A 57,671-nucleotide genomic window follows, 5' to 3' on the forward strand; every position below is an offset into this window, starting at 1 on the left:
AGGGAAATCATTGCCGCCATGGGCACAGGAAAACGATATAAACAGTTGGGGGCAGTATTTTCTAAAATTTATCCTTTCCAATAAAAATGTCACCTGCGTTATTCCAGGGACATCCAAACCGCATCATATGATAGACAATATGAAAGCTGGACTTGGTAAGATGCCCGACCAAAAGCTAAGAAACCAAATGGCCTCTTATCTCAACTCCATTTAAAGTCTAAATAGGAGCCAGTGGAAATTTATTGGCCCCGTAGTAGCCCAACCAAAGGCCGGCCAAAAGAGAAAGATGCAACCCAGATTCAAACCAAAATGGACCGCTCCATTGACCGCAGAGCACTGCAAACGACATTTTGCCCATGATAAATAGTGAAATAGCAAAATGTGGCCAATAATTGTCGCGCACCACTATCAGTGATGCCAGAAACCCTGCAACCACAGCTGAACTAAAAGTGGCCAAGCCGCCAAAAGCCAATTCGATGTTGGAGGAAGTGCAAAAACTAAGACCGCCCAATAAAATTTCTTGGGATAAAGTAGTGTACAGCAAAAGGGATAATCCCCCTATTATGGTTGCTGTCACCGTTAGCAAAATTCGCGTACGGGAGCTCATTGGTTAAAAGACGTTTTTTGATTGTTGTTCGTTTTTTGGTAATGAAAAATTAGAAAGATTCATTCAAAGCAAACATCTTTTTAACACGGATTTACGTTAAACTTTGCTAAATATGGACTGAGGGGCTGCTTTTCACTTCCCGAATGGAAAAAGAACTTTGCGTACTACCAATATTGCTGATCGCGGTGAGCTTGGCGACCATAAATTCACGATACTCTTTCATGTCTCCAACATTTACCTTTAGGATATAATCGTAATCCCCACTTACATGGAAGCATTCGGAAACTTCATTAAGTTTTAAAACCTCCCGTTCAAAACGCAGTACATTTTCCTTGGTATGTTGTACCAAACGAATATGACATAGCACGGTAAAGTTGCGCTGTACCTTCTCTTTATCTATTAATGCGACATAGTTGGTGACAATCCCTGTTCGTTCTAGACGACGAATCCGCTCATACACGGCAGTTTTGGAAAAACCAAGGCTGTCTGCATATTGTTTTGTAGTTTTTTTGCAATCTTCTTGCAATAATTTCACCAATAGTTTATCAATTTCATCCAATTGCATACTGATAGATTTTCAGGTTTAACAGGTCTATAAATTCAAAACTAGAACAAAAATCTAAATTTAGACTAATAATAGTCATTAATTCTAAAAATTGATATTTATATTGATTATTATGCTTTACAATCGGAAATTTGATAAAAATTATTCCAATGGACTATAAAGCATCAGAGCAAATACAGGATCTTCAATATTTTGGGGAATTTGGCGGGGTAAATCCTTCCATTTCCGATTCATCCACTTATACATTCCTTTCCGCAAAGACCATGTTCGATACCTTTGAGGGCAATACCGAAGGCTGCTATCTGTATAGCAGGCATTCTTCTCCCTCCAATCTCTATTTGGGCGAGGCTATGGCGCAATTGGAGGGTACAGAGGCCGCCAATGTATATGCCAGTGGCATGGGAGCGATTAGTTCTGTTATTTTTCAACTATGCAATAGAGATGAACACATTGTATGCAGTAGAACTATTTATGGGGGAACCTATGCGTTTTTGAAAAACTTCATGAAGAAGTTCAACATTTCAACCTCTTTTGTGGACATTACCGACTTAGAGGAAGTTGAGCAATCTATCACTTCCAAAACCAAGATGATCTATTGCGAAGCAATAAGCAATCCCCTACTCGAGGTGGCCCATATTCAATCACTGTCCAAGCTGGCCAAAAAACATGGGATTCCACTTGTAGTTGACAATACCTTTTCACCTTTAAGCATCAATGCAGCAAAACTGGGTGCTGATATTGTGGTACATAGCCTTACCAAATTCATCAATGGAAGCAGCGATTGTGTTGCAGGGGCAGTTTGTGCCTCTTCCGAATTCTGCCTAAGCTTAAAAGATGTAAATGATGGAGCCGGAATGCTGCTAGGGAGTACTTTAGACAGTTTAAGGGCAGCTTCCATTCTCAAAAACATGAGAACGCTACATATTCGCATTAAAAAGCATAGCGAAAATGCACAATCCTTGGCCAATGCTTTTGAAAAAGATGGATTGCGGGTAGTATATCCCGGATTAAAAAGTCACCCTGGGCATGAAGTCATGAAATCCCAAATGAACCCGGAATACGGTTTTGGTGGATTGATGACTTTGGATGTTGGTTCGTTGGACAAGGCAAACGCATTAATGGAATTAATGCAAAAAGAAAGACTGGGATACTTGGCGGTAAGCTTAGGATTTTACAAAACACTGTTCAGTGCACCTGGCACATCCACATCTTCTGAGATTCCGATGGAAGAACAAGAACAGTTAGGACTCTCACAAGGACTTATTCGATTTTCAATTGGTCTGGACAATGATATTTACAAAACATATTTACATATGCGTTCTTGCATGGAACGTTTAGGAATCTTGGAAAATAACACCGCTTTGGTCTAATACGTCTAAATTATTGGTTTGGAGAACAGGTCTCAAAGTTGTAATATTACCTTCAAACAAAACCAGATTTCATGCCAACAAAGGAGGAAAAACCCAAGTACAGACAAGATGAACATATTGTAGAAAATAAAGATTTAAGTATTTGGGAAGCACTGATTCCGGTTTTTGCCCTGGTAGGAATGTTGGCCTACAATGTTTATGTTTTTGGAGATGATGCTTTAAGCGGTTCCAATCAGTTTATTTTGTTGCTTGGTGGTGCAGTTGCAGCAATTGTTGGATTTTTTAACAAGGTTTCCTATAAACAAATGATTTCCGAAGTGGCCGAAAATGTACGTTCCACAACTGGAGCTCTGCTCATTCTGTTAATGGTAGGTGCATTGGCGGGTACGTGGCTGATCAGCGGAATAATTCCTGCTATGATCTACTACGGGCTCCAAATATTGAACCCAACCATATTTTTACCTGCTTGTGTTATCATTTGTGCTATTATATCCATAGCAACAGGAAGTAGTTGGACCACAGCTGCAACGGTCGGAATAGCTCTTATTGGTATTGGCGAGGCACTTGGGGTCTCCTTGGGAATGACGGCTGGCGCTGTGCTTTCCGGAGCCTATTTCGGAGATAAAATGTCCCCTTTGAGTGATACGACCAATCTGGCACCTGCAATGGCGGGTGGAGAATTGTTTTCCCATATTAGATATATGGCATTTACCACCATTCCAACCATTACCGTTACCCTTATTGTTTTCATTATACTTGGATTCACCATTGATACCTCAGGAGTTGCAGATACCGAATCTATCCTCAATAACATCAGCACCGCTTTCAATATCAATGGATGGCTTTTCATAGTTCCATTGGCAGTTATTTTTATGATTGTAAAAAAAGCTCCGCCACTATTGGCTTTGTTGATTGGAACACTTTTAGGTGGGGTTTTCGCTCTTATTTTTCAACCAGAGGTAGTCACTACCTTAGGTGGAGGAAGTTCTTTGGATTTTGAATCTAGTTATAAAGGAATTTTGAATGCGATTACCGTTGATACATCTATCGCAACACCAGACCCCGCCTTAAACGATTTATTTTCTTCCGGAGGTATGGCTGGAATGTTGGGTACCATCTGGCTCATTGTTTGTGCCATGGTTTTTGGTGGAATTATGGATGGTATTGGTGCGCTTGAACGCATTACCGAATCATTACTGAAAATGGCAAAAACCACTTTTGGACTTTTTGCCAGTACCGTGGGAAGCTGTTTGGCATTAAACGTTACCGCTTCCGATCAATATTTGGCGCTGGTGGTTCCAGGTAAAATGTTTTCGAAAGCATATAAAGACCGAGGTCTAGCACCTGAGAATCTTAGCCGGACACTAGAAGATTCTGGAACCGTTACCTCTGTCTTGGTCCCATGGAATACCTGCGGAGCATACCACAGTGGCGTTTTGGGCGTTAGTGTGGCCGAATACTTCGTATATGCCATTTTTAATTGGTTAAGTCCGTTCATGACATTGCTATTTGCTGCTTTGAGGATAAAAATCAAACAATTGGCTTCGCCAACAGCAGCTTAGGATTACACTTAAAATCTGGTTAAATATTTTGCAGAATGTATTTCATTCAGCATTAATATTTTTACCTTCACAGCTAAATTAATCAAGACACTAATGGCATCAATAACTTTGGGCGGAAGCCCTGCAAATACAATTGGCGAACTCCCTGCCAAAGGCACAACGGCTCCTGGATTCACTTTGACAAAATCAGACCTATCCGAAGTTTCAATTTCCGATTACTCAGGAAACAAATTGGTCTTAAACATATTTCCAAGTGTAGATACAGGCACTTGCGCCCAATCTGTAAGACAGTTCAATGAGGAAGCTGCTGAATTGGCAGACACCAAAGTCTTATGTATTTCTAAAGACCTTCCATTTGCGCAAAAGAGGTTTTGTGGGGCAGAAGGAATAGAAAATGTAGATATGCTCTCTGATTATAAAACAGGAGAATTTGGAAATGCCTACGGTGTAACTTTTGCAAATAGCGCTTTTCAGTCATTACTTTCAAGATCGGTAGTGGTCATTGGAAAAGATGGAAAAGTACTTTACACAGAACAAGTGGCTGAAACTGGTGATGAACCTAATTACAAAGCTGCTTTGGAAGCCTTGATGGATGCCTAAGGAATCATTTCTTACAAATAGAATACGAAGTATCGGTTATGCCGTTAAGGGATTGTTCCTTTTGTTACGCACCGAAGCCAGCATTAAGATTCAATTTGTAATCGCTTTGCTAATGACTGGAGCTGGGTTCTATTTTGAAATCTCAAAAACCGAATGGATAGTGCAGCTTTTGGCCATAGGCATGGTCATGGGCATTGAAGGATTAAATACCGCTATTGAAAAAATTGCCGATTATATCCAACCAGAAAAAGACCCTAAAATTGGTTTTATAAAAGATGTTTCGGCCGGTGCCGTAATGATTGTTTCGATCATTGCAAGCATCATTGGCCTAATCATTTATATCCCAAAATTGGTATAAGTAACATCCAGACGTGTCCCAAGTATCGTAAATTTGTAAATTAGCCCCCATATTAGCAGATGAATGGCAAAAAAAAGGACTAAATCCAAAAAACCTACACCCGCCAAAAAAGGATTTTCATTTAGACTCTCCAAACAAAACAAGATCATTCTTGGTAGTTTGCTGATTGTTCTAAGCATTGCTTTGTTTTTCTCTTTCATGTCCTATTATTTCACTTGGCAAGAAGATCAGAGCATTCTTTCAGAATTTAATGACAGAAACGCCCAGGCAAGCAACCTGCTGAATAAATTCGGAGCAAGTGTAAGTCACTTTTTTATGTATAAAGGCTTCGGATTGGCTTCTTTCGCATTTCCATTGTTGTTGGCCGTAACAGGCCTTTATCTGTTTTTGGGATTGCACACCAAAGGACTTATCAGCAAATGGATATGGGGATTAATCGGAATCATTTGGACATCCATTGCCCTAGGGTTTTTCGCAATCGAACAGCCTCTTTTAGGTGGATTGATTGGTTTTGAAATGAATGATTTTCTTCAGGATTACACCGGAAAAATAGGGGTGTTCCTGTTGCTTGTATTTGTTTTGATGGTCATTTTGGTAAGGCTTTTCAATTTCACCCCCGAAGGAATAACCAAGTTTTTCCGTTCCCAGAAAAAGCAATTGACACCCAACCTTAAGAAAAAGGAAACCACCTCAGATGTGCTTTCGGAAGATGGCAGTATCGAATTGAGCACTGAAAATGACACCCCGATTGCAGTAGACACGTACACCCATAAAAAAGATATTCCTCCAATACAGACTGAAGCTGGTTTAGATGTCAATTTGCCACAACAAGAAGAATCAGACATCGATTTGAAGGTTGAGAAAATCACAGAGGAAAAAGAAGAAAAAGATGTAAAAGCAGCTAAGTTGGTCAAGGATTTTGGTGAGTTTGACCCAAAATTGGAATTAGGGAATTATAAATTTCCTTCATTGGATCTTTTGGATCAACATGGAGCGACTGGCGGAATTACCATCAACCAAGAAGAGCTTGAGGAAAATAAAAATCGGATTGTTGGTACCCTCAAAAACTATAAGATTGGCATTGCCCAGATCAAAGCCACCATTGGTCCTACCGTTACATTGTATGAAATTGTGCCCGAAGCAGGTGTGCGTATTTCCAAAATCAAAAACCTGGAAGATGATATTGCCCTTTCATTGGCAGCATTGGGAATCCGAATAATAGCCCCAATTCCAGGAAAAGGTACAATTGGTATAGAAGTACCCAATAAAAATGCAACCATTGTTTCCATGCGTTCCGTGATTGCCTCAAATAAATTTCAAAATGCCGAGATGGAACTTCCCATCGCTTTTGGAAAAACGATAAGCAACGAAACATTTGTGGTTGATTTGGCCAAAATGCCGCACATGCTTATGGCGGGTGCCACAGGTCAAGGAAAATCCGTAGGGTTGAATGCCGTACTTACTTCCCTGCTATATAAAAAGCATCCAGCGGAGGTCAAGTTCATTTTGGTAGACCCTAAAAAGGTGGAACTTACTCTCTACAATAAAATAGAGCGTCATTTTCTGGCCAAACTTCCCGATTCAGAAGACGCCATCATTACGGACAATACCAAGGTAATCCATACATTGAATTCACTCTGTATTGAAATGGACAACCGTTATGAGTTGTTAAAACTAGCCATGGTACGAAATATCAAAGAATACAATGTCAAGTTCAAGGCAAGAAAACTCAATCCCAACGATGGGCATAAATTTTTGCCGTATATCGTTTTGGTTATCGATGAGTTTGCCGATTTGATTATGACCGCCGGCAAAGAAGTCGAAACCCCAATTGCCAGATTGGCACAATTGGCCCGGGCCATTGGAATCCATTTGATTATTGCAACACAGCGACCATCGGTGAATGTGATTACCGGAATCATCAAAGCCAACTTCCCGGCACGAATCGCGTTTAGGGTTACCTCGAAAATAGATTCAAGGACCATTTTAGATGCTCAGGGCGCCGACCAGTTAATTGGTCGTGGTGATATGCTATTTACTCAAGGAAATGACGTTACCCGACTGCAATGCGCCTTTGTAGATACTCCGGAAGTAGGTAAAATAACAGAATATATAGGTTCACAACGTGCCTACCCCAATGCACATCTGCTGCCAGAATATGTTGGCGAAGAATCTGGCACGGGGATTGATTATGACATTGCGGATAGAGATAGCATGTTCCGTGACGCAGCTGAAGTTATTGTAACAGCTCAACAAGGTTCGGCATCTTTAATCCAAAGAAAATTAAAATTAGGATATAACAGGGCTGGCCGAATTATTGATCAATTGGAGGCGGCTGGAATTGTTGGCCCTTTTGAAGGGAGTAAAGCACGTCAAGTTTTGGTGCCCGACATTTTAGCCTTGGAACAACTTTTAGAAAACGAAAGAAACTAAAATCATGATTAAAAAAAATATACTCTTTGTTGGACTTTTTGCCTTAGGCTTATTTTCATACGGACAAAACTCTTCCAAAGCCAAAACATTGTTGGATGAGGTTTATGGGAAAGCTACCAGCTATGATAATATTTACATTGACTTTGAGTCCTCATTGGAGAATACCGAAGCCAACATTAAACAAGACACCAATGGACATGTGACCTTGAGCGGTGATAAATATTTGTTGGACTATCTGGGTGCCCAACAATTGAACGATGGCAAAAAAGTTTATACCATTGTTCCAGAAAATGAGGAAGTGACCATTGAAGATGTTACCGAAGATGATAATACCGTTACACCGTCAAAAATGTTGACCTTTTATAGGTCTGGACATAATTACCAATGGGATATTCTTCAAAATGTAGGGGGAAGAAAAATTCAATTTGTGAAGTTGACCCCTATTGATTCAAATGCAGAGATCAAATCTATTCTTTTGGGCATAGATATGCAGACCAAGCACATTTACAAACTAATTCAAACAGGAGAAAATGGCACAAAAACCACTTTAACTGTTAATTCTTTTAAAACCAACCAACCCCTCTCAAGTACACTTTTTACCTTTAACACGAAAAAGTACGAAGACAAAGGGTACTACATCATAAGAAACTAATGCATTGAAAATACTAGACCGGTATATATTATCCCGATTTCTGTACAACTTCTTTAGCGCCTTTTTTATCCTGATTGTCATATTCATCTTTCAGGGTATTTGGCTCTTTATTGATGATTTGGCAGGGAAAGGTCTGGGCATAGTCATCATCGGAAAGTTCATCTTCTATTTTATTCCCACCTTGGTAGACAAGGTACTACCGCTTACTGTGCTGCTTTCCTCCATCCTTACCTTTGGTACTTTTGCTGAAAATTATGAGTTCGCGGCCATGAAAGCCTCAGGTATATCGCTTCAAAGAGGTATGCGCAGCTTGATTATTTATGTCATCTTTTTAGGCGGTGTCACTTTTTTCTTTGCCAATAATGTGATACCAAAATCGGAACAAAAGATGTTCAACCTTCGAAGAAATATTGCGAAGGTGAAACCCGCAGCTGCTATCACCGAAGGCGTTTTTAGTGATTTTGAAGGTACTGGTGAGGGAATGAACATTAAGGTGGACAAAAAATATGGTGAACAAGATCGTTTTTTGGACAATGTGATCATTCACAAGAAAACAAAACAGAGCATAAACAATACCGTAATAAAGGCAAAAACTGGTGAACTTATCAGTAGCGAAGAATCTGATATTATTCAATTGGTTTTAAAAGATGGTAACTATTACGAGGAATTAAAACCCAAAAGCTCCAAAGAGAAACGGAAACATCCATTTGCCAAATCCAAGTTCGAAACCTATACCATAAACATCGATATTTCAGAACTCAACAACCAAGATCTTGAGGAAGATGGGAACATTACCACGGACAAGATGAAAAATGTGGGGCGTTTGATCAAGGATATTGACTCCTTGGGCAAGAACAACCTTGAGAAAGTTGAGGCCTTTTCCAAAAACATCACTAATCGAATGGGAGCATTTCCCGTTCCTGTCAAAAAAGATAGTCTTAAGGAGGCACCGTCAGATATTCGCAAGTCCAACAAAGCGTTAAAGCAACAACCCAAAAAAAGAGATAGTATCAAAACCGTTGATGACCTACTTGGAAGTCTGCCCAAATGGCAGCGGACACAAGTGGTTAAAAGTGCCAAAAATTCGGTTTCAGGAATCAAAAACAGTGTCGTTTCCAAAAAAGATGAGCTTCAAAAACGATTTAAGTTCTATCGAAGCCATATTTTGTCACTTCATAAAAAATGGGCATTGGCTTTTTCATGCATTGTCCTGTTTTTTGTTGGTGCGCCTCTGGGCGCCATTATCAGAAAAGGTGGGCTTGGTTTACCTATGGTGGTAGCGATAATCTTATTTTTGACCTACTATTTTTTAGGGGTTTTTGCCGGAAACTATGCCAAAGAAGGAAACATCCATCCTATTTTAGGAGCTTGGTTACCCACGTTGATCATGCTTCCAATGGGTATTTCATTAACCCGAAGGGCTACGGCAGATAAAGGACTTATAGGTTTTGGGCATATATTTGATGGCATCAAAAACCTTTTCAAAAAGAAAGAAAACAATTCTGAAGATTAATGACCGCTAACAAAGAAGGAAAAATAAAACTCAACGCCATTGAAGATGCCATTGAAGACATCAGAAAAGGCAAGGTCATCATTGTTGTTGATGATGAAAACCGCGAGAATGAAGGAGATTTTGTGGCTGCTGCAGAGTTGATCACCCCGGAGACCATCAATTTTATGGCTAAACATGGCCGCGGTCTTATCTGTGCACCACTTACCGAAGGTCGCTGCGAGGATTTAGGACTGCATAAAATGGTTACCCACAATTCGGACCCATTGGAAACAGCATTCACGGTATCTGTGGATTTACGAGGAAATGGGGTCACTACCGGAATTTCAGCCTCAGATAGAGCCAAAACTGTTATAGCCCTTACAGAACCCAACACCAAACCCCATGATTTGGGCAGACCTGGACACATATTTCCATTAATTGCCAAAGAAGGTGGAGTTTTGAGACGAACCGGACACACAGAAGCTGCCATAGATTTTGCACGTTTGGCCGATTTAAAACCTGCAGGGGTCATCGTTGAAATCATGAACGAAGATGGTACAATGGCGCGACTCCCCCAACTCGTAGAGGTAGCCAAAAAATTTGATTTAAAGGTTGTTTCCATTGAGGATTTGATTGCTTATCGCATGGAGCATGACAGCTTAATTGAGCGAAAAGAAGCTTTCGATATCAAAACCCGTTTTGGGGATTTCCGATTGCGTGGTTACAAACAAACCACCAACGACCAGGTTCATATTGCTTTGACAAAAGGTACTTGGAAAATTGGGGAACCTGTGCTTACCCGTATCAATTCAACTTTGATCAATAACGATATGCTAGGCACTTTGACCAATACCCCTGATGAAACATTGCGAAGAATGTTCGATGCGCTCAATGCTGAAGAAAAAGGGGCCATGATTTTCATCAACCAAGGTAACCAGCATATGAATCTACTAGGTCGTCTGGCTGAATTGAAAAAGCTACAGGCTCAGGGCATCCTGAAGGCTCCAAAAATTGATATGGACGCCAAAGATTTTGGTATTGGCGCTCAAATTCTTCATGATCTTGATATTTCCAAGATCAGATTACTGACCAATTCCGGAAAAACCCGCCGTGTAGGGATGGTTGGTTATGGTTTGGAAATTGTGGAGTATGTGACGTACTAGAGTGTTTGTTTAATAGCCTCCATCATCTTTTTCGCTCGCTCATGGACTTCTTCTTCCGCCCAGCCCAATTTAATCAAACATGAAATGTTTCGACCCACCCATTTATCCGAAGCAGAAAAATCGGCTTTTGTATAATCCGGAAGTGTGTCAAGCACATCTTTTGGCAGTTTACCCAACGATTTAGATGCAATAAGATGCTCCCATTTACGGTAATAATGCCAACTGTTATTGTACCAGTAAAAACAACCGTCGACACCATTTACTCCAAGAGCTTCGTGTGCTTTTTGTGCAGCTTCTTCCGAAGGAAGAAAGAAATTGAGGAACGAATAGTTCTCCTCGCCCCCATCCGGAACCCTTCTAAAAACTACTTCTGGAATTTGGGAAAGTGCATCCCTTAAAATAGTATAGTTTCTCTTCTGAATGGCTATAAATTCATCCAAGCGTGCAATCTGGGCCAATCCCACCGCTGCATTCAATTCAGATATCCTGAAATTGTATCCTAAAAAAGGATGTTTTTCTGCTCCCCTATCGTTTCCCAAATGGTCATGGCCATGGTCGGAATATTTGTGCGTGTTTTGATAATAGCTTTCGTTATTGGTAATTACGGCTCCACCTTCTCCACAAGTAATCGTTTTTACATAGTCGAAAGAAAAACAGCCTAAATCTCCAATGCTACCCAAGGGTTTTCCTTGGTAACTTCCCCCAATGGCCTGACACGCATCTTCAAGCAACAATAGACCATGCTTCTTGCAAATGGCTTGCAAAGCATCCAAATCAGCCATGGAACCACACATATGAACTGGCATCACCACCTTTGTCCTATCCGTTATTGCGTTTTCAACAGCATTTGGATCCAAAGTGAGTGTATCATCTACATCCACCAAAATGGGAACCGCTCCCAAGGCCAAAATGGATTCAAAACTGGCCACAAAGGTAAATGTGGGCATGATTACCTCATCGCCTGCTCCAATTCCTGCGCTTGCCAAGGCTACCGTCAACGCAGCTGTTCCGCTACTTACCAAATGGGTATGTTTGACATCCATTTTTTTTGTAAGCTCAGCTTCCAATTCTTTGGCTTTCCAGTGTCCGTTGCGCATTCCATCAAAACCATAACGCATCAACACTCCTGTATCTAGCACTTCTTGCACTTGTTCGCGTTCTTTATTTCCAAAAAGTTCAAATCCCGGCATAGGCTAATTATATGAAAAACCACAATTTTATGGCCATCGCAATGACCATGATGATTAAAAATGTTTTTATGAATCCATCTCCTTTGTTCACGGAAACTCGGCTAGAAACCCAACCCCCTGCACCTGTACCAATGGCCAATGTAAGTCCGGCAAGCCAATCTACTTTATCATTTATAATAAATACGGCCAAGGCTGACAGCGTATAGGCCAGAACTACGGAAACTTTTGTCGCGTTGACCCTGACCAAATTCATTCTGTTCACATAGTGCAAAAACAATATGATAACAAAACCAATTCCCGCATTGATGAAGCCACCATAAATTCCTATAAAAAAGAATGCAATAATGCCAATCCAAAGGTGTTTGCCGGTAGTTCGTTCAGCTAACTCTTCTACATTGATTTTTGGTTTAAAGACAATTATCAGCACCACGGCCAACATCACTATGGCCAAAATGCGGTTAAACGTCTCGCCTTTGATGTCGACGGCAATTTGGGCACCTATAATCGCTCCTATCAAAGCAGAAATACCTAAATACACATTAAAAGGAAACGTAGATACGCCCTTACTTTTAAATCCTGCAGTAGCCAAGGAAGTCTGAATAATAATGGCCACTCTATTGGTCCCATTGGCAACGCTTGGTGGCAGCCCTAAAAAAATAAGGGTAGGCAGTGCAAGCAATGAGCCTCCTCCGGCGATGGTATTGATAAACCCAGCAGCGAAGCCCACCACAACCAATAACACATAGTGATACCATTGATCCATGAGGGCAAAAGTAGTAGGTAATATTGGAATCCGAGCCTTAAAAAAAATAAAGTCTAGAGGCTTTTATAGAAATAAAAAAGGTTAGTATATTTGCACCCGCATTGGAGGAATGGCAGAGTGGTCGAATGCGGCAGTCTTGAAAACTGTTGAGGGTCACACCTCCGGGGGTTCGAATCCCTCTTCCTCCGCTGATATCATATATATCACATCATTAAAACCTGTAAATTATTGATTTACAGGTTTTTTGTTTTTTAAGGTCTCAAATGATATCATTTGAAATCATGTTAAAAAGTGCCCCTTTCGGTGCCCTTACAAATCTTATCAAAAAGGGGCACCTGATGACAATTAAAATATTGTTAATCAGATACTTATATTAAAAATTATTTAATATTTTTTTCCTAAGTTCAAGGCAAATAATGTTAAATTCGGTGTCACTTTTATGGTATCTCTATTATTTTATCTCAGAAAATACAAATCCGATCGAGTTGGAAGGTCGATGATTTATGTTAGAATTACAATCGATGGAAAGCGGTCAGAATTCAGCACAGGGCGCAAGGTACACCCCTGTATATGGGACGCGGCGTATGGTAAGGTGTTGGGGTTTTCCCAAGAAGTACGTCAGCTAAATTCCTATTTGAGCAAAATCCGAACCGATCTTTACCTCCATGCAGAGAAATTGAAGGATCGAGATCAAGTACTCACCGCGGTGTCACTTAAGGAGTCCTATTTGGGGTTGGACAAGCCCAGCAAGATGCTTCTAGAGATATTTCAGGAACACAATAATCAAGTAGAGAGTTTGGTTGGAAAGGATTTTGCCGCTGGCACTGCCGAACGTTATCGCACTGCACTGAGTCATCTGAGAGAATATCTCCAAAAGGAACATAGAAGAAATGATATTCCCGTACGACATGTGAATCACGCTTTTATATCGGGGTTTGAATATTATTTAAAGACAAAGAGGGAATGTAGTCACAATACCGCCATCAAATATGTTGTGAATTTTAAAAAAATCATTCGGATTGCCTATGCTAATGGTTGGATCACAAAAGACCCGTTCTCCAATTGGAAAGCTAGGCTGAAAATTGTTGAGCGTGAATTTCTTACGCATGAAGAGCTGCAACAATTGATGCACCATCCTTTTTCAAACAAACGTTTGGAGCATGTCAGGGACTGTTTCGTTTTCTGCTGTTTTACCGGGTTGGCGTATGCAGATGTGAAAAAGCTGACCCATGATGATTTTGTGATAGGCATTGATGGCGAGCTGTGGATCAATACCAAGCGTACTAAAACAAATACGAAAAGTAATATTCCCGTTTTGCCAACGGCTATGATGATACTCGAAAAGTATGAGAATAGTCCCTTATTAATTGATAAAAGGGTCTTACCTGTTTTGACCAACCAAAAAATGAATGCCTATTTAAAGGAAATAGCTGACCTCAGTGGTATCAAAAAGCATTTGACCACACATTTGGCTAGACATACTTTTGCCACCACAGTAACCCTTTCTAATGGCGTCTCCATTGAATCGGTAAGTAAGATGTTAGGGCATAAATCACTTCGGACAACGCAGCACTATGCCAAAATCTTAAATCGAAAGGTTAGCGAGGATATGCAGTTGCTCAAGGAAAAATTGCGGGTAAAGGATAAAATACATAAATCTAATCAACCTTGAATTGTTAGAAATAATTCAAGGTAAGTAACGCTTTTAATCAACTACATTTGAAAGGTATATTCCATATACACCTACTGAACAGTACTAATAATACAGCATGAGCAATAATAGCAACATAGAGATTTACCAAAGTTCCGATGGCCAAACCAAAGTAGAAGTAACTTTTGATGATGAAACCGTTTGGCTAAGCCAAGAGCAATTAGGTCTACTTTTTGAACGAGACAGAACGGTTGTAGGCAGACATATAAAAAATATTTTCAAGGAAGGTGAATTGGAAGAAAAAGTGGTATGTGCAAATTTTGCACATACCACTCAACATGGTGCTATACAAGGGAAGACACAGACTAAAACAACAAAGTACTATAATTTAGATGTTATTATTTCAGTGGGGTACCGAATTAAATCCATTAGAGGTACCCAATTTCGGCAATGGGCAAGCCAAAGATTAAAAGATTACTTAATCAAAGGGTATGCCCTCAATCAAAAGAGATTGCAACAAACGAATCAGGGAATCCAAGTGCTTCGATCAGGAATTCAGATACTTGGTAGAGCTATTGAAGATAAAGCGCAAGAGCAGGGTCACGAATGGCTTGGTCAGTTTACAAAGGGACTTGCGTTACTGGACGACTATGACCATGAAAGACTAGATTCAAAAGGACTCACCGTAGCAAAAACAACATATCCAACTAAAGAGGAATACCAATCCCTAATAGACCAAATGAAAAAGGAATTTGATTCCGATGTTTTTGGACTAGAAAAGGATAAAGGATTTGAAAGTGCAATTTCCCAAATATCAAAAGGATTCGGGGATCAGGACTTTTATCCCAGTATAGAGGAAAAGGGGGCTGCTTTACTGTATTTGATTACCAAGAACCATGCTTTTACAGACGGTAATAAGAGAATCGCAGCTGCATGTTTTCTTATGTTTCTTGAAATGAATGGTATGTTAATGAATAATGGAATGCCAATCATAAGCAATGAGGCCCTAGCCAGTCTTACCCTATTTGTAGCAGCAAGCAAGCCCGATGAAATGGAAACAGTTAAAAATCTGATCGTGAGCATTCTCAATAGAAATAAAGCTAAATAACAGTCTAATCAGAAATGTCCCATTTCTTACCCTTAAACTTTGCGCAGGGATCCTGTTTCGATTTTATAGTGTTTGGAAAAATAAGCTAAAATAAAATCGAAATAGGGCGCACCTACCATATCTCAAATATCCTTTTCCCATCAAAAAAAAAGAACCTTCAAACTACCCCAAACAATGTCAAATTTGATTTGACGAAAACAGTCTACCAAACGGGTACAAACTGAGGTGACAAACATTTTTTACTGTAAAAAATTCCAATGTTTATTGGGTCTACCAAGGTTTTTACAGTAAAAACTTTTTTTGGTCAAATTATATTTTTACATAATTTATTGAAAATCAATCAACTAAAAAACGTAACATCGCGTTAGCGTGTTACCCTCTTGCTTTACATTCTTCGTCCTTCAAGCAGGACAAAAACTGTAAACACTGAGTGCCTTTCCCATCAACCATATTTCTCCAAAACATTGCAAATTTCATTTATTCCTAAAATCAAAAGAAAATGAAATCATTTGAAATAAAGTATAAAGCCGTTGAATATTAATTGAAATCAGAATACTATAAGAAATAGAATATTAGCATCAAACTCTACTGTAAATGGAGAAATAACGGAAATGCAAAAAAAGGGTATAAATGGGCTTTGGTAAACCAAAAAACTGCTCTTTCCTATTGACCCTTAAAAATCCCATTTAAAAAATACTCGGTTAGAATCTAATCAATAATTTCAACAATACTCCCACATTTCAGCATCGCGTCACCGTAATAAGGATTTCGAATTTCGTTTTCAGCACTTAACCAAACGGCTCCTTGGTTATTGTTCGCCATGGGGCATTTTTGAACATATAGCGTATCCTCCAACGAATCCAAGTTGCTGACAATGGCAACCATATTTTCGTTCAGGATCACAAAATGGGTCCGTTGGTTTTCCAAATCCTCTTTGTTGGCGATAACTTCCAGCATTTCAATACTCTTATGTATGTGTGCTTTTTCCATAGCTCCCGTATCAGCCCAATCAAGCTTTTTCAAAATTTCCAAAGTTACATTGGCATGCATAGAAGTTTTGGGTGCATCACTAGCAACCAACGCATCCTTCAACTTCAAATAGGCCGACAGTACAGCTTTAAAATCATTCTTAAAACCATTCGAAAATTCCATTTTCATCATTTCTCCCGAACTGTCTGAACTCATATCTTCCTGCATTCCTATATGCCCTTCGTGACCTGTCATGGTTTTGCCCCCAATTTTGTTCATCATGCTTTTTTTGCCTTGTAATTGTGCCGCTGCATCCACGGTGAAGGTTCCATTGGTCACGATTTCTTCTCCAGAATCAAGTCCATGAGTGACCTCGATATTTTCTCCGTTTCTTGCACCCAATAGTACCTCACGCATTTCAAAGATGGGCTCATCTCCGCTTACCTTTACGTAGACCAAAGAACGTTCCCCAGTCCACATTACCGCACCTGAGGGTACGAATAATGCTGTTTCGGCGTTGGCCAGATTGCTCTCAATTTTACCAGTTACGAACATACCGGGTTTAAACAAATCTTTTTGATTCCTAAGCGTGGCTCGAACGGTTACCGTTCTAGTGACATTATCCAGAACCGGATCAATGAAGGTTATTTGGCCACCAAAAGTTTTGCTAGGGTAAGCATTGGCAGTTATGTTAATTTTCTGTCCTTTTCTAAATTGAGACAATTGGCTTTCATAGGCATCAAACTCAGCCCAAACAGTGTTCAAATTATTGACCTTGGCAATGGGTTGACCCTTTTTTAGATAGTCGCCTTCTGAGCTCATTACTTCCGAGACAGTTCCTGAAACTGTTGCATACACAGGGAAGTTCTCCTTTACCATGCCCGAGCTTTCGATGCTATTGATCTGCTCCTCGGACAATTTCCAAAGTTTTAGCTTGTTGCGAACCGCATTATACAATTGTGGTTGAGATTCCTTTAAAGAGGCTGTGGTCAACAATTCTTGTTGTGCAGCCACCAGTTCAGGCGAATAAATAGTTGCCAATAATTGACCCTTTTGTATCTCCTGACCCTCATAATTTACATTCAATTGCTCAATCCTTCCATCAAAATAACTGGCCTGCACGGCCATTGCTTCCTCGTTAGCTGCAATCTTACCTGATAAAGCAAGGGTATTATCATTATTACCCTTCGCATTTCCCACCATGGTAGTCTGTATGTTTGCCAAAGCCATTGCGTTTTTCGTCATTTTGAACTGTTCAGGAGACAATCCATCCTCTCCTACTTCTGCCGGAATCAAATCCATGCCACAGATTGGACAATCCCCAGCTTCTGGTTGCATAATTTGCGGATGCATGGAACAGGTCCACATTTGGCCCGCTTCCGAACTATGACCATGTTCTGTCATTTCCATAGTCTTCGTTCCAGAATTTCCAAACAGAAAATATCCGACAGCCAAGCCAACAATAGCCGCGATTCCGATATAAATGATACTTCTTTTCATCTTTCTCTTTTAAATCGTTTTTTAAATTTTATTACTGAAGGTGAACTGGTATACCAAAGTAAAAATCCACTCAGCACGGTTATCAGTCCCACTAATGAAAAAGCCCTAAGTACCGTGGTATTGAAATTATCTCTACCCTCATAATCCATTGTATGGGTCATCCATAGAAAATCAAAAATCCGCCAATCCCTATGGCGAACGGTTTGAAATTTGCCATCCATAGCGGATACGTAAGCTTTTATGTTTTCGTTGCTCTTATAGGTAATCACATAGGAAGGCAAAAGCTTTTCTCTGTACTCATGGTGTTTTCCTGTCTTTTCTATTAGCGAAACATTGGAAATTTCCAACCCGTCCATCATATAGTTACCAGCAACATAAAGCGCCTCTTCTTCATTGATGGATGACTTAGGTGTTCCATCAACAGCATTAAACAATTGGTTCTTGTTGACCCAGTAGTATGGCACACCATTGATATCCCTGATTTCAATCGACTTGATTCCTTCTTTGATGTTTAATTGGGAAGGCGTCATTAAATCCGAAAACGCCTTCGGTTGGTATTCCATATTTTTAAAATGGTCACCATGAATGTCATCAATGTTCGTCCAACTAAAGTATAGACCACTGATGGTCCAGAGCAGAAATTGGATTCCAAGAAACAATCCCAAATACCGATGGATCTTTCTGATTTTTAAAGCTATGTGTCTTTTTATCATTTTTTAATTACCTAGTTTTAAAATATTTAGCGCACCTCTAGTTACTATTATAAAAACAATGGCCCCGATAATCAAATCCGGGATTTGGGAATCGGTCCACAATACCAAGGTTCCGGCTACAATAACACCAAAGTTTATTATAATATCATTTGATGTGAAAATCATGCTAGCACGCATATGGGCTTCGCTACTTTTTGATCTTTGCAGAAGAAGCAGACATGCCGTGTTGGCCATCAGGGCCAGAATGGATATGACAATCATTGTTTTAAAGTCCGGTATTTCAGATACCAAAATAAAACGCCTTGCTACTTCAAAAAACCCGATGCCAGCCAACAACAATTGAAAATATCCCGCTATTTTGGCTACCCGTTTTTTTCGAAAAACAGAACTGTCCACGGCAATCAGACTTAGACCATACACAAAAGAATCTGCGAGCATATCCAAACTATCGGCCACAAGTCCCATGGATTTGGAAACTAGCCCTGTGGTCATTTCCAGAGTGAAGAAGAAAGCATTGATAACAAGTACCAACCATAATACTTTTCTTTGACCAGTGGCATCTTCTGCTATCGTTTCCGCTGTTTTCTCGGATGAAATCAAATGTTCATCAAATCTTAGCGCGGCAATGGCTTTGTGAATTCCCTCTATGTTTCCATTATGGTACACCGTCAATTTTCTGTTTTGAACATCGAAATCCAGTTTGGAAATCTGTACAATGTATCCTAACTTCATTCGAATCATAGCTTCTTCAGAAGGGCAATCCATTTTTGATATTTTGAAAATCGACTTATCCATCATGTATGAATTTAGTTCACATTATTCTATTGTATTATTTCTCAACCTTAGTGCGTTAGCAATTACAGAAACCGAACTGAAGCTCATTGCCAGGGCCGCAATCATTGGTGATAATAACAATCCAAAGATGGGATACAGTACACCAGCCGCCACAGGAACCCCCAATGTGTTGTATATCAAAGCAAAAAATAGGTTTTGCTTAATATTCTTCATCACGGCATCACTAAGGTTTCTGGCTTTGACAATACCATGCAGGTCGCCTTTCACCAAGGTGATTGCAGCACTTTCAATAGCCACATCCGTACCCGTACCCATGGCAATGCCCACATCACTTTTAGCTAGGGCAGGCGCATCGTTAATGCCATCACCTGCCATTGCCACCACTTTGCCCTCTGCTTGTAGTCGTTCCACTTCTCTTAGCTTGTCTTCGGGCAACATACTTGCTTTGAAATCTTCTAGGCCAAGCTCTTCCGCAACAGCTTTTGCTGTATCCCGGTTATCACCTGTGAGCATAATAACAGCTACTCCCTTATCCTGCAACTCCTTTATAGCCTTCGCACTGGTCTCTTTAATCTTATCCCCGATGACCACATAGCCAACAACTTTCCCATCAGCGGATAAGTATGAAACTGTCTTTCCTTGTTGCTGATATTCGCTTGCTTCCGTCTTCATACTATCAGAAACAGGGGCATTGGCATATTCCATCATTTTGGGATTTCCTAATGCCAATTGTTTTCCATCCACTGTTCCTTCAACCCCTTTTCCTGTAACGGCACTGAATTGATCGGCTTTTTTTGCTTTCGCCCCTTTTTCTTTTCCGTAAACCACGGTTGCTTCGGCCAATGGGTGTTCACTGTTGCTGTTAAGGGCAACTATCATTTCAAGAATAGCATTCTCACTAAAATCCGGACTGAATGAACCTACCTTTTCCACCGTTGGCTTTCCTTCAGTGATAGTTCCTGTCTTGTCGACAATCAATATGTCGACCTTGTCCATTTTTTCCAAAGCTTCAGCATTTTTGATGAGTACGCCGTTCTGCGCACCTTTTCCTACTCCCACCATAACAGACATGGGCGTAGCCAGGCCCAAAGCACACGGGCAGGCAATAATCAATACGGCTATGGCATTGACCAATGCATACACATAAGCCGGTTCTGGTCCCCAAATAGCCCAAACGGTAAAAGTTACTACAGCAATTAGGACAACAATGGGTACAAAATAAGCCGAAACTGTGTCTGCCAATTTTTGAATGGGTGCTCGACTGCGACTCGCATCGTTCACCATTGTAATGATTTGGGAAAGTAGCGTGTCACTCCCCACTTTTTCAGCTTTCATCAAAAAGGACTGATTCCCATTGACGGTTCCACTGCTAACCCTGTCACCCTTGGTTTTGTTAACAGGTAGTGGTTCTCCAGAGATCATTGATTCGTCTATGGCGCTATACCCTTCAATGATTGTCCCATCCACGGGAATTTTATCCCCTGGTTTTACTTTTAGGATATCGCCAATTTCTATTGCATAGATATTTACCTCAAATTCCTCTCCGTCTACAACTTTTAGCGCTGTGTTCGGGGCCAATTTCAATAGTTCCTTTACGGCAGAGTTGGTTTTGCTGTGCGCCCTTGCCTCCAACAATTGTCCTTGTAGTACTAAAGTCAAAATAACCGTTGCGGCTTCAAAGTAGACATGTACCGTTCCTGATTCCGTTTTGAATTGCTCCGGAAACACATCTGGCAAAAACATGCCCACTACGCTAAAGAGCCATGCCACCCCCGCACCAATCCCGATAAGGGTAAACATGTTCAGGTTCCATGTCTTGATACTTCGATAGGAACGCTCAAAAAACATCCAAGTGGCATAGAATACCACCGGAATTGAAAGTACGAACTGTATCCAGTTCCAATATTTCTGTTCCAAAATAGCATACAACGGATTGTTTGGAACCATCTCACTCATTGCGATGAGAAAAATGGGAGTGGTAAATGCCACCGCAACCCAAAACTTCTTTCGCAGCTTAAAATATGTTTTCTCTTCAGTGGAAAGGTCAGGTTCAATCGGCACCAAATCCATCCCACAAATGGGACAGCTGCCTGGTTCATCCTTTATAACTTCAGGATGCATGAGACAGGTCCATTGACCGTCAACGGCACCTATATTCAATTGCTGCTCTTCCACCAAATCCATCCCACATACCGGACAATCACCGGGTTTGTCATAGGTCTTGTCTCCTTCACAATGCATGGGACAGTAAAATGTACCTGTTCCTTTTCCTTTTGGCTTTGGTTTGTCTTCCTTTTCGGGGGGATGGTGATGCTCCCCAGGTAGATGGATGCTATAATTGCCCCCTCCTGTTTCAAGCGCTTTTTGAAAGCTGTTGATTTCAATATGGTGTCCCATCTCGATGACCGCCTCTTTTTTTTCCAAATCAACTGTTGCTCTCGTAACGCCATCAACAGCATTGAGTGTTTTCTCAACATGACTTCGGCAACCATTACAGGTCATCCCGTGTATGTGATAGGTGTGTTTCATAATTTCAAATTAACCATCAAAACTACCTATTGTTGTTTCCAAAGCTTTGCACAATTATGGGTTTCATTTATACAATTTGGTCAAGCGGTTTTCTGTTCCACTCCCGTGCTTTTTGATACGTCCCCATTGACATTCCAGTTGCCGATTTAAATTGCCTTGCCAAATGACTACTGCTATTATAACCGAATTGATAGGCTATTTCGGAAAATGTCCTGTCCCCCATTTGAATGAGTTCTTTTACTCTCTCAATTTTCAGGCCGATGAAGTACTTCTCAATGGTAATGCCTTCATGGGCACTGAACAATTTGCTTAGCACGGAATAATCCTTGTTCATCTTGTCGACAATATATTTCGAGAGATTTTGGTTTAAACTTTGATCTTGCAAACCAACTATCAAATGTTTTTTTATTTGGGTGATCAATTGTTCTTTTTGGCCAATCACCAATTCAAAACCATTTCTGTCCAAAATCTCTCGAACTTTATTTATCTCAATGTTAGAACTTTCCTCAAATGTAACTTCTCCCAATTCTATATGGGCTATACGCAATCCATTTTTTTCCAACTCGGATTTCAAAACCGATTTACATCGGTCGCATACCATATTTTTTACCTTAAACGAAGTCATTGGGAGTCAAATTCGGTTATTTTTAGTGTGTGTGGCCATCTTTTTGATGTTCTTCATTGGCCATATAGTCCATACCACATTTTGGACAGGTGCCCTCCGCATCACTTCCACTACCCTCACAGTGCATTGGGCATACATAGGCTGATGCATATTCCTTGCCCTGCTTTTCGGCAGTTTCGATTTGCTCGGTATCGGCCTCAGTGTTTTGCTCTGTTTTGCTCTTGCATGATACTGAAAGAAATAGTGTTGCAACAAAAGCGATAGTTATAAATGTTTTGATTCTCTTGTTCATTGTTTAAGGATTTACTTGTTTATTAAATAATTGATAAGCGCAGATTGTATGTAGTACAGCTGCACCGATTGAATTTGATTGAGTTGAAATTTTAATTGCAATTCCTGAATATCCAGCACATCGTTGAAATCGATTGTTCCCGTCTCATAATTTTTGGTCAGGATTTGTTCCGCATCCTTGGCTTGATCCAAGTTTCTTGCTTGGGTGTTAAACGCAATGCGAGCTTCGTTACGGATGGATACCGCTTTCGCCAACGCTGATTCCAGGACATTCAACCTTTCCTGTTTTTGGAATGCAATTTCCTGTTTACGGAGTTCGTTCTGTTTGGTTCTGGAATCGTATCGCTTATTGAAAATCGGAATGGAAAACGACACCATCGGCATCACGATGTCCTTGCCGTTATCGCTAAAAATCATGTCGGGTCGCTCCTGTACAGGCACATAGTCCAGCCCAAATCCTAGCATGGGTGAGCCTTCTTTTTGATTGAGCAATTCTGCCTGGGTCACAGACTCATACATCTTATCATAACGGAGGAGTTCAGGGTTTAACCGTATGCTATCAATAATCACAGGGTCATTCTCAGGAATATTTACTGTTTCACCGACTTCAACTGCTAAACCAGTATTTCGGTTCAACAATGCATTGAAATTGGCTTGTTCCCCCATAAACCGCTCCTGCAAGATTTCCTTTTGCTGTTGTAATTCGTTCTGGCGAATTTGTAATTTCAGAACGTCCACAGCAGAGGCCTTACCCACTTCCACCGAAGTCAATGCCAAGGTTTCAAAGGTTTTGAGCAATTGTATGTTCTTGTCCAGCACATCCTGCTTGGTATTTAAACCGTACAACTTGTAGTATGACTGAGCAACGGACAATGCCAATTTTCGTTTGGCAACAACGTAATCCACATAATCGGTTTCAGCCATTGCAGTGGCATACTTTTCACGCGTGGAAACCGTACCAAACCAGGGTAGCATTTGTTTAGCAGAAAATCGAGCCACTTGTGCCCCTGTTCTTGTCTCTGGTTCACTCACAAAATACCCAGCTCCAAATTCGGTATTGGGTAGCCAATTGGCTTCGTTGACCTTTTCTTGGGCAATATTATAGCGAACTTCATAGGCCTGAATATTTGGGTTATTTGCCTGAGCCTCGTTGATATAGGACTGCAACTGTTGCGCATTTCCCAAAGCGGAAACAAACAAAAGTCCAATAATGGTTTTTACTTTTTTCATTTGCTTGCTTTTTTGAGTTGAACTTCTTTTCGCCAACCGAACAAGACCGGAACAACAAAAAGGGTAATGAGTGCAATGAGCATTCCACCAAAACTTGGAATGGCCATTGGTATCATAATATCGCTTCCACGTCCTGTGGAAGTTAGTATGGGCAGCAAAGCCAATATCGTCGTTGCGGTGGTCATTAAACAAGGCCGGATACGTTTTTCTCCCGCCTCAACCACTGAATCATGAATACTTTTCAAGTCCATAGGTTTATTCCTGTCAAAGGTTTGGGTCAGGTATGTAGCCATTACAACACCATCATCGGTAGCAATTCCAAAAAGCGCTATAAAACCTACCCAAACAGCAACACTTAAATTGATGGTGTGCATCTGAAAGAGTTCTCGCCAGTTTTCACCAAAAAGATTGAAATTGAAAAACCAGTCCTGTCCATAGAGCCATATCATGATGAACCCGCCTGCAAAGGCAACTGCAATCCCTGAAAATACCATTAAGGATGTGGCAACACTTCTAAACTGGAAATACAAGATTAAAAAGATGATGATAAGGGCTAATGGCACAACAACGGACAAAGTTTTTTCAGCCCGCAATTGATTTTCATAGGTTCCTGTAAAAGCATAGTTAATCCCTTTGGGCACCGCAAGTTCTCCATTCTCAATCTTGGCTTGAATAGCTGCTTGGGCGTTCTCCACAACGTTCACCTCGGCGAAACCGTCCAACTTGTCAAACAATACATAGCCCACCAAAAAGGTGTCCTCACTTTTAATGACCTGAGGACCTTGTTCATACCTAATGTTTACCAGCTCATCAAGAGGCACTGGACTTCCTTTGGACACCGGAACATAGATACTTTTCAAATCATCGGGGTTGTTCCGTAGTTCCCTGGGATAGCGCACCCTTACTGCATAGCGCTCCCGACCTTCAACCGTTTGGGTCAAAGGCATTCCACCAACAGCGATGGAAATAACTTTTTGGACGTCTTCAACCGTAACACCATAGCGTGCCAATTTTTCTCGGTCTATATCAATGAGCAGATAGGGCTTTCCTACGATACGGTCTGCAAAAACAGCCTGTTCCTTAACACCTTCGGCTGTTTTTAAAATGTCTTCCAATTGAAGGCCAAACGCCTCTATTTCCTTCAAGTCCTGACCTTTTACCTTGATGCCCATGGGTGCGCGCATTCCGGTTTGGAGCATGACCAAACGTGTCTCGATAGGTTGTAATTTGGGTGCAGATGTCACCCCAGGGAGCTTTGTCACCCTTACAATTTCGTTCCAAATATCATCCGGGGACTTAATTTCTGGTCGCCAGTTTCGGTAGTACTCCCCATCATTATCTTCAATGAGTAAATTTCTGTCGATACTGGAGAAAGTCCTCTCGACTTCGCTCGATGTGACATTTCCGCTCAAATTGGGATTTGCAGCTTTTTTCCCATTTTTCAACACGAAATAACCCTCTTCATCAATTCTAAAACGTTGGGGTTCGCCATCAGTATTCAATTCATACTCCGACCGATATTGTATCATGTTCTCGTACATGGAAAGTGGCGCAGGGTCCAAAGCGGATTCTGTCCTGCCCGATTTCCCAACTACCGTTTCGATTTCAGGAATGCTTGCAACCGCCATGTCCAATTGCTGCAATACCCTTTTGTTCTCTTCTACCCCAGAATGCGGTAATGAGGTAGGCATTAACAGAAACGAGCCTTCGTTAAGAGCAGGCATAAACTCCTTGCCCGTATTTCTCATTATCAAAATACCTAGAACCAATATCACTGTAGGTATTGATAGGAACAGCATTTTATTCTGTAACGCCCATTGAAGGATTCTTGTATAATACCTTCGGAATGCCCAAAAGGTACCTAACAATCCAAAACATATTATACTTACAAAAAGTAGGTTCATTACAATGCTTCGGTCAAAGCCCAAGGGTCTCCAATAGGAAGCTAAAAGGAATACTATGGCCGAAACTGAAATAATGATGTTCAGACGGGTCGCCTGTTTGTCCGAAAGTGTATATCCGTTGAACAAGCGAGAAGCCAATTCCGGATTCTTCAAAGGTCTTATGGTCCCGAAAGCCATCAATACCAACCCAATCCAATATCCATAGACAACTGCCACTAGACCGGTTATGATAAGTGCAGCGCTAAAAACATAGCCTATGATACTTTTGCTTCTTTTCCTTCTGAAGAAAAAGGCAGCAAATGGGGGTATCAAAAAGAGTGCAACAATAATTGAAGCTGTTAGGGCCATGGTCTTGGTAAATGCCAATGGACGAAACAGCTTTCCTTCGGCACCTATCATAGTAAATACAGGAATAAAACTGATGATGGTGGTCAGTACTGCGGTCAGAATCGCTCCTGAAACTTCGGTGGTTGCATTATATACCACATTATTGATGGTAAGTTGTTCATTGTCATTTCGCTCTTCGTTTTCATCAAGATGTCTTATGATATTTTCTGATAATATCACCCCAACATCCACCATTGTACCAATTGCAATGGCAATACCTGAGAGGGCAACAATGTTCGCATCCACTCCAAAAAGTTTCATTGAGATGAATACCATCAACACTGCGACAGGCAACAGACCTGAAATCAAGATGGAAGCACGTAGGTTGAACACCATCACAATAATGACAAGTACGGTAATTAGAATTTCAAGGGTCAAAGCTTCATTGAGTGTTCCCAAGGTCTCTTGGATCAATTCAGTTCGGTCATAAAAGGGAACAATAGTTACTTGAGAGGTACGACCATCAACCAGCTCTTTTGTAGGTAGTCCCGAAGAAAGCTCAGCCATCTTTTCTTTGACATTATTGATAACTTCCAGTGGATTTGCACCGTATCGAGCAACTACAACACCGCCTACAACTTCGGCGCCCTCTTTATCCAATATCCCTCGTCGGGTAGCTGGTCCCAAATTTACCCGGGCCACATCCTTAATGCGAATAGAGGTGTAGTTTTCCGCATCTACGACGGCATTCTCAATGTCTGCTATGGAGTTTACGTAACCCAATCCACGTACCAGATACTCCGCCTGATTGATTTCCAAAGTCTGGGCCCCAATATCTTGATTGGATTGCTTAACGGCCTTTACCACATCGCCCAACTGGATATTGTACTGACGCATCAGCTCCGGGTCAACGTCGATTTGATATTCCTGGACATAACCACCAATAGAGGCTACCTCCGAAACACCGCTTGCTGAAGACAGTGCATATTTTACGTAATAGTCTTGAATACTACGCAGTTCGTGCAAATCCCACCCTCCGGTAACATTGCCATCTTCGTCACGACCCTCTAAAGTGTACCAGAAAATCTGTCCCAAACCTGTGGCATCCGGTCCAAGAGATGGATTCACTCCGTTTGGCAATAACCCGGCAGGTAGGGAGTTCAGTTTTTCAAGAATCCGGCTTCTTGACCAATAGAATTCCACATCCTCTTCAAAAATGATGTAGATGCTGGAAAATCCGAACATCGAAGAGCTTCGGATGGTCTTTACCCCAGGAATTCCCAGCAAGGAGGCGGTCAAAGGATAGGTAATCTGATCTTCAATATCCTGCGGGGAACGACCGTCCCATTTTGTGAAGACAATCTGTTGGTTCTCCCCTATATCCGGAATGGCATCCACTGCAACTGGATCACTGGGTAGAAAACCGATGTCCCATTTAAAGGGTGCGTGTACAATTCCCCACCCCACAAATAGGGCCAGTAACAGAACCGCTACCAGTTTATTTTCGATTAAGAATTTTATCGCTTTATTCAGCATTGTTTTAATGTATTAGATATTTACGGTAAGTGCGCTGATTAAAATAAACAGCACCTAATGCCCAAAACAGAAATCTGCAGGGCGCACTTTGAATATCTAGTACATCAAATCAAAAAAGTCTCGTAAAGAACTTGATAGTCCTTATTGAGCAAGGGAGGTGGATGCCCAAGAAAAGAAGTTGTAACAGTGTCTACATCTTGGAACAAATTGATGTAGGAATAGGTATAACCGACCAAGAATACCTGTTGCTTCAGGTCCAGGTCAAAAAACGAGGTCTTTAAATCTTCCTGTCCTTGCATGGTAAAGGATACTTCATCACAGCAGGACTTTTCAAATTCCGTATCCATGCTGTTGGAGTCAGCCTCCATACCGCATGTTTTTGCATTAGCAAAAAATGCCACATCCACCACTTTACCCATGCATAGGTGCTTATCCACGGTCCATGAAACCGTTGACAACAAGACCAATAGGGCTAGCATTGATGATAGAATTTGACGTAAAATGTCCTTCATTTCACTACAAAACTACAAAATGTTAACAATTATTGCTTTGTTTAACAGAAGTTTAAAACCAGATCATGAGATAATTTTGGGACAGATTAGATAACCCATTAGAAATTGTACTCATAAATTATCAACTCCATTTTATAGTTATTCGTATGCATCTAAATTAATTTTCAGATAGATTTATCTCGAATGGTGTTTTTAGAATCTATCAGTAAGAGAAATTATACATTTGTATGACATTACGCCTTACCTGTATGTTGGCTGATTATATTCATAGCTCCATTTAAACAGTATTTTTAGAACTCTTCAAATAAGGCTTAGCCAGCATTGTTTTGATTTGCTATCAAAGAATAAGTAAAACAAGTACAATTGTTAAAGTTTAGTTAAAACAGAGCCCCTTTCGGTGGCACTAGAAATTTAACCCTTTGAAAAGTCCTAAAAACAGTGGGTTTCCCCATTTCAAAAAAGACCCTCTTCCTCCGCAAAACAAAAAAGCTTCACATTAGTGAAGCTTTTTTTATTCCGTTAATCTATTTCATCTTAATACAAAGTGCACTTAAAATAGTTTTGGATTCACTTTCTTATCGCTAGATTAAATCCTTAATTTTAAATCTAAGTTTTATGACCCGGGAGATTATTGACATTAACGACTTCACCGTTCTTGTTGAAGAAGCCTCAACTGCCGAATTGACTGTTGATTCATGCTTCTTTGACGAGCCCATAATCGCTGTGGCTTTTTATGGGTCTGGCAATGTTGACCTTAAGGTGAAATATGGCGCCCAAACCAAAGATTTTAAGCACACTAAAGGTTTGGCCCTTTCTTTTTACGCCGACGATGAAGTAGAATTTGAGCATACCGTTTCAGCATCCAAGCCATTGGAGTGCATTGTTATTGCCACCGCTGCCGCCAATCTTGACAAACTGCCAAATGGAGAAGGGGAATTGTTTAGCGAAATGCTTCAACAGTTGGTGAGTCCAACAGATCATTATGTTGAAGGCCCGAGTTTTTTCATGACCCCGGAAATGCAATCTATTGTGGATCAAATTTTTCATATCAATTATGAAGGCAAGGCACGAATGATGTTTTTTAGAAGTCAGATAACAGCTTTGCTTTCCCATTTTTTTGGTCAACTGGCATTTCATCATTCCAAACAAATTAAATCTACAGACAGAGACCGTCTTCAACAAGCAAAGGAAATATTATCAAACAATCTTGACAATCCTCCTTCCCTTACCGAACTTGCTCAAGAAATTGGCCTCAATACTACCAAGCTCAAAAAAGAATTCAAGGAAATTTTTGGCCTGCCGGTTTTCAAATACCTGCAAAATGAACGATTAACCACTGCCCACGCCTTGATCAGTCAAAAACAGGCCACGGTACAAGAGGCCGCTTGGCATGTAGGTTATGATAGTTTGAGTTCTTTCTCCAATGCCTTCGCTAAGAAGTTCGGATACCGGCCCAGTCAAATAAAATAGCCGTCTTTTCGAACAAATCATTCTTCTTTTCAGATAACTCATTGATTTAGAGTACTTCTAGTTTTGCTCGTGTAATCTAAAAAAGAAGATGTGAAAATCGGTCAGGCAATTTTAATTGGAATTCTCATTTGGGTACTAGGCGTATTTTTTTACCTGATTTCTTTCGGAATACCATTCATGGAAGATCTTGAAAAACAAGCAAACATTGTTCTATTTATTGCGGTTATGCCGTTAGTATGGTTGGGGTGCCACTACTATTATAAAAAGGACAAAACCACTCATGGGTTCAAGGTTGGCCAAATCATGCTTTTAACCAGTGCGGCTCTGGATGCGATTATAACCGTTCCGGCATTTGTACTACCAAATGGAGGTAGTCACTTCAGTTTTTTTACCTCAGCAGGATTTTGGGTTATCGCTTTTGAATTTATTGTAGTTGCGGTGCTTTATTGGTACATCAAGGTATTCTCTAAACATACTAAAAAACAATAATGGACTGGAATTTGGAAACAATCGTAATGCTGATCACCACCATTTTAACCGGACTTACCGCTGGTCTATGTTTTACATGGACAAATGCCATAACACCAGGTATTGGTCTTCTTGATGACCAAGGTTTTTTGCGGTCGTTCCAACAAATGAACAGAGCGATTATCAACCCAACATTTTTGCTGGTCTTTTTGGGACCATTTTTTACACATCTACTTAATGTATTTCTCCATAGAGGTCATTCTAGCACAACATTGGTCATCTTAATTATAGCTGCAACATTATACACACTTGGAGTTGTAGTTGTGACGGTATTTGGCAATGTTCCCTTGAATGAAATGTTGGATAAAATTGACTTATCGACAGCAGATACAATTGACCTACAAACTTTTCGCGAGCAATTTGAAGGAAAATGGAATCGACTTCACATGATACGAACAATTTGTTCTTTATCGTCATTCATTTTGCTTGTGCTATTGATAGGCATCATATCAAAACCATAAAAACTTATATAAATCATATTTAATATTAACAGTAAGAATCAACAAATGAAAAAAGAGAACTTTTTAATTATAGGTGGTACAGGTAAAACAGGAAGTAAAGTAGTCAAGAGGCTTCAAGATCGTAGCCAAAACGTTCGTATAGGATCTAGGAATGCTACCATTCCTTTTGACTGGGACCGTCAAGAAACTTGGAAGGCAGCTTTACACGGAATGGATAAAGTGTATATTACATTTCAACCCGACCTGGCAGTGCCCGGGGCATTACAGGCAATAGAGGGGCTTACAAAAATTGCCAAAAGAAGTGGTGTCAAAAAACTGGTGTTGCTATCAGGGAAAGGTGAAAGAGAAGCTGAATTGTGTGAACAGGTGGTCATTCACTCAGGAATGGATTATACCATAATCAGGGCGAATTGGTTCAATCAAAATTTTAGTGAAAGTTTCTTGCTGGAGCCTATTGTCAATGGTTTTGTGGCACTACCACAGGCCGAAGTCAAAGTACCCTTTGTGGACACTGATGATATCTCAGATGTTGCTGTGGAAACATTGCTTAATGAGGAGCACAATGGAAAAATTTATCAATTAACAGGTCCGCGAGCACTTACCTTCAAAGAGGTGGTCAATGAAATAGCCGAGGTTACCGGCAGGAACATTGCATTTACCCCCATCGCTCTACCGGCATACACTGAAATTCTTAAAAGAGAGGGGGTTCCAGCTGACTATGTTTGGTTGATAGATTATTTATTCTCTGAAGTATTGGGCAACCCAAGCACTTCTGAAATAAGCAATGATATCGAAAAGGTGCTAAACAGAAAGCCTATAGATTTTTCAGATTATGTAAAAGAAACTGCGGCTACAGGTGTTTGGAAGTCCGTTGTAAAGCAATAACAATTTAAATTAGATATAAAATGCCGCATTTTATCATTGACTGTTCGGAAAACATCATGGCCCTAAAATCTCCAAAAGAGATTATGCAAATAGTTTATGAGGCCGCGGAATCCACAAATCTTTTTGACGATGGAGACATAAAAGTAAGACTCAACCCTTATAAATATTACAATAATGGAAATACAATTAATGATTTCATTCATGTATTTGCCAATATCATGGAAGGGAGAAATAGCGGTCAAAAATACAAGCTATCAAAGCAAATTGTTACAGAACTAAAACTAATGTTCCCAGAAACACCCATTATTTCCATCAATATTAGAGATTTTGAGAAAGCGACATATTGTAACAGGTCCATGGTCTAGATCAAACAACACAGTTCAAATTATGTTATTTTAGATTACTCACCCATGGGTTAAGCCCTCACTTATTGATGTCATTATTAATATATCTGATTATGTCAATGTATTATATTAAATGGGTTTAGGTCAAATGGAGAAATTGTAAAGTGAAACCAAAACAACTAAAGCAATGAAAAAAAGCATTATAACATTCAGCATTATTCTCTACGCAGTGGCGGTTCCCATTTTGGAAATCAACCCAACCCATGTTTTTAATCCAGATTGGACTCCACATGTCAAAATTCATGAAGTCTGGCAATTAATTACCAACTCAGGTATTGGAATATTGTGTTTATGGCTTGTCTGGATCAAAAAGGAAACCAAAATCAGTGCAATTTTAAGCTTGTTGATAACAGGCGGCTTTTTACTTGCTTATATGTTGCAGGACCTATATGGTGGTTCTATGAAATACTTGGATGGAAGTGAAAAAACACTTTTAGGAATCAATATTGGTGTTTTGGGATTTGGCATCGCCTTTATATTATTGTTATTTACCTTATTGGTTGATAGGTTGAGCCTTCTCAGAAAACATAAAAATTCTTAAATGAAATTTAGAAAGGCTACAAAAGGTGATGTTACGGCAATTGTTCAAATGATTGCCGATGACGAACTGGGAAGGTTTAGGGAAAATTTTCAAAATCCCCTTCCAAAAGAATATTATGAGGCGTTTGAAAATATAAATGGTGACAACAATCAGGAACTAATGGTGGTTGAAGATGAAAACGGCCTTGTTCTGGGAACATTTCAACTCACCTTTATACAATATCTTACCTATCAGGGAGGCATTCGGGCCCAAATTGAAGCGGTAAGAATCCACAAAGATCAAAGAGGAACAGGTTTGGGCATTACAATGTTTCAATGGGCCATTGAAAGAGCGAAAGAAAGAAATGCACACGTTTTACAACTAACAACCGATAAAAAAAGACCCCAAGCATTAAACTTTTATAAAAAACTAGGTTTTATTGCTTCACATGAAGGTATGAAAATACACTTTAGATAAGTGTTTTATTTTTGCCGTCAGTCAATAAAACATTTGAAATTATTTAAAGAACAATGAAAACTACTTTAGAACAACAACGTGAAGAATTTACTGGTCGAAAATTTCTTGCCACTCCATTAGCAGGATTGATAGCTTGGATTTTGGTTGGATTTTCTGGACTGTTTTTTCCTGACAAAATAACCGTTTGGGTACTATTCATAGCAACCGGTTGTATTGTATACCTGGCGCTGCTACTTTCAAAATTTACGGGAGAGGACTTCCTGGACAAATCCAAACCAAAAAACGAATTCGACGCGCTGTTTATGTTCACGGTAGGTCAAGCCGTTTTGGTCTACGCCATTGCAATTCCATTTTTTTTAGTGGACTATACTTCGTTACCTCTGACAGTAGGTATTCTAACAGGGACCATGTGGTTGCCATTTTCCTGGATTATAAAACATTGGATAGGAATTGTACATGCGTTGCTTCGCACCATTCTTGTTGTGGTTTTATGGTATATGTTTCCTGAGCACCGGTTTGTTGTTATTCCATTTTCAATAGTAATGGTCTATATTATCACCTTGCTGGTTCTAAAAAATAGGAGAAAGTCAAATCGGGGTATGTTATAAAAAATCCAATATTCTGGAAAAAGGCAGTTTCCAAACCTGGCAACCAACGAAAAAAAGATATGGTTAATTAGATGCCTGGCGTTTGGGTATTTACTTATTGATTCATAATCAAAACTAAATCCCTAAATAATCTCAAGTATGATTTGAATAAATAGTTCTCTTCCATCCCTCTCTGCAGCAAAAGTAACCCTGGCTATTAAGTCAGGTTTTTTTATTTTGTATTGTCTGGTTTTACCAATGGAATTGTTGCTAACCAGGTAATTCCGACACATCATATATTTTAATGGATTTATTAAACCCTTTGATTTTGGTTCGAATACTTCCGATAGGGTCAATGTAGTTCGATATTTTTTCATAAAGTGCCTCTGAGATTAATATTTGATTAGGAATTGTCAGGGCTTCTATTCTTGAGGCGATATTAATATTTTCGCCCACTACACCATACTTCATCCTTCGTTTAGAGCCTATATTCCCAACGATAAGATTACCACTGTTAATCCCAATGCCCATTTGTAGGGCAGGAAGTCCACGAATTCTTAATTTGGCATTTACGCTTTTCATCCCTTTTTGCATATCCCTGGCACATTGAATTGCATTGAGTGCTGAATTGTCAATACTATTCGGTGCGCCAAAAATCACAAGAATTCCGTCACCAAGAATTTCGTTGATGTATCCTTCATATTGATGTATTATATCTATCATTTCTTCAAAATAAATATTCAGTACTTCAATCACTATTTTTGCGCTATACTTTGCTGAAATTGGCGAAAATCCCCTAATATCACTCACTAGAACGGTTACATCCCTTTCTTCGCCTCCCAACTGGGTTTCCTTTTTATTTTGCATCACTTTTTCCAACAGTGATTCGCTCATATATTGTCCAAAAAGGTGTTTGTAAAATTGATTGGACTCCATTAATTCACTGTTCAATTCTTCCAAATGAATTTTGGATTCTTGTATTTGTTTCTGAAGATCAACTAGTTTGTTCATCCGAATTCTTTCATTCAGTAACTTCCCCATCATTTTAAAAACTGATAGCTCTGAATCCTTTAGTTTTCTGGGCACCCTATCTGCTATACAAAGAGAACCAATATTATTGCCCGTAATACTAGATAATGGATGGCCTGCGTAAAAACGGATGTTGGGTTCATTGACAACCATAGGGTTGTCATAAAATCGTTCGTCTTTAAGTGCATCTTCGATAATCAATATCTCATCCTGTAAAATGGTATGTCCACAAAAAGAAGTTGCTCTGTCGGAAGTATGGAAGTTTAATCCACAAGAAGAGTGAATATTTTGTTTTTCGCTTTCAATGGATGATATGTATGCTATGGGAACGTCTATACATTTGGATAGTATCATTATCACGCCATCAAACTGCTCTTTTCTGGCCGATGCTGACAGATTAAGCGAAATTAAATCCGCAAGTCTTTCTTCCTCATTTTCGGGAATAACGGGTGCTATCATTTCTTTTCAATATGTTGTTTCTCTATGGCTAGAATCAATCCCTTCTCCAAAGATTACAAATACACCAAGCAAAAAGGAATTCTGCGACAGATTACCAAATAGGTGATCATATTCCGCAAATAATACCATGTTTCCTACTTGACGATGAATTCCAAAACCTAGATTGACACCAAATTTTGAAGTGTCCTCTGATTGCTTTATTAAATCAATTTCAATTTCCTCTTTTTCAAAACTTAGATTGGCTCCTGTCAGGGGATAAAGCCCCCAGTGTTCTGAAATCTCGATTATGTAATGGATATTGAAATTGATTTCGTTTAAACTTTTGTTAGTTTCTTCACCGTTTTCAGTTTCTGATTTTTCAAAAAAATTTGAGTATTCAGGACCAAAACAGACTTTATTATTTGGTAAATTGTAATAGCCCCTAAAATGTATGCCAATGTTCTCTATATCATCACCATACACTGCCCCACCACCAAGGCTCCAAGATTGAGCAGAAGTATCCAAAAAGGAGAGGTAGAGCAATAAAATCAGTAACTGTTTTATGTTTATGTAGGGTAGATTCGTTTTAATACAGTTGCGACTCATTGTCTATCCTTAATTCAGGTCTAAACTATTTATAACCCTCAGGGAAAGCAACAATTATTATTTGTATTTGTACTTCATACGACACTTGGGAGGATGTTTTAATCTTGAACAGCTTTTAAAAGCAGATTCCGTGACCAAAACTGGAATTTCTTAATCAATATGTCAGATTAAGTAAGTTCAGAAGAAATTTGTCCAATGCAAATGTTAAAGTATTGTCTATATTAGATTTTACAACCATTTGTGCAAGATTTTGAAAACACTGACTAAATATTGGTTTCTTGAAGGTTTTAGCCTCTTTAGAAAACTTGGAATGCCCACAATGATGAAGATGTGTGAGCTTTTGGAAATGGAACATATTGACAAGGGTAAAATAATAGAAATCGGAAATCGAGATAAGAAGAGTATATTCTTTTTAAAGAAGGGTTCCGTTAAAATTCTTAATTCCTCTCGGAACACTGCAAAGTACATAGTAAAAAAGGGGAACATTTTCGGTGAGCTTTCACTATATGATGAGCAAGCGGCAATTGAGGAACAAGCAATAACCCTTGAAGATTCTATCATTTGTTACATCGAATCTGATATGATGGAAGCACTGATGGAGAAACACAAGTCTTTAAAAAATGGTGTCTTTAAAGTATATGGATTACGAATTAAGAAATTAGAGCGTAGGCTAGAAGATCTTATATATAAGGATAGTAAAACTAGGATTTCGGATTTTATTTATTCCTATGTAAAAGAATTTGGCGAGGATAAAACAGATCGGATAGAAGCCAAAAACCTTCTCTCACATAAAGATATTGCCAATCTTACCAATACATCCAGACAAACGGTAAATAATGTATTGAGCGGCCTTCGGAAAGACAATCGCATTGATTATAACACTAGAGAAATATCCATTCTCAAATAAATCGATAAGCATAATGGAGTATCTAAAAAAGGGTTGAGAAAATCCAAATTGCATATACCGATGGAAAATTGATGAAATCATTCAGGAATCTATTTAATAAAAGGCCAGATGCATTTGATGAAGTACCTAGGGGTGTATGCCCCAATTGTTGGGGAGATCAAGAGTATGGAAATGAAATAAGGAAAAAATATAAAGACCTTCAAATAGGAGTGAATAACAAAACTGACAAACATGCATTTATTCAGGATTTTGTAGTAACACATTTAAAGGGCATACAATTGAAAAGCGCGGTGCATGGGGTGGAATGTGCCACCTGTAAAGTAAAATACAACAATGAAAACAGCTAAGAGAATTGAAAATAACTTCAAAATTTGGTGCGCAACTTGCATACTATTGCTCTTTTCTTCCGTCAAGGCACAGCAAATAGAACATTCCATTTTTATAACGGGAAACACGTGGGATGTAACCGGTAAACAAGTGCTCTCTCAAATATCAAAAGACGCCAAGACAACTCAAAACCCAATACTACTTATCTTGGGGAATGCAGCTTCAAAAGAAAATTCTAAAAATTCGTTGGATCCACAACTTGAAATTATAAAGGATTTTGGCCAGGATGCTATTTTTTTACCAGGAGAACATGAATGGCATAACAACGGCTATCAAAGTGTTCGAAAAATAGAAAAACACATTCAAAAAAGTAGCAAGGCCAAGTTTCATCCAGATGATGGAGAACCCATTAAAAAGTATGATTTAAGCGAAAACGTTGTTTTAATCACAATTGATTCCCAATGGTTTTTAGAAGATTGGGACAATCAGACATATATTAATGAAGAGTCTGAAATTCAGAACAGAACCTCGTTTTTTCTAGAATTTGAAAATCAGGTAAAAAAAGCACAAGGGAAAATAAAACTAATCGCCATTCACCACCCTGTTGATACGTACACCAAACAAGGGTTGATAGGCAATACCGCCGGCCCTTCAATTCAAGATTTTCAAAATAAACAGTACAGAGCATTACGCAGAAGATTAAAAACCGTAGCAAGACAAACAGAAAACATCATTTTTGTATCCGGGCATGATAAAAATCTTCAATACATAAACAATAGGGTCCCACAAATTATAAGTGGAGCAGCTGGGGCATCAAAAAATGTTAAGCGAGCAGGAAAGGGTGACTTTTCTTCTTCAAAAAACGGATATGCACGATTGGATATTGATACTGAAGGAAAAGTTTCAGTTCATTTTTTTTCCACAGAAAACGGAGCTGCTCGCCCGGAATTTAATACAATCATACTTAAGGGAGGTGATCAGGATTCCTTTTCAATACCAATCACTTCCAATGGTTTCTCATCCACCAAGACAGCTTCTATCTATTCAAAAGATGAGACCAATAAAAGTGGATTTTACAAAAGTTTATGGGGAAATCATTATAGGGAGTTTTACAGTAGAGGTGTAAATGCCAAAGTAGCCGTGTTGGATACCTTAATGGGAGGCCTAACTCCCTTAAAGCGTGGTGGAGGGCAACAATCCAAATCACTCCGGTTAGAAGATAAGACCGGAAAGCAATTTGTTATGCGTGCATTGAGAAAGAGTACCATTAAGTTTTTACAGGCAAATGCATTTCAGGATACCTACATCGGTAGTGCTCTTGATGGTAGTGTGGTAGATAAATTTTTAGCAGATTTCTATACCACTTCCCATCCCTATACACCATTTGCCATCGGTGGATTGGCAGAAGCCATAGATGTTCTGCATACAAATCCTGAATTGTTTTACATCCCTAAACAAAAAAGATTGGGGATATATAATGACGAGTTTGGTGATGAATTATATATGATTGAAGAACATGTGGGTAGTTCTCAACTTACATTGGAAAGTTTTGGAAAACCCAAAGAAATTTTGAGCACCGCTGATGTATTACAAGAAATCCACAAATCGGGTAAAGCTATAATTGATGAACCTTCTTATATAAGAGCACGACTTTTTGATATGCTCTTAGGAGATTGGGACAGGCATGAAGATCAATGGCGCTGGGCCTTGTTTAAAAAAGAAGATGGTACCGAAATCTGCAGGCCAATTCCCAGAGATCGTGACCAGGCCTTCTCCAAATATGACGGCACCCTAATTGCTTTTCTTACTAGAGCTATACCTGGCCTCAGAAAAATGCAAACATATGACCACGAATTAAGAAGCGTAAAATGGTTTGCCACCTCTCCATATCATTTGGATCTTACTCTCATTAATAGCTCAGAGTGGTCAGAATGGGAAAAGCAGGCCAAACACATTCAAATGGAACTCACAGATCAGATTATTGAAGAAGCATTTAAGTCGGTTCCTCTAGAGATTCAGGGAAGTACTATTACTGATATAAAAACCAAACTTAAGGGTAGACGCGGAAACCTGCTGAAAATCGCAAAGGCCTATTATCAATATTTAAATAAGTTTGAAGTAATTACCGGAACACAAAAAGCTGATGATTTCAAAATAACCCGGCTTCCCGATGGTAAAACTACTATTAAAATCAATAGGAAAGATTTGGGCATATTAGACCGGACATTTTCAAATGACACCACCAAAGAAATATGGATTTACGGACTAGATGGCAAAGATTCTTTTACAGTTGATGGAGATGGAGATCATCTAATCAAACTAAAAATAATTGGCGGAAAGAAAAACGATATTTATGATTTTAGGAATACCCGTAGGGTGAAACTTTATGATTACAAAAGCAAAGAAAATACCATTACCAACAAAAGTTCTAAAAAGTGGTTGGTTGACGATTACGACATCAATAACTATGATCACAAAAAATCCAATTTTAACTTTAACCAGCTACTTCCAATTATTGGTGCCAATCCAGATGATGGTCTCAAAGTAGGCTTGTTTTACAATCATACATTTCATGGATTGCAGCGAAATCCTTTTACACGAAAGCATGTTTTTAGCGCTTCCTATTATACAGCCACATCGGGATATGATGTATCCTACAAAGGAGAGTTTTCCAATATTTTCCATAAATGGAACTTTGGTGTAGAAGGCATCTACACCAGTCCCAACTTTGCCACTAATTTCTTTGGTTTTGGTAATGAAACCCTCTACGATAACGATGCCGTTGACCTAGATTTTAATAGGGTACGGGTACGAAAATGGCAAACTGCAATTTCATTGATTTATAGAGGCAAAAATGGAGGTTCTTTTCATTTCAAACCACTTATAGAATCATTTGAAGTAGAAAACACAGCAGATAGGTTCATAAATGACTCAAATAACATCCCCACCAATAGTACAGTTTTTGAAAAGCAAACCTATGGTGGATCAGAGATTGCCTATGAATTTGAAAATAAGGACAATCCAGCATTTCCAACATTAGGATTGCACGTTAGGTTGGCTGCCGGTTATAAAACCAACATTGATAACACCAGCGCGGAGAATAGCTTTGGGTATGTACAACCAGAAATTGCCATTGATCATAAACTAACAAGAAGTGGGTCCTTGGTGTTTGCCACAAAACTAGGTGCCGAACTTATTTTGGGAGATGATTTTGAGTTTTATCATGCCGCTGAGATTGGTGGTATCAATGGGTTAAGAGGATTTAGAAATCAACGGTTTACGGGCAAACAATCGTTCTATCAAAATATTGACTTACGCATGCCCTTAGGTGGATTACGCACCAGCATTATACCCATTAGGTTTGGCCTTACAGGAAGCTTTGATTATGGAAGGGTGTGGATAGCTGATGATATGTCCAAAAAATGGCATAATAGTTATGGAGGTTCGCTGTGGGTAAGTGGTGTTGAGGCAATTACGACAAACATTGGTTACTTTAATAGTAGCGATGGAGGCAGAATAGTTTTCGCATTGGGTTTCTCATTTTAGTATTAATTGAATAACTTTTCAAAATCCAACGCCAACCGTACACTCACCTATGGTAAAAAAACTTCCCATTTGGTTTCTTATATTTTTCACTTCATTAGCATTTGGTCAAATTTCGGATTTAATCAAAACGGAATACACCTACATTCCAAAAGCAAATTCAAATGTTGGTTATGATAGAATTAGGGCCTTATTTAATTATCCAATAAAACTTTCTGAAGATAGTTTTTGTATTGTTGGACTGGATTATAGCAATATTGACATTTCTTTTGATTCATCTATAGATGCTTTTGACACAGAGGCTATTGAAGATTTTCAATTGTTGGACATCAACCTCGGATATTCTTTTAAAATGAACAAAGATTGGCGTTTTGGTGTGAGAGTTACTCCTGGTTTTAGCTCCAATCTTGTCAAAAGTATGTCATTTGATGATGTGGTCTTTTCGGGCGATATCATTTTTATTAATGACAAAAAAAAAGACCCAAACGTTACAAAGCCGTATCGTCTTATTATGGGAATTTCATATTCAGAAAACAGAGGTATCCCCTTCCCTATTCCATTTATAAGTTACTATCGAAAATTTCGACCAAATTGGTCGTACAATCTAGGTATTCCTAAATCTAACCTACAATATCACCTATCGGAAAAATCTAGATTCAAACTGCTCGCCCAATTAGATGGCTTTACGGCGAACATTCAAGATGGGATTTTAATAAACGGTGATGAAGTAGCAGAAAAAATCAATATGTCAATTATAGTAGGTGGACTTAGTTATGAATACCATTTTGGTAGGCATTGGGAACTTTTTTCCACTTTTGGAAACATCTTCTTCACCAATGCAGAACTTAGAGACAGTAAAAACAATGGTATTATATCGGTAAATAAAGACAATACTTTGTATTTAAAAACAGGATTGCGTTTTAAAATTTAAAATCATGACAGCGAAAAAAATGGAAAAAGAGGAAGATAACTACCTCGCTCAGGAACTTAGTATTGACAAGGATAAACTCAAAGTGCTTAAAAAGAAACTCTCAAAAGTTGAACCCCGCTCTGAACGGGGAGCAGAAACTTTGTTCCGGTTGGTTTCAAAAAATCAATACACTTTAAATGCAATGATTGATAGAAAGTCCAATATTCTCATATCCATCAATGCGCTTATCTTGTCTATTATTCTTGGTACCGTAATGAATCAATTAGACCAAGACCCGCATTTGATTTACCCAGCCATTATTATGTTGCTAACCAACCTGGTTTCAATTGCCTACGCTGTTTTTGCAACTCGACCCGAACTTGAACACGGTGGAAGGGAAACAGGGAATTTAATGTTTTATGGTAATTTCAATGCTATGGAAGAAGATCAGTACACAGAGAAACTTACCAATCTCATGTACCAAGGAGATGAACTCTATAAAGTTATAGCAAAGGACACTTTTCATTTGGGAAAAACCATTGATCGTAAATTCAAATTATTACGTAAATCATTCCACATATTTTTAGCTGGTATAATTTTAGCGGTACTTGGATTTATTTTATGTCATCTTTTGTTTAGTTGAATAAATCAAAATTGATCCTTTTTAATCAATAAAGGTTTATACTGTTTCCTGTTAGATTTCAAAATTCAATACCTTAACACCTAGAAAAGAATACGTGAATGAGGGAATTGTTAGAACTATTGTTCACCGACGGGAAAAGTGGAGATTTTGGACCCTGTCAATCTGTTTGGCGGAGGGCATTATTTATGGGAAGTATTGGGCTGGTATCACTAACCATAATTAACTGTAAAGCACCACAACTTCAACAAAAAACCAATATACTTCTGATTTGTGTGGATGACTTACGTCCAGAAATAAAAAGCTTTGGTGCCAATCATATGATCACTCCGAATATGGATAAACTGGCTGCTCAGGGAACTTCTTTTTTAAAGCATTACGTGAATGCTCCTAGCTGCGGACCATCACGTTATACCTTATTGACAGGACTATATGGTCCTGCACAAAACAATGCACTTTTTCGAAGAGCCGCAAAAATTGCAAGCGACACCATACAAATTAGTCCAAGCATGCCAGAATGGTTTCGGACCAATGGGTATACCACTGTATCTGTTGGTAAAGTCTCCCATCATCCTGGCGGAAGAGGTGGCCCTGACTGGAACGATAGTTCTATTGTGGAAATGCCAAAAGCTTGGGATCGACATGTAATGCCCATCGCCGAATGGAAACATCCTCGAGGAGCCATGCATGGATTGGCGAAAGGTGAAATGCGAAAAGTTGTGGGTGAAATGAACGTATTTCAAAGCGAAGCTGGAGAAGATGGCATTTATCCCGATGGGGCAGTCACTAATGAAACGTTGCAACAGCTAAAATTGCTTGCGACGGAAAATGAAAAACCCTTTTTTCTAGCTGTTGGCTTGATCAAACCCCACCTCCCCTTCGGGGCTCCAAAAAGGTATTTAGACCTTTATGATACGGTTGACTTCCCTCCCATTACCAATCCACAAAAACCAGAAGGAAAAACCACATGGCATAGTTCCAACGAGTTCATGAAATATAACCGATGGGACAAAGATCCCAACCAAGATGCACTATTTGCCGACGAAGTACGTCGTCATTATGCCGCTTGTGTTAGCTATGCAGATGCGCAAATTGGAAAAATATTGGATGAACTTAAACGAACTGGGATGGACGAAAACACCATCGTTGTACTTTGGGGAGATCATGGGTGGCACCTAGGTGAACATGTTATTTGGGGAAAGCATAGTTTATTTGAAGAATCGTTGTTAGCGCCCTTGATAATCCATGATCCCAGAACCAATATGAAAGCAGTCCGTACCAAAAGTGTTGTGGAAACGCTGGACATCTTTCCAACCTTATGTGATTTAACGGGAATTGATACACCAAATTTTGTTCAAGGAGTTTCTTTAAAGGGCATTTTGGAAAATCAACATACAATAGGACATCCTGCGGTGGCCTACACCCCTTCAGCTAAAACCATTCGAACCGATACACATCGATTGGTGCTACACGATGACGGGTATACAGAGCTTTACGATCATACTTCTTCAGAAAAAGAAACCAAAAACTTAGCTGATGACAATCCTGAGCTTGTTAAGGAGTTAAAGCAGGTTTTGATGGCAAAGTTGCAATAAGATTGCCGTATCTTGTATTGGAATGAGTTATAGCATGAAATTTATCTTTTCCTTTTTATGCCTGATTATTTTAGTTTTTTCTTGTCGTCAACAAGGCAAAACGAACCTTGCTGAAACACCACGGAAAGCATCCGAAACCAAGAAGGTTTGGCGTATCACTTCAACTACGGATGTAGCAAAAAATCAAGGCCTCTTAAATGTTGAAAGTATTGTTTATGACCAGTTAAACCAGACTTTGTATGCTAGCAACGGTAAGGATTATAAACCTGGTATTGATGGATTTATATCCAAAGTTAGCTTAGATGGAACAGTTGAAGAACTAAAGTGGGTTTCCAACCTTAACCGGCCTACAGGAATGGCAGTTAAGGATTCCATACTTTATGTTGCCGATGTAAACGTGTTGCTGGCCATAAATACGAAGACAGGCAAAATCATATCCAAATACCCCGAGCCAATCAACAATTCTGGATTAAACGATGTTGCTACCAACAAGCATGGGGAAGTTTATGTTTCCGCATCATTTGTTCATGCCGTATTCAGATTAAAAGATAATGCTTTAGAGCCATGGAAAACGGATTCAGAAATATTCAAATGGGCAAACGGGTTGTCTGCAAGCAATGAAAGGGTGATTGTTGGGGGGCTGAATTTGAGCTCTACCCCAATAGACTCAAGAGAGGTTGAAATTTTAAATACAAACCCGGCTATAAAGGATTTTGACGGCATTGAACCCGATGGTTACGGAGGATATTTTTTAACTACCGTGGAAAATAGCGGATTGTTTCACCTTCATTCAGACGAAACCACCACACAGATAATGGATGGACAAGCCTATTTTGGGGATTTAGAGTTCATTGCAAACCAGAATGCCATTTATGTTCCGAGAGGTATCCATAAAACGAATAATTATTTTATTACTATTTTGATCGTTGAGTAAAATAACAACCATTTTCTAAATAGTTTCCAATATGGCTTCCAAAACCAAATTGCTTGAAATTTCGCCTGTAATGCCCAGTCAAGATATTGATAGGGATGTAGCATGGTATGAAACATATTTAGGGTTTCAGCTTTTGCATAAAGACCAAATGTATGCGGTTATGCGCAGGGAGAATCTTTGCCTGCATCTACAATGGCATGCAGATACGGAAGATGACCCATTACTTGGTGGGTCGGTAATAAAGATTTTTGTGGAAGATATAGCGTCGATTTTGAATGAATTTGTAAAAAGAGGCACTGTTAAACCGGAAAAAATGCGATGGAACACCTCTTGGGGCACCAACGAATTTGGGTTCTACGACTTAAACAAAAATGCCATTTTTATTGTTGAAGATGTTTAGTTCAACACTATTGACTTCCTTTAAAATCCCAAAGTTTTCATAAAACACTGCTTAAAAAGCATCCTTTTACAAAAAAAACCATCTAATATAAAGAACACCCGCCAACCTCTTATAGGTTGTGATGCAATGTTCATGTGGTTTAGTTGGTTATTAATTATGTTGGCGGGTGTTCTTTTAAAGTAGTTTAAATGCTACCATAGTTCTCCAAAAGTATCCTCTCGGTTTCCTCCTTATCCTTAAATACATCGAAGGTTCTACCTTGCGTTCTTAACGCTCCCAAGGCATTGGCATATTTGGCGGCCCTTATGTAGTCGTTCGGATATCCCAATAACCCAAATCCAAGACCGCCAGCAAAGGAATCACCACAACCTGTAGTATCAATTACATGGTCGACCTTAACTGATTTCACCATTTCTTGCTGCACTTTGCCTCCTTTATCATAAAAAACTGTGCTTCCGCTCGAATCCAATGTCACAATGAGTGATTTTAGTCCTTCATGTATGCAATGTTCCCCAAAAGGCTTTAGGTGTGAAGTATCTTCTTCATCAAAATGACCCAAATCTTGTGGGTCATATTCTTTTTGAAACCAACTGCATTTGGATTCCTCAAGATTCATTTTTAAAATATCGATATAAGGCAACCATTGGTCGCGATCAATCCAAAACCGGATCTTTCTTTCTCCGGAGATGGTAATGGTATTTGTTGGTCCGTGGGCGTCAAAAATTATTAGACCTTTGCTATTCTCTTTAATAAACTTCAATGTTTCCAAAGGAACTTCATAATCCGTGATGGGTACACAAACAAATACATCGCAATGTAAAAGTTCTTTCAAATCCTCCGGAATGATGGGATTCATGAATCCCGTTTGTTTTTCCAAACGATTGTTCTGATCTATGAATTTTAAGCTTATCACATCCCCCTGATCCGCCTCAGAGGTTATTGTGGATATATTGATATTGGAATATTCAGAAAGTAATTCTTTAATGGGGCTCTCATCTTTTTTTCTAACATGTGAGACCAAATGTACCGTTCCCTGATTACCGAGCAAGCGAGCTAATCCAATAGCAGTATGGGTCGCACAGCCATACTTTTCAATCTCTTCGCCATGATGTGTGGTAATATGATCCCTAGGTATTGGTCCGAGTACGGCTACATTGTATTTTGACATGTCAGGTTTTTTAGTGCCAACAAAAGTTATGACATTCTTGTTGAATCTTAAAATCAATGGAGAGATTTAAAAAATAAACCCCTATTGCGTGAAAGTAAAACAAACTATCCCAACAAATTTGTTAAATTTAGAGATATCAGGAAACCACAAATACTATGACCTCCAAACAAAGACAATCCAAGTTGAGAAGTAAATTATTTCAACATTTGGATGGCATTGTGGTGGGACCCGCAGCATTTGTGTTGAAGGAAAACAAGGCAACTGATTATCTCCTAACCCATAAGTCTGTTGATATTGATACCATGGCCTCGGACCTCAATGCCAATAACGGATATTTGAATGTAGCCCTAAGAACCCTCTGTTCCCAAGGGTGGCTGGTACAGCACGTTGACAATGATAAGAATCGAATCAAATATGAGATAAATGACTTGTCCAAGGCTGCATTCAATCATTTTGACATGTACCGAGAAGCAATTGAACTGTTACGAATGTCCGAAAAATTCCATCCCAGGAAATTTGAAATGGAGCCTTTCCTTAAATTGGAAAAGACATTTGAAAGTTATAAAGAGAATTTTGGGGTCATACTTTCAGACGATATTGTTCTAAAAAAACTTCAAAATCAAATTCTTGCGCATATTGAAGGTATAATGGTCGGTCCTACCCTTGTGCGACTTGGCATGACCGGAATGTTTCATAAATACTTTATGGAGACCCGATTCAAGGCGGAAGAATTTCATAGAGATCCAAACGGGTTTGAGCGATTGCTCAATATACTTGCACAGCTCAACTGGTTTGAAAAAGAAGGTGATTTCTACAAGTTTACCGAAGATGGGTTGTTCTTTGCAAAAAGGGCAAGTGCTTATGGGGTAACGGTTTCATACATTCCAACCCTGCGGAATCTGGACAAGATAATTTTTGGCAACCCTTTGCTGTTAAAAAATACCGGTCCCGGTGAGGAGGAGAAACATGTGGACCGCGAAATGAATGTATGGGGAAGCGGAGGTGCCCATGCATCCTACTTTAAGGTCATAGATGACATTCTCATTGAAATTTTTAATAAACCCATAAACGAGCAACCCAAGGGAATTTTGGATATGGGCTGCGGCAATGGGGCATTTCTGAAACATGTGTACACAGTAATAGCGGACCGAACCTATCGCGGGACCATTTTAGATGAACACCCTTTAATGCTCATTGGGGCCGATTATAATGAAGCAGCTCTGAAAGCTTCCAAAGAAAATCTGATTCAAGCAGAGATTTGGGCAAAGATTATTTGGGGTGATATCGGAAATCCCCAACTATTGGCTTCTGACCTTAAGGACAAATACGGTATTGCTTTGGAGGATTTGCTCAATGTAAGAACCTTTTTAGATCACAACCGTATTTGGGAAACCCCCGAACAAGCAAATAAAAATCGAATAAGTTCTTCTACCGGAGCCTATGTGTTTGAAGGGATACGCCTTAACAACAATCTAGTTTGCGAATCGTTAAAGCAGCATTTTAAAAAGTGGCTGCCCTATGTTAAAAAGTTTGGTTTGTTACTCATTGAACTGCATACCGTACCACCAGAACTTATTGCCCAAAATATGGGAAAGACGGCCGCTACGGCCTACGATGCCACCCATGGGTATTCCGACCAATATATCATTGAAATAGATGAATTTTTGGCCATCATGAAGGAGGTAGGCCTAAAGTCCGATAAAGACAAATCCCTGAAATATCCCAACTCCGATCTAGCTACGGTCTCAATCAATTTGTTTAAGGCTTAACAAGCTTTGGTCTAGGGTTAACATGGAATACATCAACTCGCTGTTTCAGGTGTATTTGCTCAAAACCCCATTCCATAAACCCATATGTCCGCCCTGTCAATTGACATTCCGTAAACGGAGGCTATCCAATTAACTTTGAATCCAAAACAAAGCTGAAGATTTTTCCTTAGGTCATCCCCAAAATTTCTTATTGATATTTCAGTTAAAACCTATTATTATGAAAAACATCCTCTTGTCATTCACAATTGTATTCGCAATACATACAAATGCGCAAAGAATGAACGGTGAAAAATTAGAATTCAATTATATCCAATACCCAACACTAAAACTGGATCTATCATGGACCTACACCCCAAAGGTTGTTCAAAAGAACTTAGCTTCCATTTTAGAGCAAGAAAAAGCATTTGTAGAGAAGTTGGAAAGAATCCATAGCGAATATCAAGCAGAGATAGAGCGCTATGAAAATTATTCCGCTGCCGAAAAATTGATTTCCGGCAAACCCATAAAACCAACGCTACCTGAACCAATATACACTGGTGAAGTGCTTGATGAAGCGGTAATGGCCAATGAGTACATTCACATTGATGGGTTTGAAAAAAAAATGGATAACCCAGATTTCACCGCAGCAATTTTCCTAAACGGATTCGAATACGAAGGAAAGTTTGAAAAAAATAAGGAAAATGCAGTGTTCTTTTATGATATCATGTATAAAAATCCAGTATCGGTAAATGTTTATGATAAAGATGGAAAAATACACTTAAACGAAGTAGTTGATAACACTACACATAATATGGAGACCCCAAAAAAGGATTCGAGTGCAGAATTAAAGAGTTATTGGAAGAGTAATGAGCAAGTCGTTTTGCAAGATTTGGAAAAAAACTCTTATAAATCAGCCTTGGCATATGGTGCCGATTTTATAAACGATGCTTTAGGGTACCAAGAAAAATCGGAACAATTACGATTCAACTCAGCAAAAGGCAAGAAAGTTGCCTACCCAAAGTTAGATCAAGCAATAGAAATAATGCGTCGTGCCCTAGTCAACTTTGGTGATGGAAGCAATCAAAACAATCTGGATAGAATCAGTGAAGCGGTAAAAATTTGGGAAGATGCCCTTCTCAAAAAGAATTTAAAGGACAAGAAAGCCCTGATAAACAAAAAAGTGGCTTCGGGCATTTATTGGAACTGTGTTTTGGCTTATTCCATACTCAACGATTTTGAAAATGCCGAAAATCATCTTATAGAGTTAAAATTGTATGGACGTGGTGCTTCGGGCACCAATGCCGAAAAGTTTATGAAAAAATTCCAATCCAGACAAAGACTTTAATCCAAAAACTACTTTAAGCTCAACCCCTATTCTTTCTAAACTGAAAAGGGTTCCTTACATTTTAGTTCATCCTTTCATAGAATTGGAAAATTAAGCATCAAAAAATTATACTTTTGCTACCTATTGCTTTAAAACCAAAAATGCAGTAGTCATATTTCCAATATGAAGGAAACCAGAATCAACAAATACCTTAGTGAAGTAGGTTATTGTTCTCGAAGGGCAGCGGACAAACTAATAGATCAAGGAAGGATTACCATTAATGGTAAAGTCCCGGAAATGGGAACCAAGGTCACTTCAAATGATGAAGTTAGGGTTGACGGTGAGTTGATTTCTGAACCCAAGGACAAACCTGTGTACCTAGCTTTCAACAAACCCGTGGGCATTGTTTGTACTACAGATACTAAGGTTGAAAAAGACAATATCATTGATTTCATCAACTATCCCAAACGGATTTTTCCTATCGGGCGCTTGGACAAGCCAAGTGAAGGGCTGATTTTTATGACCAACGACGGGGATATTGTAAATAAGATTCTAAGGGCAAGAAATCATCATGAAAAGGAATATATAGTTACGGTGAATAAGCCAATTACCGCAGATTTTCTAAAGAAAATGCGAAATGGAGTGCCTATTCTAGATACCGTAACAAGAAAATGCGAGGTGGAACAACTGGGTGCGAATCAATTCAAGATTATTTTGACCCAAGGCTTAAACCGTCAAATCAGAAGAATGTGCGAACATTTAGACTACAGGGTTAGAAAATTGAAGCGCGTACGAATCATGAACGTAAACTTGGATATTCCTATAGGTAAATGGCGTCATTTGACCAGTTCAGAGCTTGAAGAAATTAATCGACTAGTGTCCAATTCTTCAAAGACACATAATTGAATCCCTTAAAAAGCAGGTTAAAATGCACAGAAACGTCGTTAATTGACATAAAGGGCAATCATAAATGTTAATTAAATAAAAATTATTCGATGAAATACACATTTTAATCGATATAATTTAAAAACTATGAGAAATTAATAGGTAATTCTCAAAAAACTTTCTTCAAATTTGTGATGTATTAACCCCCAAATCTATACATCATGACACGTTTGCTAACTCACATTTTGACTTTAGTTATTGGCTTGGTTTGCATGACCCAAGTTACTGCCCAAAACCCAATGAAATTTGAAAACGGTAGAGAAGTTGTTCAGGGCTCCAACACACAAGGGCATTTGTCCACACTTGACGGTTACGTACCTTCAATGTCGATAACCCAGGATGGTAAAACCGCATATTTTAGTAAATCCAGTGAGCAAAAACCGCTATATGGTGTGTTTTCAAAAAAAGAACTGGTTCATGAAGTTTATCGTGCCGAAAAAATCAACGGTGAATGGGGTAATGTTACCAAACTAAAAGTGTGTCCAAAATATGCTTCTGCCAAACATCCTACAGTTTCAGAAGACGGTACCCGCCTTTTCTTTGCATCCAATATGAGAGGAAGTTTTGGAAAATATGATATCTATGTTGCCGATATCAACGCAGACGGAAGTTTAGGTGTATCCAAAAACCTTGGCCCTAAGGTTAATACCAAAGAAGACGAATTATATCCAACTATATACAACAGGACACTTTTGTTCTTTGCTTCTGAAGGACGTGATGGTTTTGGAGGCTTGGACCTTTACGCCACTCAAGTGACACACAACAGACTTACTCCTTCTGTAAACTTAGGAAGCCACATCAACAGTAGTAGAGATGACTATGTCATACAACTTGATACTGAAAAAAGAGAAAGCTATGTAGTATCCAACAGAGGTCTAAACCACACCATTGAACAAGTAACTATATCCTATGGAAGACAACCTATGGATGGTACCGTTGTGGCTTACAGTGATGAAAATCTTAATACAGCATTAAATGCTGAAATTTCACACAAGTACACCAGTACCTCTTTCGAAGATTAAAAAAGCAATAAATTGGTCCACTACCTGAGGATTATCTGATTTTGTCAAATACTGAACATTATTGAACTATGATAAATTAAACAGGGGGAACTGAACTTTATCATAGAAACGGGTTGTGTTATTTCATCCGGACTAATTTATCAAGAATAGGATGCTCCAAAAGGGCATCCTGTTTTGTTATATGGGTATGGCTAGTTAATTTATAGTATTTACCACAAGTATTTCCATAAAATAGCAAAGTGCATTTGAACGAAAAAAACTACAAAAATCACCTCCGAAGAAAAAAAATACTTAATTTAATTTTTGAAATAACAGATTAACCCAAATCTTATACTCATGAAAAAAGCTACAATTCTCAGTGCGAGCTCTAGTCCCCCTAACCACACAAGGGCTCCTTTCTAGCACTTCAAAAACCTTTTCTAAACCACTATTGATTTAATCCTTTAAAGGATTGTTATCAGCATGTCCGAATTGGATATCTGTGAAGCTTACCATTGTTTCAAAACACCATTTTGAGACTCCAAAGCATTTCACATGTATGTCGCAATTAGGATATGGACGACAGGATACCTTTTGCCTTGAATTGAGCTAAAATTTTGGCAAAAATGACAAAATCAGATAATCCAAATCTAGTACCCATGAAAACTGACCCATTAAAAATCGTCATCATTGACAATGATGAAAAACTACACCCCTTGTATCAATTTTATTTTAGCGATGAGTTATTATATGAATTGGTAGAAATACATACTTCGGTAAGTAAGTTTATATCCAACTCAAGAAGAACCAATCCAGATATCATTGTATCCGAAATTAATTTGACCGGAATCTCAGGGATTGATGGAATTCAATATTACAACAACCAAAATACGCGTCCAAAAGTCTTGATGATAAGTCAGAAATGTAATTTCGAAATTATAAAAGAGGCTTTTAAAAAGGGAGCTGATGGCTTTTTGACCAAACCCTTGAACAAAAACCGATTCTTTAATGCAATACAGGAACTGCATCAGCATGGCGTAGTTTTGGAACACGATGTGGCCAGGAAAATCGTCCACTCTTTCCAAATTAAAACGTTCGAAAGGTTTTCAAAAAAGGAAAATCAAATTATAGAACTTCTAACCCAAGGATATACCTATAAAATGATTGCGGATAGACTCTGCGTAACACCCAGCGCGATAAACTTTCACATTCAGAATATTTATGTAAAACTCAACGTGAATTCCAAAGCCGAGGCTTTAAAGAAACTTCAAGAGATGGAAATACGCCAATTGAATGCCGCATAAATCAAACAGGTTTAAATAAAAAAGCCCGCAAATTGCGGGCTTTTTTTACTGTGAATTCTTATGATTATTTCACTTCTTCGAAATCGACGTCTTCTACATTGTCTCCTTCAGCAGCATCATTTGCTCCTGCCGCTGCATCATCAGCTCCGGCAGTAGCATCTGTGCCATTAGCCTGTGCGGCATCTGCTTGGGCCTTGTACATTTCTTCAGAGGCTACTTTCCACGCTTCATTGATTTTTTCCAAAGCGGGTTCAATAACAACCACATCCTTGGTTTCATAGGCTTTCTTCAATTCTTCCAAAGCTTCCTCAATTGGCTTTTTCTTGTCATCAGATAATTTGTCGCCAAATTCTTTAAGTTGCTTTTCCGTTTGGAAAATCATTCCATCTGCCTCATTCAGCTTGTCTGCAGTCTCTTTGACTTTTTTATCTGATTCTGCATTAGCCTCAGCCTCAGCTTTCATTTTCTCGATTTCTTCTTCTGTCAAACCTGACGAAGCCTCAATACGAATATCCTGAGTTTTATTTGTAGCCTTGTCCGTAGCAGATACTTTGATTATACCATTTGCATCAATATCAAAGGTTACCTCAATCTGAGGTGTTCCTCTTTGTGCAGGTGGAATACCATCTAAATGGAATCTACCAATGGTTTTATTATCTGCCGCCATAGGGCGTTCTCCTTGCAAAACATGAATCTCAACCGAAGGTTGATTATCCGCTGCTGTAGAGAATACCTGAGATTTTTTTGTTGGAATTGTAGTGTTCGCCTCAATTAATTTAGTGAACACACTACCCATCGTTTCAATTCCTAAAGAAAGTGGGGTAACATCCAATAACAATACATCTTTTACATCTCCCGTCAACACACCACCTTGAATTGCAGCTCCAACAGCTACAACCTCATCCGGATTAACTCCTTTGGAAGGTTTCTTTCCGAAGAATTTCTCCACGGCCTCCTGTACAGCAGGAATACGGGTAGAACCACCTACCAAAATTATCTCATCGATATCACTTTTGGATAACCCTGCGCTTTTCAAAGCAGTTTCACATGGCTCTATTGTTCTTTTTACCAAATCATCGATCAACTGTTCAAATTTGGCACGACTCAACGTTCTCACCAAGTGCTTAGGGCCAGAAGCCGTTGCCGTAACATAAGGTAAGTTGATTTCGGTCTGCGCAGAAGAAGACAATTCAATCTTTGCCTTTTCGGCAGCTTCACGAAGTCTTTGCAACGCCATCGCATCTTCTCTTAGATCAAGCTGTTCATCATTTTTGAATTCTTCAGCCAACCAATCTATAATTTTTTGATCTACATCATCACCACCCAAGTGGGTATCCCCATCTGTGGCCAATACTTCAAAAACACCATCACCCAATTCCAAGATGGAAACATCATGTGTACCTCCACCAAAATCAAAAACTACAATTTTCTGATCTGTATTTTTTTTGTCCATTCCGTAGGCCAAAGATGCTGCGGTCGGTTCGTTGATGATTCTCTCAACGGTCAAACCTGCTATCTCTCCTGCTTCTTTTGTAGCCTGACGCTGTGAGTCATTAAAGTACGCTGGAACTGTAATTACCGCTCTGGTAACATCCTGGCCTAAATAATCCTCTGCGGTTTTCTTCATTTTTTGAAGAATCATGGCAGAAAGTTCTTGTGGTGTGTATAAACGTCCGTCTATATCAACTCTCGGTGTGTCATTATCACCTTTCTGCACCTTATAAGGAACACGGTCTGCCTCTTTTTTAGATTCTGAGAATTTATTTCCCATAAATCTCTTGATGGAGTATATTGTTTTATGTGGATTGGTAACCGCCTGTCTTTTTGCAGGATCTCCTACCTTGATTTCTCCTCCTTCCACAAATGCAATTACCGAAGGTGTAGTTCGCTTGCCCTCTGCATTCGGAATTACTACGGGCTCGTTACCCTCCATAACGGAGACGCAGGAGTTGGTCGTACCCAAGTCTATGCCTATAATTTTGCTCATCGTATCTAAAGTTATATCTGTTGAAAAATTCTATTATTAGTGTCGCTCTAGCAATGTCAATGATTATGCCATGACAAAAAATATGACAAGGTGTCAGCCATGATCAGTAAAAAGATTAATTCAGTTTCGACATATTTTCATGAACTACATTGTCAATTTTATCTATTTTGGCTTCCAAATTGAAATGCCAAATCTGATCAATGGAATGTATTAGTGTTTTTGATATGCTCAAAATTGGAGTAGGTCCCTCAAGCTCACATACCTTAGGGCCTTGGAGAGCTGCCGAACGTTGGATCGGAGAATTGAAAGAGCAAAGCCTTTTTGATTCCGTATGCAATGTCAATGTTGACTTGTACGGTTCGCTGTCCCTGACTGGAAAAGGACATGCCACTGATATTGCGGTGGTAATGGGCCTACTGGGCACTGACCCCGAAACCGTTCCTACGGAAAACATTGATTCCATTATTGAAGATATTAAGTCAGCACAATCGCTGGATTTCGGTGGCGCCCATAAAATTCCCTTTCATTTGGATGAAAATATCCGCTTTAAAAGAAAATTTCTTCCTTTCCATTCCAATGGCATGCAATTCACGGCTAGTTTCGCTGACGGCAGTTCACAAATGGAAACCTATTATTCCATTGGCGGTGGTTTTGTAGTAAAGGAAGAATTGGTACATTCCAAAGAGAACAAAGCAACATTCAAGACCTTTCCATATCCGATTAAAACGGGGAATGAACTTCTTTTTTACTGCAATCAACAAAACAAATCCATATCAGAGATTGTTTTAGAGAATGAAAGGTCATTACGGTCAGATGGTCAAATTGATAGTGAACTCAAGCGCATTTGGAATACGATGCTCGAATGCATGCATGTCGGATGCCATACCCAAGGAATCCTTCCTGGTGGTTTGAATGTAAAACGCCGTGCTTTTGACATGCACGAAAAATTGAAAGATTCCCATCCCTACTCCACTCCACAAGAATGGCTGGAAAGTATTAGGGAGACTGAGGTAAAATTCCGCCAAATTATAAAATGGGTAAGCTGTTTTGCATTATCAGTCAATGAAGTCAATGCGGCTTTGGGAAGAGTTGTCACTGCACCCACAAACGGAAGTGCGGGAGTTATACCGGCAGTCCTCATGTATTACCTTGTTATTGAAAATCACGATGGTGATTTTGAGGACATCAAACAATTCTTGCTAGTGGCTGGTGAAATTGGAAGTATTTTTAAAAAGGGAGCGACCATATCGGCTGCCATGGGAGGCTGCCAAGCCGAAATTGGTGTATCTTCAGCTATGGCGGCCGGGGCACTCACAGAGTTAATGGGCGGTACCCCCGAACAAGTGTTAATGGCCGCTGAAATTGCCATGGAACATCATTTGGGATTGACCTGCGATCCCATTGGAGGTTTGGTACAGATACCCTGCATTGAACGCAACGCCATGGGGGCCATAAAAGCTATTAACGCTGCTGAGCTTGCCATGGATGCTGACCCTAAGGAAGCAAAAGTACCATTGGACAAAGTGGTAAATACCATGTGGGAAACCGCCAAGGATATGAACAGCAAGTACAAGGAAACTTCCGAAGGAGGTCTGGCCGTTGGTGTCTTCCTAAGTGATTGCTAACCAAAAACAAATGCGCCTTTTAATGGATAAACAGAAAAATCCAAAACAATCACAACCCAACAATCCATTGCATGGGGTAAAGTTGATTGACATACTGGAGCTGCTGGTAGAACATTACGGTTGGGAAGAAATGGCACGACGAATCAATATCAATTGTTTTAAAAAAGATCCTTCAATCAAGTCAAGCCTAAAGTTTTTAAGAAGAACCCAATGGGCCAGAGATAAGGTAGAAACACTCTATCTTAACTTAATGACTGGGAAAAGATAAAAATAACACTACCCAAAACACAATAAAACAAGCACTGTACACAATATTCCAATCCAAATCGCATAAATTTTACTACTTTGGGGGCTGATTAGCAGTAAATTATCATATAATTACCCATTCAAAATTTTAGTGCTAAAACATCTTCCCCCGGCACATCAACTTTCGAATTGGATAGCTCTACCAACTATTCGCTAATCAAAATTGTAAAGAAGACAACCTTTTAACTAGAACATTATGAAAACTAAACTAAGTCTGGCAATAGTAGTGCTAGGCGTATTAACAGCAGTTCACTTTTTGACCAAAACCAACTCAGGAACTTCACAAAATTATCAGAAAGCATCATTTAGCTTTATCAAATGTACACCTACCACCTATTTACTCGAAGTAGTTGACTCCACACAGCAAATTGCACCCCTTTTTGAAAACTTGGGAGATTTGACCTACACGATAACTACAAACAATGAAAGAGCGCAAACATTTTTTAATCAAGGTTTGCGGCTCACATATGCCTTTAATCATGCTGAAGCCCATAGATCATTTATGGAAGCCTCGCGTTTAGACCCCACTTCGGCAATGACATTTTGGGGTCAGGCTTATGCCTTGGGTCCTAATATCAATGATCCATTACCTCCAGAGGAACGAAAAATAAAAACAAACGAAGCCCTGGCAAAGGCAATAAGTCTTTCTTCCAGTGCAACTCCAAAGGAAAAAGCCTTGATCAATGCGTTGAAAGCAAGATATAGTGAAGATCTATCCAAAGATGTTGCGGAACTCAATATGGCCTACATGAATGCAATGGCCAAAGTATTGCAACAATATCCAAATGATGCAGATATACAGGTGTTGTACGCGGCGTCGGTTATGAATACCGTGCCGTGGAATTATTGGGATGAAAATGGAGACCCCTCCCCTAACATTCCTCAGGCCAAAGCCGCACTTGAAAAAGCAATGGCTCTTAATCCGAACAATCCAGGAGCCCATCACTATTATATCCATATGGTGGAACTTCCAAAACCGGATTTGGGAGTGGCCAGTGCTGATAAATTGGGTGAGCTGATGCCCGCCGCGGGACATTTAGTTCATATGCCTTCCCATATTTATATTCGTGTAGGGCGTTATTTGGATGCGGTAGAGGCCAATCAAAGTGCAATTTTAGCGGATGAAGATTATATTTCCCAATGCTATTCGCAAGGAT

Annotated in this window: 52 protein-coding genes and 1 tRNA gene (2 of these 53 cut by a window edge); 36 read left to right on the forward strand and 17 right to left on the reverse strand. The window is 39.3% G+C overall.

The genetic code is table 11. From position 1 onward, the window contains the following. Nucleotides 1-214 carry the 3' portion of an aldo/keto reductase gene (locus tag IAG46_RS03315; protein WP_190808895.1) on the forward strand. Its footprint begins 716 nt before the window's first position, so the window shows 214 of its 930 coding nt (coding positions 717-930); the start codon falls outside the window, past its left edge; its stop codon occupies nt 212-214. 3 nt (nt 215-217) lie between these two features. On the opposite strand, the gene IAG46_RS03320 is transcribed toward IAG46_RS03315, so the two are convergent. Both IAG46_RS03320 and IAG46_RS03325 read right to left on the reverse strand, forming a co-directional pair. Further along, nucleotides 218-607, reverse strand: coding sequence for a hypothetical protein (locus tag IAG46_RS03320; protein ID WP_190808896.1), 390 nt, complete (start codon nt 605-607; stop codon nt 218-220). Between the two features lie 106 nt (nt 608-713). Continuing rightward, complete coding sequence (locus IAG46_RS03325) at nt 714-1,172, reverse strand: Lrp/AsnC family transcriptional regulator (RefSeq protein WP_190808897.1); 459 nt, start codon at nt 1,170-1,172, stop codon at nt 714-716. A 149-nt stretch (nt 1,173-1,321) separates the two neighbouring features. Here IAG46_RS03325 and IAG46_RS03330 point away from each other — a divergent pair, with 149 nt between their 5' ends. From IAG46_RS03330 to ribB, 8 genes are all read left to right on the forward strand, one after another. Next, complete coding sequence (locus IAG46_RS03330) at nt 1,322-2,542, forward strand: aminotransferase class I/II-fold pyridoxal phosphate-dependent enzyme (protein WP_190808898.1); 1,221 nt, start codon at nt 1,322-1,324, stop codon at nt 2,540-2,542. Nucleotides 2,543-2,613: 71 nt separating this feature from the next. Then, the gene (gene nhaC / locus IAG46_RS03335; RefSeq protein ID WP_190808899.1) at nt 2,614-4,104 is read left to right on the forward strand and encodes a Na+/H+ antiporter NhaC; all 1,491 of its coding nucleotides are present in this window, start codon (nt 2,614-2,616) and stop codon (nt 4,102-4,104) included. 93 nt (nt 4,105-4,197) lie between these two features. After that, entirely contained in the window at nt 4,198-4,704 is a 507-nt protein-coding gene (gene tpx, locus IAG46_RS03340; protein WP_190808900.1) for a thiol peroxidase, read from the forward strand. Next, a complete protein-coding gene (locus IAG46_RS03345) occupies nt 4,697-5,062 on the forward strand; it encodes a diacylglycerol kinase family protein (protein ID WP_190808901.1) in 366 nt (121 codons plus the stop codon). Before tpx ends, IAG46_RS03345 begins: the two co-directional genes overlap by 8 nt. 63 nt (nt 5,063-5,125) lie before the next feature. Further along, nucleotides 5,126-7,495 (forward strand): DNA translocase FtsK, encoded by a 2,370-nt coding sequence (locus IAG46_RS03350; protein ID WP_190808902.1) that lies wholly within the window; start codon nt 5,126-5,128, stop codon nt 7,493-7,495. Between the two features lie 4 nt (nt 7,496-7,499). Next, the gene (locus IAG46_RS03355) at nt 7,500-8,147 is read left to right on the forward strand and encodes an outer membrane lipoprotein carrier protein LolA (protein ID WP_190808903.1); all 648 of its coding nucleotides are present in this window, start codon (nt 7,500-7,502) and stop codon (nt 8,145-8,147) included. A gap of 4 nt (nt 8,148-8,151) precedes the next feature. Further along, complete coding sequence (locus tag IAG46_RS03360; protein WP_190808904.1) at nt 8,152-9,660, forward strand: LptF/LptG family permease; 1,509 nt, start codon at nt 8,152-8,154, stop codon at nt 9,658-9,660. Beyond that, nucleotides 9,660-10,802 (forward strand): 3,4-dihydroxy-2-butanone-4-phosphate synthase, encoded by a 1,143-nt coding sequence (gene ribB / locus IAG46_RS03365; protein WP_190808905.1) that lies wholly within the window; start codon nt 9,660-9,662, stop codon nt 10,800-10,802. Before IAG46_RS03360 ends, ribB begins: the two co-directional genes overlap by 1 nt. Here ribB and IAG46_RS03370 read toward each other — a convergent pair. Next, nucleotides 10,799-11,992, reverse strand: coding sequence for a DegT/DnrJ/EryC1/StrS aminotransferase family protein (locus IAG46_RS03370; RefSeq protein ID WP_190808906.1), 1,194 nt, complete (start codon nt 11,990-11,992; stop codon nt 10,799-10,801). The two genes, ribB and IAG46_RS03370, sit on opposite strands and share 4 nt — an antisense overlap. Nucleotides 11,993-11,999: 7 nt before the next feature. Beyond that, nucleotides 12,000-12,755 carry a sulfite exporter TauE/SafE family protein gene (locus tag IAG46_RS03375; protein ID WP_190808907.1) on the reverse strand — a complete coding sequence of 252 codons (756 nt, stop codon included), beginning with the start codon at nt 12,753-12,755 and terminating at the stop codon, nt 12,000-12,002. Nucleotides 12,756-12,858: 103 nt separating this feature from the next. Here IAG46_RS03375 and IAG46_RS03380 point away from each other — a divergent pair. The 3 genes from IAG46_RS03380 to rhuM all read left to right on the forward strand — a co-directional run bounded on the left by IAG46_RS03380 (nt 12,859) and on the right by rhuM (nt 15,514). Next, nucleotides 12,859-12,943 (forward strand) — tRNA-Ser (locus IAG46_RS03380). A gap of 251 nt (nt 12,944-13,194) precedes the next feature. Continuing rightward, nucleotides 13,195-14,427: a site-specific integrase gene (locus tag IAG46_RS03385; RefSeq protein ID WP_190808908.1), complete on the forward strand. Its 1,233-nt coding sequence runs from the start codon at nt 13,195-13,197 to the stop codon at nt 14,425-14,427. Nucleotides 14,428-14,524: 97 nt separating this feature from the next. Next, nucleotides 14,525-15,514, forward strand: a complete 990-nt coding sequence (gene rhuM, locus IAG46_RS03390) for a RhuM family protein (RefSeq protein ID WP_190808909.1) — start codon at nt 14,525-14,527, stop codon at nt 15,512-15,514. Nucleotides 15,515-16,222: 708 nt separating this feature from the next. Here rhuM and IAG46_RS03395 read toward each other — a convergent pair. From IAG46_RS03395 to IAG46_RS03435, 9 genes are all read right to left on the reverse strand, one after another. After that, a complete protein-coding gene (locus IAG46_RS03395) occupies nt 16,223-17,983 on the reverse strand; it encodes an efflux RND transporter periplasmic adaptor subunit (protein WP_190808910.1) in 1,761 nt (586 codons plus the stop codon). Next, a complete protein-coding gene (locus IAG46_RS03400) occupies nt 17,980-18,696 on the reverse strand; it encodes a PepSY domain-containing protein (protein ID WP_190808911.1) in 717 nt (238 codons plus the stop codon). Before IAG46_RS03400 ends, IAG46_RS03395 begins: the two co-directional genes overlap by 4 nt. Before the next feature lie 3 nt (nt 18,697-18,699). Further along, nucleotides 18,700-19,491: a cation transporter gene (locus tag IAG46_RS03405; RefSeq protein ID WP_190808912.1), complete on the reverse strand. Its 792-nt coding sequence runs from the start codon at nt 19,489-19,491 to the stop codon at nt 18,700-18,702. A gap of 21 nt (nt 19,492-19,512) precedes the next feature. Continuing rightward, nucleotides 19,513-22,020 (reverse strand): heavy metal translocating P-type ATPase, encoded by a 2,508-nt coding sequence (locus tag IAG46_RS03410; RefSeq protein WP_190808913.1) that lies wholly within the window; start codon nt 22,018-22,020, stop codon nt 19,513-19,515. A gap of 67 nt (nt 22,021-22,087) precedes the next feature. Further along, complete coding sequence (locus tag IAG46_RS03415) at nt 22,088-22,645, reverse strand: AraC family transcriptional regulator (protein WP_190808914.1); 558 nt, start codon at nt 22,643-22,645, stop codon at nt 22,088-22,090. A gap of 22 nt (nt 22,646-22,667) precedes the next feature. Then, entirely contained in the window at nt 22,668-22,937 is a 270-nt protein-coding gene (locus tag IAG46_RS03420; RefSeq protein WP_190808915.1) for a heavy metal-binding domain-containing protein, read from the reverse strand. Between the two features lie 11 nt (nt 22,938-22,948). Then, nucleotides 22,949-24,166: a TolC family protein gene (locus IAG46_RS03425; RefSeq protein WP_190808916.1), complete on the reverse strand. Its 1,218-nt coding sequence runs from the start codon at nt 24,164-24,166 to the stop codon at nt 22,949-22,951. Beyond that, the gene (locus IAG46_RS03430) at nt 24,163-27,933 is read right to left on the reverse strand and encodes an efflux RND transporter permease subunit (RefSeq protein WP_190808917.1); all 3,771 of its coding nucleotides are present in this window, start codon (nt 27,931-27,933) and stop codon (nt 24,163-24,165) included. The genes IAG46_RS03425 and IAG46_RS03430 overlap by 4 nt, the downstream gene beginning before the upstream one ends. Nucleotides 27,934-28,037: 104 nt before the next feature. After that, on the reverse strand, nt 28,038-28,412 hold the full coding sequence (locus IAG46_RS03435) for a hypothetical protein (RefSeq protein ID WP_190808918.1): 375 nt from the start codon (nt 28,410-28,412) through the stop codon (nt 28,038-28,040). Between the two features lie 648 nt (nt 28,413-29,060). On the opposite strand from IAG46_RS03435, the gene IAG46_RS03440 reads away from it, so the two are divergent. The 8 genes from IAG46_RS03440 (at nt 29,061) to IAG46_RS03475 (ending at nt 33,798) form a co-directional block, all read left to right on the forward strand. After that, the gene (locus IAG46_RS03440; RefSeq protein WP_190808919.1) at nt 29,061-29,915 is read left to right on the forward strand and encodes an AraC family transcriptional regulator; all 855 of its coding nucleotides are present in this window, start codon (nt 29,061-29,063) and stop codon (nt 29,913-29,915) included. Between the two features lie 90 nt (nt 29,916-30,005). Continuing rightward, the gene (locus tag IAG46_RS03445) at nt 30,006-30,404 is read left to right on the forward strand and encodes a DUF5367 family protein (protein ID WP_190808920.1); all 399 of its coding nucleotides are present in this window, start codon (nt 30,006-30,008) and stop codon (nt 30,402-30,404) included. Continuing rightward, nucleotides 30,404-30,904: a DUF1772 domain-containing protein gene (locus IAG46_RS03450; protein WP_190808921.1), complete on the forward strand. Its 501-nt coding sequence runs from the start codon at nt 30,404-30,406 to the stop codon at nt 30,902-30,904. The genes IAG46_RS03445 and IAG46_RS03450 overlap by 1 nt, the downstream gene beginning before the upstream one ends. 45 nt (nt 30,905-30,949) lie before the next feature. Beyond that, the gene (locus IAG46_RS03455; protein WP_190808922.1) at nt 30,950-31,789 is read left to right on the forward strand and encodes an NAD(P)H-binding protein; all 840 of its coding nucleotides are present in this window, start codon (nt 30,950-30,952) and stop codon (nt 31,787-31,789) included. 20 nt (nt 31,790-31,809) lie between these two features. Beyond that, nucleotides 31,810-32,154: a 5-carboxymethyl-2-hydroxymuconate Delta-isomerase gene (locus IAG46_RS03460; RefSeq protein ID WP_190808923.1), complete on the forward strand. Its 345-nt coding sequence runs from the start codon at nt 31,810-31,812 to the stop codon at nt 32,152-32,154. Between the two features lie 166 nt (nt 32,155-32,320). After that, complete coding sequence (locus IAG46_RS03465; protein WP_190808924.1) at nt 32,321-32,734, forward strand: hypothetical protein; 414 nt, start codon at nt 32,321-32,323, stop codon at nt 32,732-32,734. Next, nucleotides 32,735-33,190, forward strand: coding sequence for a GNAT family N-acetyltransferase (locus IAG46_RS03470; protein WP_190808925.1), 456 nt, complete (start codon nt 32,735-32,737; stop codon nt 33,188-33,190). A 53-nt stretch (nt 33,191-33,243) separates the two neighbouring features. Beyond that, nucleotides 33,244-33,798 carry a hypothetical protein gene (locus tag IAG46_RS03475; protein WP_190808926.1) on the forward strand — a complete coding sequence of 185 codons (555 nt, stop codon included), beginning with the start codon at nt 33,244-33,246 and terminating at the stop codon, nt 33,796-33,798. Nucleotides 33,799-34,047: 249 nt separating this feature from the next. On the opposite strand, the gene IAG46_RS03480 is transcribed toward IAG46_RS03475, so the two are convergent. Further along, complete coding sequence (locus IAG46_RS03480; protein ID WP_190808927.1) at nt 34,048-35,265, reverse strand: adenylate/guanylate cyclase domain-containing protein; 1,218 nt, start codon at nt 35,263-35,265, stop codon at nt 34,048-34,050. 6 nt (nt 35,266-35,271) lie between these two features. Then, complete coding sequence (locus IAG46_RS03485) at nt 35,272-35,850, reverse strand: outer membrane beta-barrel protein (protein ID WP_190808928.1); 579 nt, start codon at nt 35,848-35,850, stop codon at nt 35,272-35,274. A 250-nt stretch (nt 35,851-36,100) separates the two neighbouring features. Between IAG46_RS03485 and IAG46_RS03490 the strand changes: the two genes are divergently transcribed. The 8 genes from IAG46_RS03490 (at nt 36,101) to IAG46_RS03525 (ending at nt 45,106) form a co-directional block, all read left to right on the forward strand. Further along, nucleotides 36,101-36,757 (forward strand): Crp/Fnr family transcriptional regulator, encoded by a 657-nt coding sequence (locus tag IAG46_RS03490; RefSeq protein ID WP_190808929.1) that lies wholly within the window; start codon nt 36,101-36,103, stop codon nt 36,755-36,757. Nucleotides 36,758-36,828: 71 nt separating this feature from the next. Then, nucleotides 36,829-37,104: a hypothetical protein gene (locus IAG46_RS03495; RefSeq protein ID WP_190808930.1), complete on the forward strand. Its 276-nt coding sequence runs from the start codon at nt 36,829-36,831 to the stop codon at nt 37,102-37,104. Next, nucleotides 37,091-40,630: a metallophosphatase gene (locus tag IAG46_RS03500; protein ID WP_190808931.1), complete on the forward strand. Its 3,540-nt coding sequence runs from the start codon at nt 37,091-37,093 to the stop codon at nt 40,628-40,630. Before IAG46_RS03495 ends, IAG46_RS03500 begins: the two co-directional genes overlap by 14 nt. 49 nt (nt 40,631-40,679) lie before the next feature. Continuing rightward, the gene (locus IAG46_RS03505; RefSeq protein ID WP_190808932.1) at nt 40,680-41,558 is read left to right on the forward strand and encodes a DUF6268 family outer membrane beta-barrel protein; all 879 of its coding nucleotides are present in this window, start codon (nt 40,680-40,682) and stop codon (nt 41,556-41,558) included. Between the two features lie 4 nt (nt 41,559-41,562). Then, nucleotides 41,563-42,180: a Pycsar system effector family protein gene (locus tag IAG46_RS03510; protein ID WP_190808933.1), complete on the forward strand. Its 618-nt coding sequence runs from the start codon at nt 41,563-41,565 to the stop codon at nt 42,178-42,180. A gap of 98 nt (nt 42,181-42,278) precedes the next feature. Beyond that, complete coding sequence (locus tag IAG46_RS03515) at nt 42,279-43,772, forward strand: sulfatase (RefSeq protein ID WP_223826567.1); 1,494 nt, start codon at nt 42,279-42,281, stop codon at nt 43,770-43,772. 34 nt (nt 43,773-43,806) lie between these two features. Continuing rightward, nucleotides 43,807-44,706 (forward strand): hypothetical protein, encoded by a 900-nt coding sequence (locus IAG46_RS03520; protein ID WP_190808934.1) that lies wholly within the window; start codon nt 43,807-43,809, stop codon nt 44,704-44,706. A 31-nt stretch (nt 44,707-44,737) separates the two neighbouring features. Then, complete coding sequence (locus tag IAG46_RS03525) at nt 44,738-45,106, forward strand: VOC family protein (RefSeq protein ID WP_190808935.1); 369 nt, start codon at nt 44,738-44,740, stop codon at nt 45,104-45,106. A 184-nt stretch (nt 45,107-45,290) separates the two neighbouring features. Here the strand turns inward: IAG46_RS03525 and IAG46_RS03530 are convergent, their stop codons facing one another. Next, the gene (locus tag IAG46_RS03530) at nt 45,291-46,274 is read right to left on the reverse strand and encodes a carbohydrate kinase family protein (RefSeq protein WP_190808936.1); all 984 of its coding nucleotides are present in this window, start codon (nt 46,272-46,274) and stop codon (nt 45,291-45,293) included. Nucleotides 46,275-46,429: 155 nt separating this feature from the next. Here IAG46_RS03530 and IAG46_RS03535 point away from each other — a divergent pair, with 155 nt between their 5' ends. The 5 genes from IAG46_RS03535 (at nt 46,430) to IAG46_RS03555 (ending at nt 52,596) form a co-directional block, all read left to right on the forward strand. Beyond that, the gene (locus tag IAG46_RS03535; protein WP_190808937.1) at nt 46,430-48,043 is read left to right on the forward strand and encodes a class I SAM-dependent methyltransferase; all 1,614 of its coding nucleotides are present in this window, start codon (nt 46,430-46,432) and stop codon (nt 48,041-48,043) included. Between the two features lie 217 nt (nt 48,044-48,260). After that, complete coding sequence (locus tag IAG46_RS03540) at nt 48,261-49,367, forward strand: hypothetical protein (RefSeq protein WP_190808938.1); 1,107 nt, start codon at nt 48,261-48,263, stop codon at nt 49,365-49,367. Between the two features lie 162 nt (nt 49,368-49,529). After that, the gene (gene rluF, locus IAG46_RS03545; RefSeq protein WP_190808939.1) at nt 49,530-50,252 is read left to right on the forward strand and encodes a 23S rRNA pseudouridine(2604) synthase RluF; all 723 of its coding nucleotides are present in this window, start codon (nt 49,530-49,532) and stop codon (nt 50,250-50,252) included. Between the two features lie 200 nt (nt 50,253-50,452). Beyond that, nucleotides 50,453-51,313: a PD40 domain-containing protein gene (locus IAG46_RS03550; RefSeq protein WP_190808940.1), complete on the forward strand. Its 861-nt coding sequence runs from the start codon at nt 50,453-50,455 to the stop codon at nt 51,311-51,313. A 605-nt stretch (nt 51,314-51,918) separates the two neighbouring features. Next, nucleotides 51,919-52,596 (forward strand): response regulator, encoded by a 678-nt coding sequence (locus IAG46_RS03555; RefSeq protein WP_223826568.1) that lies wholly within the window; start codon nt 51,919-51,921, stop codon nt 52,594-52,596. 64 nt (nt 52,597-52,660) lie between these two features. Here the strand turns inward: IAG46_RS03555 and dnaK are convergent, their stop codons facing one another. Further along, entirely contained in the window at nt 52,661-54,583 is a 1,923-nt protein-coding gene (dnaK, locus tag IAG46_RS03560; protein WP_190808941.1) for a molecular chaperone DnaK, read from the reverse strand. A 200-nt stretch (nt 54,584-54,783) separates the two neighbouring features. On the opposite strand from dnaK, the gene IAG46_RS03565 reads away from it, so the two are divergent. The 3 genes from IAG46_RS03565 to IAG46_RS03575 all read left to right on the forward strand — a co-directional run. Beyond that, entirely contained in the window at nt 54,784-56,208 is a 1,425-nt protein-coding gene (locus IAG46_RS03565; protein ID WP_190808942.1) for an L-serine ammonia-lyase, read from the forward strand. A 22-nt stretch (nt 56,209-56,230) separates the two neighbouring features. Continuing rightward, complete coding sequence (locus tag IAG46_RS03570) at nt 56,231-56,476, forward strand: VF530 family DNA-binding protein (RefSeq protein WP_190808943.1); 246 nt, start codon at nt 56,231-56,233, stop codon at nt 56,474-56,476. A gap of 234 nt (nt 56,477-56,710) precedes the next feature. Then, on the forward strand, nt 56,711-57,671 hold the 5' portion of the coding sequence (locus IAG46_RS03575) for a hypothetical protein (RefSeq protein WP_190808944.1). Its footprint extends 767 nt past the window's final position; 961 of the gene's 1,728 nt are visible here — the first part of the coding sequence; the start codon lies at nt 56,711-56,713; its stop codon lies beyond the right edge, outside the window.

It is taken from the genome of Flagellimonas sp. S3867, assembly GCF_014698935.1.
Taxonomy (GTDB): Bacteria; Bacteroidota; Bacteroidia; order Flavobacteriales; family Flavobacteriaceae; genus Flagellimonas.

Bases quoted from the DNA above. Each gene is read 5' to 3' on its own strand.
- IAG46_RS03470 (WP_190808925.1), top strand. From the start codon at position 32,735: ATGAAATTTAGAAAGGCTACAAAAGGTGATGTTACGGCAATTGTTCAA.
- IAG46_RS03330 (WP_190808898.1), top strand. From the start codon at position 1,322: ATGGACTATAAAGCATCAGAGCAAATACAGGATCTTCAATATTTTGGG.
- IAG46_RS03565 (WP_190808942.1), top strand. From the start codon at position 54,784: ATGGAATGTATTAGTGTTTTTGATATGCTCAAAATTGGAGTAGGTCCC.
- IAG46_RS03520 (WP_190808934.1), top strand. From the start codon at position 43,807: ATGAAATTTATCTTTTCCTTTTTATGCCTGATTATTTTAGTTTTTTCT.
- IAG46_RS03555 (WP_223826568.1), top strand. From the start codon at position 51,919: ATGACAAAATCAGATAATCCAAATCTAGTACCCATGAAAACTGACCCA.
- IAG46_RS03395 (WP_190808910.1), bottom strand. From the start codon at position 17,983: ATGAAAAGAAGTATCATTTATATCGGAATCGCGGCTATTGTTGGCTTG.
- IAG46_RS03425 (WP_190808916.1), bottom strand. From the start codon at position 24,166: ATGAAAAAAGTAAAAACCATTATTGGACTTTTGTTTGTTTCCGCTTTG.
- rhuM (WP_190808909.1), top strand. From the start codon at position 14,525: ATGAGCAATAATAGCAACATAGAGATTTACCAAAGTTCCGATGGCCAA.
- IAG46_RS03420 (WP_190808915.1), bottom strand. From the start codon at position 22,937: ATGAACAAGAGAATCAAAACATTTATAACTATCGCTTTTGTTGCAACA.
- IAG46_RS03325 (WP_190808897.1), bottom strand. From the start codon at position 1,172: ATGCAATTGGATGAAATTGATAAACTATTGGTGAAATTATTGCAAGAA.
- IAG46_RS03505 (WP_190808932.1), top strand. From the start codon at position 40,680: ATGGTAAAAAAACTTCCCATTTGGTTTCTTATATTTTTCACTTCATTA.
- IAG46_RS03540 (WP_190808938.1), top strand. From the start codon at position 48,261: ATGAAAAACATCCTCTTGTCATTCACAATTGTATTCGCAATACATACA.
- IAG46_RS03530 (WP_190808936.1), bottom strand. From the start codon at position 46,274: ATGTCAAAATACAATGTAGCCGTACTCGGACCAATACCTAGGGATCAT.
- IAG46_RS03415 (WP_190808914.1), bottom strand. From the start codon at position 22,645: ATGACTTCGTTTAAGGTAAAAAATATGGTATGCGACCGATGTAAATCG.
- IAG46_RS03405 (WP_190808912.1), bottom strand. From the start codon at position 19,491: ATGGATAAGTCGATTTTCAAAATATCAAAAATGGATTGCCCTTCTGAA.
- IAG46_RS03495 (WP_190808930.1), top strand. From the start codon at position 36,829: ATGAAATCATTCAGGAATCTATTTAATAAAAGGCCAGATGCATTTGAT.
- IAG46_RS03550 (WP_190808940.1), top strand. From the start codon at position 50,453: ATGACACGTTTGCTAACTCACATTTTGACTTTAGTTATTGGCTTGGTT.
- rluF (WP_190808939.1), top strand. From the start codon at position 49,530: ATGAAGGAAACCAGAATCAACAAATACCTTAGTGAAGTAGGTTATTGT.
- ribB (WP_190808905.1), top strand. From the start codon at position 9,660: ATGACCGCTAACAAAGAAGGAAAAATAAAACTCAACGCCATTGAAGAT.
- IAG46_RS03535 (WP_190808937.1), top strand. From the start codon at position 46,430: ATGACCTCCAAACAAAGACAATCCAAGTTGAGAAGTAAATTATTTCAA.
- IAG46_RS03355 (WP_190808903.1), top strand. From the start codon at position 7,500: ATGATTAAAAAAAATATACTCTTTGTTGGACTTTTTGCCTTAGGCTTA.
- IAG46_RS03430 (WP_190808917.1), bottom strand. From the start codon at position 27,933: ATGCTGAATAAAGCGATAAAATTCTTAATCGAAAATAAACTGGTAGCG.
- IAG46_RS03370 (WP_190808906.1), bottom strand. From the start codon at position 11,992: ATGCCGGGATTTGAACTTTTTGGAAATAAAGAACGCGAACAAGTGCAA.
- IAG46_RS03375 (WP_190808907.1), bottom strand. From the start codon at position 12,755: ATGGATCAATGGTATCACTATGTGTTATTGGTTGTGGTGGGCTTCGCT.
- IAG46_RS03500 (WP_190808931.1), top strand. From the start codon at position 37,091: ATGAAAACAGCTAAGAGAATTGAAAATAACTTCAAAATTTGGTGCGCA.
- dnaK (WP_190808941.1), bottom strand. From the start codon at position 54,583: ATGAGCAAAATTATAGGCATAGACTTGGGTACGACCAACTCCTGCGTC.
- IAG46_RS03410 (WP_190808913.1), bottom strand. From the start codon at position 22,020: ATGAAACACACCTATCACATACACGGGATGACCTGTAATGGTTGCCGA.
- IAG46_RS03460 (WP_190808923.1), top strand. From the start codon at position 31,810: ATGCCGCATTTTATCATTGACTGTTCGGAAAACATCATGGCCCTAAAA.
- IAG46_RS03320 (WP_190808896.1), bottom strand. From the start codon at position 607: ATGAGCTCCCGTACGCGAATTTTGCTAACGGTGACAGCAACCATAATA.
- IAG46_RS03400 (WP_190808911.1), bottom strand. From the start codon at position 18,696: ATGATAAAAAGACACATAGCTTTAAAAATCAGAAAGATCCATCGGTAT.
- IAG46_RS03465 (WP_190808924.1), top strand. From the start codon at position 32,321: ATGAAAAAAAGCATTATAACATTCAGCATTATTCTCTACGCAGTGGCG.
- IAG46_RS03485 (WP_190808928.1), bottom strand. From the start codon at position 35,850: ATGAGTCGCAACTGTATTAAAACGAATCTACCCTACATAAACATAAAA.
- IAG46_RS03525 (WP_190808935.1), top strand. From the start codon at position 44,738: ATGGCTTCCAAAACCAAATTGCTTGAAATTTCGCCTGTAATGCCCAGT.
- IAG46_RS03480 (WP_190808927.1), bottom strand. From the start codon at position 35,265: ATGATAGCACCCGTTATTCCCGAAAATGAGGAAGAAAGACTTGCGGAT.
- IAG46_RS03450 (WP_190808921.1), top strand. From the start codon at position 30,404: ATGGACTGGAATTTGGAAACAATCGTAATGCTGATCACCACCATTTTA.
- tpx (WP_190808900.1), top strand. From the start codon at position 4,198: ATGGCATCAATAACTTTGGGCGGAAGCCCTGCAAATACAATTGGCGAA.
- IAG46_RS03510 (WP_190808933.1), top strand. From the start codon at position 41,563: ATGACAGCGAAAAAAATGGAAAAAGAGGAAGATAACTACCTCGCTCAG.
- IAG46_RS03515 (WP_223826567.1), top strand. From the start codon at position 42,279: ATGAGGGAATTGTTAGAACTATTGTTCACCGACGGGAAAAGTGGAGAT.
- IAG46_RS03455 (WP_190808922.1), top strand. From the start codon at position 30,950: ATGAAAAAAGAGAACTTTTTAATTATAGGTGGTACAGGTAAAACAGGA.
- IAG46_RS03475 (WP_190808926.1), top strand. From the start codon at position 33,244: ATGAAAACTACTTTAGAACAACAACGTGAAGAATTTACTGGTCGAAAA.
- nhaC (WP_190808899.1), top strand. From the start codon at position 2,614: ATGCCAACAAAGGAGGAAAAACCCAAGTACAGACAAGATGAACATATT.
- IAG46_RS03350 (WP_190808902.1), top strand. From the start codon at position 5,126: ATGGCAAAAAAAAGGACTAAATCCAAAAAACCTACACCCGCCAAAAAA.
- IAG46_RS03345 (WP_190808901.1), top strand. From the start codon at position 4,697: ATGCCTAAGGAATCATTTCTTACAAATAGAATACGAAGTATCGGTTAT.
- IAG46_RS03385 (WP_190808908.1), top strand. From the start codon at position 13,195: ATGGTATCTCTATTATTTTATCTCAGAAAATACAAATCCGATCGAGTT.
- IAG46_RS03440 (WP_190808919.1), top strand. From the start codon at position 29,061: ATGACCCGGGAGATTATTGACATTAACGACTTCACCGTTCTTGTTGAA.
- IAG46_RS03570 (WP_190808943.1), top strand. From the start codon at position 56,231: ATGGATAAACAGAAAAATCCAAAACAATCACAACCCAACAATCCATTG.
- IAG46_RS03435 (WP_190808918.1), bottom strand. From the start codon at position 28,412: ATGCTAGCCCTATTGGTCTTGTTGTCAACGGTTTCATGGACCGTGGAT.